Source organism: Nostoc sp., from assembly GCF_036917555.1.
In the GTDB taxonomy this organism is placed as follows: domain Bacteria; phylum Cyanobacteriota; class Cyanobacteriia; order Cyanobacteriales; family Nostocaceae; genus Nostoc.
Genome location: NZ_JBALDD010000057.1, coordinates 1 through 43,555 on the forward strand (window position 1 = coordinate 1; position 43,555 = coordinate 43,555).

Annotated in this window: 43 protein-coding genes, 1 tRNA gene and 1 rRNA gene; 22 read left to right on the plus strand and 23 right to left on the minus strand. The window is 39.4% G+C overall.

What is annotated here, in order from left to right; translation table 11 throughout:
- Positions 1 to 191 precede the first annotated feature (191 nt).
- The 3 genes from V7K60_RS21565 to V7K60_RS21575 are packed head-to-tail and all read left to right on the plus strand — an operon-like array spanning position 192 to position 2,321.
- On the plus strand, positions 192 to 668 hold the full coding sequence (locus V7K60_RS21565) for an ankyrin repeat domain-containing protein (protein ID WP_334928185.1): 477 nt from the start codon (positions 192 to 194) through the stop codon (positions 666 to 668).
- Entirely contained in the window at positions 643 to 1,929 is a 1,287-nt protein-coding gene (locus V7K60_RS21570) for a SagB/ThcOx family dehydrogenase (RefSeq protein WP_334928187.1), read from the plus strand. The genes V7K60_RS21565 and V7K60_RS21570 overlap by 26 nt, the downstream gene beginning before the upstream one ends.
- A gap of 17 nt (positions 1,930 to 1,946) precedes the next feature.
- Positions 1,947 to 2,321: a hypothetical protein gene (locus tag V7K60_RS21575; RefSeq protein WP_334928189.1), complete on the plus strand. Its 375-nt coding sequence runs from the start codon at positions 1,947 to 1,949 to the stop codon at positions 2,319 to 2,321.
- 32 nt (positions 2,322 to 2,353) lie between these two features.
- Here the strand turns inward: V7K60_RS21575 and V7K60_RS21580 are convergent, their stop codons facing one another.
- From V7K60_RS21580 to V7K60_RS21595, 4 genes are all read right to left on the minus strand, one after another.
- A complete protein-coding gene (locus tag V7K60_RS21580) occupies positions 2,354 to 2,824 on the minus strand; it encodes a hydrogenase maturation protease (RefSeq protein ID WP_334928257.1) in 471 nt (156 codons plus the stop codon).
- 160 nt (positions 2,825 to 2,984) lie between these two features.
- Positions 2,985 to 3,407, minus strand: coding sequence for a hypothetical protein (locus tag V7K60_RS21585; protein ID WP_334928191.1), 423 nt, complete (start codon positions 3,405 to 3,407; stop codon positions 2,985 to 2,987).
- A 453-nt stretch (positions 3,408 to 3,860) separates the two neighbouring features.
- A complete protein-coding gene (locus V7K60_RS21590) occupies positions 3,861 to 4,100 on the minus strand; it encodes a type II toxin-antitoxin system VapC family toxin (protein WP_334928194.1) in 240 nt (79 codons plus the stop codon).
- Positions 4,097 to 4,342, minus strand: coding sequence for a type II toxin-antitoxin system Phd/YefM family antitoxin (locus V7K60_RS21595; protein WP_334928196.1), 246 nt, complete (start codon positions 4,340 to 4,342; stop codon positions 4,097 to 4,099). The genes V7K60_RS21590 and V7K60_RS21595 overlap by 4 nt, the downstream gene beginning before the upstream one ends.
- A gap of 154 nt (positions 4,343 to 4,496) precedes the next feature.
- On the opposite strand from V7K60_RS21595, the gene V7K60_RS21600 reads away from it, so the two are divergent.
- Positions 4,497 to 5,201, plus strand: coding sequence for a GIY-YIG nuclease family protein (locus V7K60_RS21600; protein WP_334928199.1), 705 nt, complete (start codon positions 4,497 to 4,499; stop codon positions 5,199 to 5,201).
- Between the two features lie 204 nt (positions 5,202 to 5,405).
- On the opposite strand, the gene V7K60_RS21605 is transcribed toward V7K60_RS21600, so the two are convergent.
- From V7K60_RS21605 to V7K60_RS21615, 3 genes are all read right to left on the minus strand, one after another.
- Positions 5,406 to 7,001, minus strand: a complete 1,596-nt coding sequence (locus tag V7K60_RS21605; RefSeq protein WP_334928200.1) for a nickel-dependent hydrogenase large subunit — start codon at positions 6,999 to 7,001, stop codon at positions 5,406 to 5,408.
- 181 nt (positions 7,002 to 7,182) lie between these two features.
- On the minus strand, positions 7,183 to 8,145 hold the full coding sequence (locus V7K60_RS21610; RefSeq protein WP_334928202.1) for a hydrogenase small subunit: 963 nt from the start codon (positions 8,143 to 8,145) through the stop codon (positions 7,183 to 7,185).
- Between the two features lie 647 nt (positions 8,146 to 8,792).
- A complete protein-coding gene (locus tag V7K60_RS21615) occupies positions 8,793 to 9,584 on the minus strand; it encodes an Rpn family recombination-promoting nuclease/putative transposase (protein ID WP_334928203.1) in 792 nt (263 codons plus the stop codon).
- 457 nt (positions 9,585 to 10,041) lie between these two features.
- On the opposite strand from V7K60_RS21615, the gene V7K60_RS21620 reads away from it, so the two are divergent.
- From V7K60_RS21620 to hypB, 11 genes are all read left to right on the plus strand, one after another.
- On the plus strand, positions 10,042 to 11,016 hold the full coding sequence (locus tag V7K60_RS21620; RefSeq protein WP_334928259.1) for a hypothetical protein: 975 nt from the start codon (positions 10,042 to 10,044) through the stop codon (positions 11,014 to 11,016).
- A 151-nt stretch (positions 11,017 to 11,167) separates the two neighbouring features.
- Positions 11,168 to 11,434 carry a hypothetical protein gene (locus tag V7K60_RS21625; protein ID WP_334928205.1) on the plus strand — a complete coding sequence of 89 codons (267 nt, stop codon included), beginning with the start codon at positions 11,168 to 11,170 and terminating at the stop codon, positions 11,432 to 11,434.
- 8 nt (positions 11,435 to 11,442) lie between these two features.
- Positions 11,443 to 11,667: a hypothetical protein gene (locus V7K60_RS21630; RefSeq protein ID WP_334928206.1), complete on the plus strand. Its 225-nt coding sequence runs from the start codon at positions 11,443 to 11,445 to the stop codon at positions 11,665 to 11,667.
- Positions 11,668 to 11,778: 111 nt separating this feature from the next.
- Positions 11,779 to 12,624 carry a NifU family protein gene (locus V7K60_RS21635; protein ID WP_334928207.1) on the plus strand — a complete coding sequence of 282 codons (846 nt, stop codon included), beginning with the start codon at positions 11,779 to 11,781 and terminating at the stop codon, positions 12,622 to 12,624.
- A 629-nt stretch (positions 12,625 to 13,253) separates the two neighbouring features.
- Entirely contained in the window at positions 13,254 to 14,468 is a 1,215-nt protein-coding gene (locus V7K60_RS21640; protein WP_334928208.1) for a hypothetical protein, read from the plus strand.
- 65 nt (positions 14,469 to 14,533) lie between these two features.
- Positions 14,534 to 16,882 carry a carbamoyltransferase HypF gene (hypF, locus tag V7K60_RS21645; protein WP_334928210.1) on the plus strand — a complete coding sequence of 783 codons (2,349 nt, stop codon included), beginning with the start codon at positions 14,534 to 14,536 and terminating at the stop codon, positions 16,880 to 16,882.
- A gap of 65 nt (positions 16,883 to 16,947) precedes the next feature.
- Positions 16,948 to 17,208 (plus strand): HypC/HybG/HupF family hydrogenase formation chaperone, encoded by a 261-nt coding sequence (locus tag V7K60_RS21650; protein WP_334928212.1) that lies wholly within the window; start codon positions 16,948 to 16,950, stop codon positions 17,206 to 17,208.
- Between the two features lie 137 nt (positions 17,209 to 17,345).
- Entirely contained in the window at positions 17,346 to 18,524 is a 1,179-nt protein-coding gene (gene hypD / locus V7K60_RS21655) for a hydrogenase formation protein HypD (protein ID WP_334928214.1), read from the plus strand.
- Positions 18,525 to 18,686: 162 nt separating this feature from the next.
- Positions 18,687 to 19,790, plus strand: coding sequence for a hydrogenase expression/formation protein HypE (hypE, locus tag V7K60_RS21660; RefSeq protein ID WP_334928216.1), 1,104 nt, complete (start codon positions 18,687 to 18,689; stop codon positions 19,788 to 19,790).
- Between the two features lie 20 nt (positions 19,791 to 19,810).
- Positions 19,811 to 20,152 carry a hydrogenase maturation nickel metallochaperone HypA gene (gene hypA, locus V7K60_RS21665; RefSeq protein WP_334928218.1) on the plus strand — a complete coding sequence of 114 codons (342 nt, stop codon included), beginning with the start codon at positions 19,811 to 19,813 and terminating at the stop codon, positions 20,150 to 20,152.
- Positions 20,143 to 20,973: a hydrogenase nickel incorporation protein HypB gene (gene hypB / locus V7K60_RS21670; RefSeq protein WP_334928220.1), complete on the plus strand. Its 831-nt coding sequence runs from the start codon at positions 20,143 to 20,145 to the stop codon at positions 20,971 to 20,973. The genes hypA and hypB overlap by 10 nt, the downstream gene beginning before the upstream one ends.
- 300 nt (positions 20,974 to 21,273) lie before the next feature.
- Here the strand turns inward: hypB and V7K60_RS21675 are convergent, their stop codons facing one another.
- From V7K60_RS21675 to V7K60_RS21700, 6 genes are all read right to left on the minus strand, one after another.
- Positions 21,274 to 21,648 carry a hypothetical protein gene (locus V7K60_RS21675; protein ID WP_334928222.1) on the minus strand — a complete coding sequence of 125 codons (375 nt, stop codon included), beginning with the start codon at positions 21,646 to 21,648 and terminating at the stop codon, positions 21,274 to 21,276.
- Complete coding sequence (locus V7K60_RS21680; protein WP_334928223.1) at positions 21,638 to 22,645, minus strand: LLM class flavin-dependent oxidoreductase; 1,008 nt, start codon at positions 22,643 to 22,645, stop codon at positions 21,638 to 21,640. The genes V7K60_RS21675 and V7K60_RS21680 overlap by 11 nt, the downstream gene beginning before the upstream one ends.
- 132 nt (positions 22,646 to 22,777) lie before the next feature.
- Positions 22,778 to 23,155, minus strand: a complete 378-nt coding sequence (locus V7K60_RS21685; protein ID WP_334928225.1) for a hypothetical protein — start codon at positions 23,153 to 23,155, stop codon at positions 22,778 to 22,780.
- Positions 23,156 to 23,345: 190 nt separating this feature from the next.
- Entirely contained in the window at positions 23,346 to 23,657 is a 312-nt protein-coding gene (locus V7K60_RS21690; RefSeq protein ID WP_334928226.1) for a hypothetical protein, read from the minus strand.
- A 2-nt stretch (positions 23,658 to 23,659) separates the two neighbouring features.
- A complete protein-coding gene (locus V7K60_RS21695; RefSeq protein WP_292759915.1) occupies positions 23,660 to 23,941 on the minus strand; it encodes a hypothetical protein in 282 nt (93 codons plus the stop codon).
- Positions 23,942 to 23,980: 39 nt separating this feature from the next.
- A complete protein-coding gene (locus V7K60_RS21700; RefSeq protein ID WP_334928227.1) occupies positions 23,981 to 24,403 on the minus strand; it encodes a hypothetical protein in 423 nt (140 codons plus the stop codon).
- A gap of 1,021 nt (positions 24,404 to 25,424) precedes the next feature.
- Here V7K60_RS21700 and cysK point away from each other — a divergent pair.
- Positions 25,425 to 26,384, plus strand: coding sequence for a cysteine synthase A (cysK, locus tag V7K60_RS21705; protein ID WP_334928229.1), 960 nt, complete (start codon positions 25,425 to 25,427; stop codon positions 26,382 to 26,384).
- A 60-nt stretch (positions 26,385 to 26,444) separates the two neighbouring features.
- Here the strand turns inward: cysK and V7K60_RS21710 are convergent, their stop codons facing one another.
- Complete coding sequence (locus V7K60_RS21710) at positions 26,445 to 27,158, minus strand: HAD family hydrolase (protein WP_334928231.1); 714 nt, start codon at positions 27,156 to 27,158, stop codon at positions 26,445 to 26,447.
- Positions 27,159 to 27,699: 541 nt separating this feature from the next.
- Between V7K60_RS21710 and V7K60_RS21715 the strand changes: the two genes are divergently transcribed.
- The 3 genes from V7K60_RS21715 to V7K60_RS21725 all read left to right on the plus strand — a co-directional run bounded on the left by V7K60_RS21715 (position 27,700) and on the right by V7K60_RS21725 (position 30,301).
- Positions 27,700 to 28,395 (plus strand): LabA-like NYN domain-containing protein, encoded by a 696-nt coding sequence (locus V7K60_RS21715; protein WP_334928233.1) that lies wholly within the window; start codon positions 27,700 to 27,702, stop codon positions 28,393 to 28,395.
- 101 nt (positions 28,396 to 28,496) lie between these two features.
- A complete protein-coding gene (locus V7K60_RS21720) occupies positions 28,497 to 29,207 on the plus strand; it encodes a response regulator transcription factor (RefSeq protein WP_334928234.1) in 711 nt (236 codons plus the stop codon).
- Between the two features lie 5 nt (positions 29,208 to 29,212).
- Positions 29,213 to 30,301, plus strand: a complete 1,089-nt coding sequence (locus tag V7K60_RS21725) for a sensor histidine kinase (RefSeq protein WP_334928236.1) — start codon at positions 29,213 to 29,215, stop codon at positions 30,299 to 30,301.
- 358 nt (positions 30,302 to 30,659) lie between these two features.
- Here V7K60_RS21725 and V7K60_RS21730 read toward each other — a convergent pair whose 3' ends face one another.
- The 3 genes from V7K60_RS21730 to V7K60_RS21740 form a co-directional block, all read right to left on the minus strand.
- Entirely contained in the window at positions 30,660 to 31,553 is an 894-nt protein-coding gene (locus V7K60_RS21730; protein ID WP_334928238.1) for a hypothetical protein, read from the minus strand.
- Positions 31,554 to 31,685: 132 nt separating this feature from the next.
- Positions 31,686 to 32,567 carry a succinate--CoA ligase subunit alpha gene (locus V7K60_RS21735; RefSeq protein WP_334928239.1) on the minus strand — a complete coding sequence of 294 codons (882 nt, stop codon included), beginning with the start codon at positions 32,565 to 32,567 and terminating at the stop codon, positions 31,686 to 31,688.
- Positions 32,568 to 32,864: 297 nt separating this feature from the next.
- Entirely contained in the window at positions 32,865 to 34,091 is a 1,227-nt protein-coding gene (locus V7K60_RS21740) for a succinate--CoA ligase subunit beta (protein WP_334928241.1), read from the minus strand.
- Between the two features lie 649 nt (positions 34,092 to 34,740).
- Here V7K60_RS21740 and V7K60_RS21745 point away from each other — a divergent pair.
- Positions 34,741 to 36,486 carry a hypothetical protein gene (locus V7K60_RS21745; RefSeq protein WP_334928243.1) on the plus strand — a complete coding sequence of 582 codons (1,746 nt, stop codon included), beginning with the start codon at positions 34,741 to 34,743 and terminating at the stop codon, positions 36,484 to 36,486.
- A gap of 973 nt (positions 36,487 to 37,459) precedes the next feature.
- The gene (locus tag V7K60_RS21750; protein ID WP_334928245.1) at positions 37,460 to 38,968 is read left to right on the plus strand and encodes a reverse transcriptase domain-containing protein; all 1,509 of its coding nucleotides are present in this window, start codon (positions 37,460 to 37,462) and stop codon (positions 38,966 to 38,968) included.
- On the opposite strand, the gene V7K60_RS21755 is transcribed toward V7K60_RS21750, so the two are convergent.
- The 6 genes from V7K60_RS21755 to rsmA form a co-directional block, all read right to left on the minus strand.
- Complete coding sequence (locus tag V7K60_RS21755; protein ID WP_334928247.1) at positions 38,946 to 39,176, minus strand: hypothetical protein; 231 nt, start codon at positions 39,174 to 39,176, stop codon at positions 38,946 to 38,948. The two genes, V7K60_RS21750 and V7K60_RS21755, sit on opposite strands and share 23 nt — an antisense overlap.
- Positions 39,152 to 39,223 (minus strand) — tRNA-Gly (locus tag V7K60_RS21760). Before V7K60_RS21760 ends, V7K60_RS21755 begins: the two co-directional genes overlap by 25 nt.
- A gap of 170 nt (positions 39,224 to 39,393) precedes the next feature.
- Entirely contained in the window at positions 39,394 to 39,954 is a 561-nt protein-coding gene (locus V7K60_RS21765; protein ID WP_334928249.1) for a sporulation/spore germination protein, read from the minus strand.
- A gap of 443 nt (positions 39,955 to 40,397) precedes the next feature.
- On the minus strand, positions 40,398 to 40,727 hold the full coding sequence (locus V7K60_RS21770; protein ID WP_334928251.1) for a DUF3082 domain-containing protein: 330 nt from the start codon (positions 40,725 to 40,727) through the stop codon (positions 40,398 to 40,400).
- 171 nt (positions 40,728 to 40,898) lie between these two features.
- Positions 40,899 to 41,873: a 4-(cytidine 5'-diphospho)-2-C-methyl-D-erythritol kinase gene (gene ispE, locus V7K60_RS21775; protein ID WP_334928253.1), complete on the minus strand. Its 975-nt coding sequence runs from the start codon at positions 41,871 to 41,873 to the stop codon at positions 40,899 to 40,901.
- Positions 41,874 to 41,941: 68 nt separating this feature from the next.
- Positions 41,942 to 42,784 carry a 16S rRNA (adenine(1518)-N(6)/adenine(1519)-N(6))-dimethyltransferase RsmA gene (rsmA, locus tag V7K60_RS21780; RefSeq protein ID WP_334928255.1) on the minus strand — a complete coding sequence of 281 codons (843 nt, stop codon included), beginning with the start codon at positions 42,782 to 42,784 and terminating at the stop codon, positions 41,942 to 41,944.
- 678 nt (positions 42,785 to 43,462) lie between these two features.
- On the opposite strand from rsmA, the gene V7K60_RS21785 reads away from it, so the two are divergent.
- A 16S ribosomal RNA gene (locus tag V7K60_RS21785) occupies positions 43,463 to 43,555 on the plus strand; the annotation flags it as partial.

Sequence of the window (43,555 nt, forward strand, 5' to 3'; positions counted from 1 at the left end):
AGCCAGTATCAGGTCTTCCAAGTCACTCTTGAATTCAGTAAATCAGACCTATAGTACACAAGTTCGTATCTCATTCAAATGCATACCGCTATAACATTTTTTAAATAATGGTGGGCATTGCTCACCATTCTATTTGTCAAGCAAATTTATATTAGTAAATTGGCAGAAATAAAGTTAACTAAGGAATATCGATGAATCGAACCACCAGTCCAAATTTAAGTGAAGCAACAACCCAATGGCTAATAACAAAAAGCTATAATCCTAGCGATTTAAATCAGCCGGGTGAAAATGGCGATACAGCTTTAATGAAAGCGACAAGAGAAGGAGTTTATACAGTTGTCAAAGAACTAATTGATGCAGGTGCGGATATGAATGCTCAAAATAGCGATCGCAACAATGCTTTGTGGTTTGCTTGTTTTGGTAATCACTACGATTTAATTAATTTACTGCTGGCTAGCAACATTAATATTGACAACCAAAATGATAACGGTGCAACTGTTTTAATGTATGCAGCATCAGCCGGAAAGACAGAAGTCGTCAAGTTACTTTTACAACATCATCCTAATTTATATTTAAAAAACTTAGATGATTATAAAGCCATAGATTTTGCTAGCAACGTAGAAGTCTTAAGGATAATTAAAAATGCCATCAAGTCAGATATCAGGTAAAGTCTATCATGACGCTACCAAGCATTCTTACTTATCGGTACAACTTGACCCAAATTATATTGATACTTCAACACAGCCATCTTCATTTAAAGTTTATCCCAAGTTTTATCGGAGAGTGAAATTAAATCTCAATAATCCTGTTCATGCTTTTATCTCATTAACCAGTGCAATAACACTAAAAAAAGTATATAAAGATGGCCCTTATAAATTACGGGTGAATCCATCAGCAGGCGCTCTGTATCCTACAGAAGTTTACGTACAGGTTCGCGGTATTGAGGGAATAGTAAATGGTATATACCATCTAGAAGTTGAGAATAATTGTCTAACTCTCATCTATGAATTAATTGATGATGGGTTAGAGAGTTATATTATACCGGGTAAAAGTATCAACGGCTTCATCTTTTTAGTTAGTTGTGTTTATTATAGGTCTAGCTGGAAATATCAAAACAGGAGCATGAGATATTGCTTCTTAGATAGCGGACACCATTTAGGTGCGATTGCGGCTTCAGCTTTTCTCCACAACCGAGATATACAACTAGTTTTTGACTTTGATAAACTCACTCTCAATTCGGATTTGGGATTTGAGAATAAAGAGTTTATCACTGCTTGTGCAGTGTCAGGAGAAGTACAAGACAAGAAAATCAGACACTTAAGGCTGAAAGTTCCTTTTGTCTGTGGTACTGATTATTTTGAAGCTAATCAATTTATTGAAGATGCCTATCAAACAACTACTCTAGAAAAGAGTCGTCAGCAAAAATTAGAGTATCCTCAATTTGATTTTGAACGGGATAAATTTTATCAAACTGTTTGGGATAGACGTTCTATTAGACGTTTCCGGAAAGAGGCTATTTCTCAAGAAGATTATTTATATGTAGTGCAACAACTTCAGCAGTCAATACCGACAGAAAATTATGAGGAAATAGAAATTTACTCAGTGGTGCATCGGGTAGAGGGAATGACACCTGGGTTATATAGAGGTACACATCTGGTTAAAACGGGTAATTTTAGTGAAAAGACAGGTTACTTATGTATTAATCAGGCTATTGCAAGAGATAGCGCTGTAACTTTATTTTTTGTGTCAGATTATTTAAATTATCAAACTGCTATGCAAATAGCTGGGTTTCTCGGACAAAGACTTTATTTAACTAGTAATTATTTGGGAATTCAATGTAGTGGTATTGGTGCTTATTATGATGACGAAACCCAAGAATTATTAGAAACAAATAAAGATGTACTTTATGGAATGGTAATTGGAATATAAGCAGGAAGCTCAACGAGATGGCTAGAAAGATGTATTACTTCAATGGTGATGACTCACATCCAATACAACCGACATCGGCGGATATTATACTGCGGCAACAACTAGAGGATTCTATTAGCAGATACTTTTATGACGCGTGCGATCGCACGATTCAAAATTTACTATCTAATTGTCGGTGGTATGTTACAACCCATGCCAATGCTCTGACATTGGTAATTGAATGTCCCGATCAAGTTACTAATTGGCGTGTTCTGCAAAAAATTGTGCCAATGGGGACATTGCTACATGGAATTGTTGACAGTGCGAAAATCCGTGTTTGTCCGCCAGAAAGTCAAGGCGTACCTTTTGAAATGAGGGTAGATGAACTTTCTGTTTATCGGGATTGGGCTTAATAAAAGAGTTAGGAGTTAGAAGTTAGGAATTTTTACTTATTATTCTGGCTGATAAGTGCAGCTACCTCTTCAAAAACCAAATCAGCAGAATGTTTGATAGCAGGACTTAACTCCAGTCCAAAACCAAGATTTGCCGCCTCAATTAAATAAACTGTTATATCTTCAGGAAAGTCATTTTGAAAGATTTTCCGTCCAGCGGCTAAAGCATTATCCCAACGAAAATCGTGCAAGTTATAACTAGGTTCTGGCAAAGCTTCCAGTTCTTTTCCTGGAACTTTAAACACAGCACCCGGTTCAGAACCAGTTGAACTTGCATCAATAATTACTAATTGTTTACTACCTCTAGCTTGAAACATTACTTCCATCCCTGCGGTGCCACAATCATATACTTGCACATGAGGATGAGGGTTTTCAGCTAGATATTTTTGTAAGCGTTGGGCAATGATTACGCCTACTGCATCATCATTGCGATTTAGATTGCCGCAACCGATAATAGTTAGCAGAGATAACATCACTCGCATCTTGACGCTTGACCGTCGTGACTTTGGTTTTGTTCGTCCGAGACAGTGTGATTATTTCGAGTTATTGCCATAATCTGCAAAATAGGAGGCTCTGACTTATGAGATAGACAAAGCCTCTGAAAAATAATTTATCAGCAGGAAACTAGAACTCTACACCATGTTTTTTGGCAACTTCAGTCAGTTTCTCATACTGATGTTGTGATGCTTGAGTTAATATCTCTTCAGCCTGTTCTTTAGTACTTCCCTCTTTAGGAATTAAATACTTGACATAAAGAGATACAAAATCAGCAGCGATCGCTAAACCAGATAAATCATGTTTGTCAGCTTCCTTACCAGCGATCGCAGCTACTAAACCAGCTTTAATTGGGTCTGGTTTAACTTTCATGAACTGCTCTACAAGTTTAGGAACGTAATCTTCTGGCGGCAAATTATCTAACTTACTTTTATCAGGAGTAAAGTTATATTCTGCGGCTTGAGCCTGTTCTAAAACACACCATTCTATGTATTCTTGCAATGCAGCATCGGGAACGCGAGGGAGATAATTATGTAGCGCTAAATCAGACACAAGCTTACCATGTAAATTTCTGTTTTATGCAATTGCATTAATGCAAGCCTAACCCACTATTTCTATAAGTTTTAGTGTGTTACGCTACGAGTTTTGAATATAAGGCATTAGGAATAGGGCATTAGGAATAGGTTATTTCTTCCTCATTTTCCCCACTGCTCACTCCCCAGTTAAAATAGTTGGTGGCACGATGTCTCCGATGGTCACTGAGCTTGCCGAAGTGCGGGCTACACCTACGCATTTTTGCCTAGTAAGTTTTAAGATGGTGAAGTCTTACGATTTGGCTGCCCAAAGTAAGGAAATGTCGTACTGATTAAACATTGAATCAGCACTCACAAGCGTCATATCTTCTATCTGAGCCTGTGCAATCAACATTCTGTCAAAAGGATCTCAGTGATGCAAAGGCAATGCAGCCGCTCGTAAATCATGAGCAGCTGTAATCTCTAGCGATACCTACGGCTGGCTACGCCTACGCATTGCCAACACCGTCATCTGACTAGAAATATAACTGTCTAGGGGATCTACTAGTGGTAACTTTTTGATCGCAACTTTGATCCCCATTTCCCAAATGCTGGCAACTGAGAGCCACAATTCATTCGTTTCATCGGCAATATGCACGATTGCTGCTTGATTCAAAAGCTCTAGTTGGGTAAACCACCATAACCAGCACTGTGTATCTAGCAAGAGTTTCACTCTTCACCGCCCTCAAATGCTGCCAAAACTTCTTCTGGTAAAGGGGCATTGAAATCATCTGGCACTACAAAACGCCCTTTATCTTGCCTTAAACTATTGAGTCGATTTGATGAGGTGCGAAACGGAACCAACTTGGCGATCGGAATGCCTTGGTTGGAAATAATAATTTCTTCTCCAAGTTCTACGCGTGACAATAGCTTTGAGAGATTAGTTTTAGCTTGATGAATATTTATGGTTTCCATAAGATTAAACTAAGTCTGTAAACTAAGTTTAGTCTGGTTGTCATAGCGATGTAAGGGCGATCACCCTTGTGTGCTATGAGTATAAAGGTTTTAACTGAGCGTTACCTTTGCACAATGGGAATACTAGAGTAAGCAGTGTGAGAACCAGAAATTTATGAAGTTTAATGTTGCAGACCTTCTTCCTGACATTCCAGCTATCAAACTTGCTGAGGATTTTAATCCACCGCCAGGCGTTTTTCGATTTAGTCTTTCCGATTTTCTTTTGGTATGGAAGGGATTTCCATCAAAAAATATAATTGAGAAACGTCAACGTCTTGAAAAAATATTTAATACTGACTACTTTGATGCTTATACTGTTGTAGCAGATGCTATAAGCCTTAATAAATTAATATATACAGATTTTTACGATCCATCTCCTAAAAACGGAAGTGGTTTTATTTATCTTTATACTTTTGAAGATAACGTACTTGCTGGTAAGTATTCACAAGGCTTACTTTGGTGGACATATTCTCGGTATGAAACTAAATTAAAGATTGGGCGTACTGAGCAGAATGTTTTAAACAGAATTGATCAACAACTTGTTACAAGAACAAGTATTTCTGAGCCACCAATTCTTCTATCTGCTTTTTGGACAAATTTGGTTGTTCAATGTGAACGAAATATTCATTATGAACTTCGTAATAAGAGATTAAGTGATAACATGTGTAGGGCTGCAAGAGGTGGAATTGAGTGGTTTAAAGATACTCCCACACTAGCTATACCTATTATTCTTAAATGGGTTACTCGTTATAGAATCGATCCTTATTCTAGTTCTTTAATACCTGTTGCTTCTGAGTCTGAGCTTGAAAAACTAGCTTAACACTATACTTAACTAACTGCTGGTTTCAAGGCAGGTAATATAACAATAACTGTTAGCGACATTTTGCGACAAGTTATTGGGATTTAATTTTTGAATTTGTTTGTGAAGTAATATCAACTTGTCAGTAGATATTTATTTACATTCATCTCTCAAAACAAAATATCAGTTATCAGTTTTATTATTACCTGATAACTGATAAGTAATTTAAGCGGTACGAAAACGCGCTAACTCTTCACCAGTCTTAGCATCATGGGCGTGGACTGTACACACTAAACAAGAATCAAACGATCGCGCCACATGACCAACTTCCACCGGATCGCTAGAATCGTAAATAGGTGTGCCAATTAAAGCTTCTTCAATAGGGCCGCGGATTCCTTCACCGTCACGAGGGCCAATATTCCAAGTACCAGGGGCAATCACTTGGTAATTCTTAATCTTACCGCCCTCTACTTCTACCCAGTGACTCAAGGAACCGCGTGCTGCTTCTGTTGCACCCCAACCGCGTCCATCTTTTTCTGTAGGTTTGATATACCAAGGGTCGTTTAATTTGAATTCGCGTAAACAGTGTTCAGCTTGACGATATAACTTGACAAGTTCGTGAACTCGTGCTAGTTGACGGACATGAATACTAGCACCACCCATCCGTTTGAAGACATCGAGGATTAAGCCGTCGTAGTGCTGCCAAGATTCGCCATGTTTACCACCTGCAACTAATTGACGTGCTAAGGGGCCAGTTTCCAAACGTCCGAAGTCTTTGTGCAGGACTGCACTCGACCAAGAGTAGGCGTTATCGAAGTCTTTGGTATTAATTGCAGTGGGTTTAGTGGTGCGATCGCTTGGGTGAATATCTGCTGTCCCTTCATCGTACCAGGAGTGAGTTGTATTCTCGCGGGTAAATGACTGATCCATTAAGGTGTGAGTGTGTGTGAAGCTGTCGTACACTCCACTTTTCATGATCATCGCCGCATTTCGTCCTTCAATAGTCGGCTTTTGGTATTTATCTTCATGGGCTAAATATCCCCAAGTGACATATTTACCAACACCAGCACCATATCTATCTAGACCGATATCTAAACCCATGCGCCAATAAAAACCTAAGTCGGAATCTCGATGATTTCGGTTTTCATCTAACCAGTCTCTGAAGTCCTCATAAGTCTCGATTTGTTCATAGCGTTCTAATGAACAACCCAACCACACTGGTTCTAACCAATTGGTGCGGAAATATTCTAGAAGCGCCCAAGCACGGGTAATATCTGTAAGAGTAGGGGCGCACATTACGCCACCAGGAACCATGTAGCTAGAATGAGGCCATTGTCCGCCTAATAGTGCATAAATTTCTACAGGTTTAGCGGAAATTGTTATGCCTAGTTCATAAGATTTGCCTGTGAAAGCAGCAAAACGTCTAACAGCTTCCTCATAGAAACGGCTATGGCGGTATTTTTTATTGGTTAAGTCAATGGCAAACAAACCATAAAAATAGCGGGGGATGCTTTGGATTGTTTCGACAATTTGACCAAGATTTCTCGCCAAAATCGCATTGCGGGGAACTTCTGTTTCCCAAGCTGTATCTAATGCCCAAGATGCACAAGTCAGGTGAGAACCGCCGCAAATGCCGCAAATGCGAGGTGTGACAATTAATCCGGCTTGGGGGTCTTTACCGCGGAGGATAACTTCAAATCCTCGGAAAAGTTCGGCATGTGTCCAGGCGTTGACTACTTGTCCATTCTCAATGTCAACTCGGACATCTAAATCGCCTTCAACTCTACCGACGGGCGAAATGTCTAGTGATTGAATTCCCATTCTCTTCTCCTGTTTTTTATAAACACTAAAGTGCTTACTACGAACTAAACTGTGAAAAAATCTTCTTCTGCCCAAGATGGTGCAATTTTGTAAGATGCGTTACGGACTTTTGTCCTAATGCACCTAAAATTTGAGGTGGTGCGTTACGCCACGCGATAACACACCCGACAAAATTTAATGACTAAACTGTAAAAAAGTCTTCTTCTGCCCAAAATGGTGCTGCATCTTTGGCAATCATTGTGAGTAAGGCGTAGTCTTTTTTGTTCACTCCTGGCGGTAATTCTTTGGGAACGCCCATGACTGTTTGGGTTTTAAATACGGTTCCTGGTTTCAAGTCAAAGAAGGGAAATTCTGGTTCGGTGCAACCTAAACAAGGCATTCCGGCGCGAGTTTTGGAAGAGACGCGGTTCCACAAGATGCGGTTGCAGGAGGAATGAGTCATGGGGCCGCGACAACCCAAGTCATAAAATAGGCAGCCTTTACGCTGACCAAATTCGGCGGTTGAGGCTTTGTAGGCAAAGTGGACGTTGCGGGTACAACCTGTTTGGGTATAGGTGTTGAAGAAGGTTTGGGGACGATTTAGTTCGTCGAAAGCAATGTCTGCTATGCGTCCAGTAGCGATCGCAACTAATATCTGCGTAATCCAGTCGGGATGGGCGGGACATCCAGGTATATTAATTACGGGTAATCCCGCTTGTGATAGAAAGTCTTTACCTAAAAAGCCGCCTTCTTGACGCTTGAGAAATTGCAAACCTTCCGACTCGCTGGGGTTGGGTGACATGGCAGGAATTCCTCCCCATGTGGCACAATCTCCCACAGCGACGATAAATTGAGCAACTTTGGCGAGGTCTGCTAACCAATCTTTCATGGCGCGATCGGCAAATCGATTCCATTCGCCAGTGCCGTTGGGAGCATTGACAACACTGCCTTCAAATACCAAGATATCTAAGGGAATTGTCCCAGAAATGCAATCCCGCAGCATTGTTTGCAAGTTGTTCCCTAGTTCCAATCCCAAAGAGGGATGCCAAAGCAAATTGATGCCAAAGTCGGCAATTAAATCGCAGACTGTCGGTTCTTCAGCGTTGAGAAATGACATGGTGTTACCTGAACAAGCACCACCTTGTAGCCATAGTACGTTAGTCATCGGCTATGTGTTTTTCTATTGTTTCCCATGCATGATGTAGGTGATAATGCTTGTAAAGTCTCACCTGTTTATCAATATTTATTTTTCCATACTAAGATATTTTTTGATTGAATTCTATTTCATGAAAAAAGAATTAATCATTAACAAGAGCTAAAGTTTTTACGAAATTGTTTTCAATTATTATATTTGTTATATTCGTAACAGATTTAATAAATAAAAAACAGTAAAAACAAAATTATTATTTTTTAGTTACTGACGTTAAATAATCTCATCTACTGAATTCATTACTGTTAAAACTCTGTAATAATTACTGCTAGTTGTTAATTTTTACGAAAGTATGGGCATTATAAGCAGTCATATTTTAATATGATCACCAAGTCAAATTCAGTAAAATATTGGGTGTACAAGACTTTGCACGCCGTCAGCTATATATCAGTTGTTTTAAGATTTTGGTTGTGCAGCTTGCCTAACAAGTTCTTCATCCAAACCTAACGCTTGAGCTATTTGCTCAATACTGAAATCCAGTACTAATAACTGGGGTATCGTTTCTAACTTACCTTCTTATTTGCCTTCTGCAAAAACATCTTGGTAAAATCTAGTTTGCTTTAACTCATTTGCTTCAAACATTTTTCCGATCTTCTCCTGTTTTAGGATTTCGGTTGTGCAGCTTGCCTAACAAGTTGTTCGTCCAAACCTAACGCTTGAGCTATCTGCTGAATACTTAAACCCAACCCTAATAACTGGGGTATCGTTTCTAACTTACCTTCTTGTCTACCTTCTTGTTTGCCTTCTGCAAAAACATCTTGGTAAAATCTAGTTTGCTTTAATTCATTCGATCCAAACATTTTTCCGATCTCCTCTTGGCTCAATCGCGGCAACTTGTAGATTAATATCGTCTCTATCAATTGTATAATTTCCCTAATAGTAGCGACATCTAGAATTTGCTGTCGGGCACTGTTGACTATTTCTATAGCTCTTGTTATCGCAGTTGATTCGGGTTCCATGATGAGTTTAACTGTCTCTATGCCGATTGATGATGCTTCAATTGAGCTTAATTCGTCAAGATAGACGCGAGTTACTCGTTGTGAGTTAAGTAATTCTGTATATCTTTCAGTATCTCCAGTATCAACGCTGCGGTTGGGGAAAATGACAACACCACACCAATTGTTGGTTAATTCGGTTTTGTCGAGATAATTAAAGATTTCGGTAAATAAACGTGAGTAGAACTTTTTGTCTGGTTGAAATTGCACTTCGGCAAAATAAATGGGTAGTTCTGCTGCATTTGGCAGGAAAACACCATCAATTCTAAACGCCAGTTGCTTGACTTCTACTGAAGAAAATTGGTAAACACTAGCTAGTTGGGGCGGTTGGTTAATCAGTTCAAAGAAAGTGCTGGGGATACTCTGAAAAATCCGATAGAAGATACTGTCTGTTTTCAAGGTAGCTTGTTTTACAGTTGATGAACATATTTTACACTTCGACGATCCCGTGGCGAATCTTTGGAGTATACAAAAATTAGCTGGTAAGATAGTGCATATATGGTATGTCAACAATTCAATAAATAATATTTGAATTGTGTCAAGTGATGATACAAAAAGTATTTTAAAAATATTAGGTGTTTAAAGCTGACATTAATATTAGCAATTTCCCCCTAGAATTTTAGAAATAGGGTGTTTTATATTTTAGGGATTGGGGACTAGGGATTGGGTACTGGGAAAACTCTTCCTTAATCCCTAGTTACTAATCCCTAGTCTCAGACAAAAAAGGGGAATTCCGCCTAAAGGACTCGAAGCCTGCGTAAATCAGTATGGCCCATGATGAAATGCGATCGCGTGTTTCGATAATTCATGGGTGTTAACAGACTCAATTCCCAATTGGCTAGAGTACGGCAGAGTTATGACCCCCAGCATTACAGATTCAGCGGTGAAGGCTGCGTTAGCAGCTGTTGCATCGGAGTCAGCCTCAGCAGAGGAAAAAATCCAAATGCTGATTGAGATCGCACAGGGTTTTCAAAAAAAGCCCAAAACTGCCCAAGACTTGCGAAATGCAGTTGGGTTATATTACCGGGCCTATGAAATGTGTGGTGAGGAATATCCCCTACTAAAAGCCAGGGCGCAAGTGGGGATGGCAGGGACGTTACAGGCAATACCGGATGCTGATTACCAACTGTTGCTGCAAGCAAAAGTCGGTTATGAAGAAGCGTTACCGATTTTACAGCAATTGGCAACGCCTGAGGAAGTAGCAGAGACGCAGATGAATTTTGGCCTGGTGTTGCAGTCACTAGTACCATTCAATTTGGCACGGATAACTGACAGCATTCAGGCTTATCATGAGGCTTTGCGGGTGTTTACTTGGGAAGATTACCCCCAGGAATACGCGATTTTATATAACAATATTGCGATCGCTTACCTTTCTATGCCCCTAGCATCAGAACGGGAATACTTGCGTCAAGGGTTAGCTGTGCAATCATTTGAGGTAGCACTAAAGCATATTAATCTGATCGATCATCCAAGAGAATATGCGATGTTGCAAAACAACTTAGGTAACGCTTTGCAATATTTAGTGAGTTCCCATCCTGTGGAAAATAATTTAAGAGCGATCGCAGCTTATGATGAGGCGCTAAAAGTGCGTAATCTCCAAGATACACCTCTAGAGTACGCTAACACAATTTCAAACAAAGCCAACGCCTTATTCAACTTACCCGACGACTCAGAAAAACCAGAACTTGGAAATCCTAAAAACCTCTCACAAGCACGTATTTACTATCAACAAGCTTTTGAAATCTTTACCCAAAATCAACAAATAGAACAAGCAGAGATAGTAGCCCAAGCCCTACAAGATATTGAAGCAGAAATAGTTAATAAGGAATAGAGCATTGGGCACTTGTACTGAGCGTAGTCGTTGGCGTAGCCTCTCGTAGAGAAGTATTGGGAATTGGCTATTCTCCTTGTCCCCTTGTCTCCTTCATTTCCCTCATCTCCTTTATCCCCCCACTTCCCCAATTATCACGAAAAAAAACAGCATGAGAGATATTTTAACAAACCCTTCTCTGAGAGATTTTCTCACAAGTTTAGCAGATGGTGACTTAAACATACTAACAGGATTAGTGTGGATAGTCATAGCAACAGCCTTATCTATGGTCGGTGGTGCTATTGGTGGAATGCTGTTAGCTGGAAAAGATATCGGCTATCAGTTTTCAGCAATGCTTGGTGCATTATTTGCTCCTGCTGGTGTAATTCCTGGTATTCTCTTAGGGCTTGTAATCCTAAATTTATTGACAAACTATTAGGAGTAAATATGTTAGAAATTGGCTGGTTTTCTGCCAAGTTATTTTTCAAAGGAAAATTACTGCGTGATCCAATGTATTTTGTTCAGCGAACTGCTATTGCTACTGCTGTAGGTTCGTTACTATTAGTGTTGTTTGCACAAATTAACATTCCATTCTATTTACCAATAACATTATCTAGCCTAGTGACAGGTTTGATTATGCCATTTCTCCTCAAAGACTTCAAAATGAAGTAATTTGTCATTGGTCATTTATGAATAACCAATGCCCCATGCCCAATGACTAATACTTCGACTTACCTCGGCTCCGCTCGGCACGAGTCGCTCAGTACAAGTGACTAATGACTAATGACAAACCTGGAAGAATTAGTTCGGGAAATTAACCGCTTTGAGGCAATTATATCCGAGTGGGATGAAAGCCAACGGTGTGTAGCAGTTGGTTTAAAAAGCGCAATTGAAGCTTTGCACAAAGCAGCATTGACTAGTTTAATCAAAAGCCTCAAGCAAGAATCAATGTCAGGTTTGCGTCATGCTGTGACAGATGAAGTAGTGTACGCAGTGCTGCTTTATCACGAACTAGTAAAACCACCAAAACCACCATTAGCACAGCGAATTCAAACAGCCCTTGAAGAAGTTCGCCCAGGTTTAAAAAGCCATAATGGGGATGTAGAACTAGTGGCAATTAAGCCCCCAGATACAGTAGAAGTCAGATTAATAGGAACTTGCAGCAGTTGTCCGGCTTCTACTTTGACTTTATCTCAAGGAGTAGAACAAGCAATCAAAAACCATTGTCCTGAAATTACCAGAGTGGTTGCGGTCAATAATAACCCTGTTGTTAACAATGCAAGCTTTGGTTTAATTAGTCCATTTTCTTCAAAAATAACTTCTACTTGGATCAAAGTAGCGACTATTGAGCAAGTTCCTGAATTTAGTGTATTGGCAGTACAACTTGCTGGTAATTCCCTGATTTTACACCATCAAGGTATTATAGTAAAATGTTACCGTAATGCTTGCACTCATCTAGGATCTGCCCTAGATCAGGGTAAAGTTGAAAATGGTATTATTACCTGCCCTTCCCACGGATTTCAGTACAAGTTAGAGACAGGTGAATGCTTAACAGCACCTGATGTTTCACTTCAGTCGTATCCAGTAAAAATTAAAGATGATAAGGTTTTTGTGAAACTACAAAAATGATCGTGTAAAAGTAATATCTCAGCAAATATACTTGACGATTAGAAAATCACGGCTACTTTGCTTTTTCATTTCAGTAGTTCGCGCATTCCTTTTAGTGTTTTGTGGAAGCAAAAGACCTGAACGCTTTCTCAATATCCCTGAATTCATTCTCATTTGTGTAATTCAGATATTCATTTTAGTGTTTTGAGAAAGCAAAATGACATATTACTTTCTCAAAATGGCATTTTACTTATTCAAATCCCAGTTTGCTTACTCATTTTGGTATTTTCCGCAAGCAAAAGGTCATTTGATTTATTCAAACCCCAGTTTGCTTACTCATTTTGGTGTTTTCCGCAAGCAAAAGGTCATTTGACTTACTCATTTTGGTGTTTTCCGCAAGCAAAATGAGCTTTTACTTTCTTAAATCCCAGTTTGCTTTCTCATTTCAGTATATCGCGCACTCATGCCGAAGATTCGCTATGTAGCAAAAATTACTAAAGTTAGCTAGATTTTTTTAAGATTGATTAATACGGAAGTTGATTAAAGGCTTTAACTTAATTTGAAAAAAGCATAATGCCAAACTGTTACTGTTGTTACACGCTAATCAACATTAATGTTTTTAAATAATTATCAGCGTCTATTTGCGGTTCATGGATATCCCAATCAAAATTAATCCAATATCACAATTACCGCTAGAAGCAACAGAAATTTCTCAAGATTTGCCTCTATCACCTCAAGGTGCAGAGGTAATTTTAGGTAACATTATTGAACCACAACAATTAGTGATACCTGTAGCACCTAGTCCTATAACAATGTTTGGACCTCGTGGTGCTTGTTTGTTATCAAAAACTGGTCCTTTATGGGTATCAGACACAGGACATCATCGATTATTAGGATGGAAAAAATTACCTATAACAGATAGTCAACCTGCTGATTGGATAATTGGACAACCTGACTTTTATCATGAAGGACAAAATGCTAAAAGTACACCGGGAAGCGCAACCTTAAGTGTACCAACAGGAATTTGTGCTTGCGGTGAAGGGTTAGCTGTCGCAGATGCTTGGAATCATCGAGTTTTAATTTGGAAAAATTTACCAGAAGATAACAATGTTCCAGCAGATTTAGTGTTAGGACAAGCTAATTTTATTGATAATGAAACAAATCGAGGAAGTCAACAAGCATCTGCTAATACAATGTATTGGCCTTATGGTATTTTTTATCATCAAGGACGGCTATTTGTTGCTGATACTGGTAATCGAAGGGTATTAATTTGGCATAAATTTCCAACAGAAAATGGTCAACCGGCTGATGTAGTTTTGGGACAACCAGATATGATATCTCGCAATGAAAACGGCGGTGCTTCTCCAACTGCAGCTAGTATGCGTTGGTGTCACGATATCACCTTTTGGGGAGAAAATCTGGTTGTCAGCGATGCAGGTAATCACCGGGTGATGATTTGGCAGGGAATACCAACAGAAAATAATGCCCCTTGTGCAGTGGTTTTAGGACAAAAAAGCTTTGATTTTGTGGAAATGAATCAAGGAGTTTATTATCCTAGTGCTAGTAGTTTGAGTATGCCTTATGGTGTCGGAGTAGCTGGAGACTGGTTATTAGTTGCAGATACTGCTAATTCCCGGTTGTTAGGATGGAGAAAGCCAGAATCAATTTTATCACTGCAAGGTGTAGTGGCAGATGGGTTAGCAGGACAAATAAATTTTCAAAGTAAAGGTGAAAATCGTAATTTTGGATTACCTAAACGAGATAGCTTAAATTGGTGTTACGGGATAAAAATTTGCGGTAATACAACAGTAATAGCTGATTCTGGAAATAATCGAATTTTGCTGTGGCAGATTAATAATTCGTAATTTGTAATACTTCGGCTACGCTCAATACAAGTTTGTAATTTGTAATTTTTGAAAATTGTATTTGTATGGCGACTGAAGAAATTAGAGTTCGTGGTACTGTTCAGGGAGTAGGATTTCGCCCTACTGTCTATCGTCTGGCTAAAGCCTGCGGTTTGCATGGAGATGTTTGTAATGATGGACAAGGTGTATTAATTCGGGCATCTGGTAGTGAGGAAGCATTAACAGAATTTGTTGCCAGATTGCAAACAGAATGTCCACCGTTGGCAAGAATTAATCAACTAACTAGAACTCCTTATAAAGGTGAATTGAAATTTGATAATTTCGTGATTTCTAGTAGTGTCAATAATGCCATTAAAACAGAAATTACCCCTGATGCAGCCACTTGTTTGCAATGTCAACAAGAAATATTTGACCCCTTTAGCCGCTTTTATCGCTACCCCTTTACTAACTGTACTCATTGCGGCCCCCGCCTGAGTATTATTCGTGCCATTCCTTATGACAGATGCAATACCAGTATGTCTGCGTTTGCGATGTGTTCAGAATGTGGAAAGGAATACCACGATGTCGAAAACCGCCGTTTTCACGCCCAACCTGTAGCTTGTCATGTTTGTGGCCCCGCAGCTTGGTTAGAACGCGCCGATGGGAAATCGGTTACTGCTTCCATGTTTTCGATGTTGGATGATGTCGATGCTGTTTGTACCTTGTTGCAAAAAGGTGAGATTGTGGCAATTAAGGGGTTAGGTGGTATTCATCTAGCTTGCGATGCAACACAGGAAACCGTTGTACAAAAACTGCGCCAGCGAAAAAAGCGCTATCATAAACCTTTTGCTTTAATGGCGCGAGATATTGAAGTAATTGAACAATATTGTATTGTCAACGCCAAAGAAAAAGAATTATTAACAAGTTCTGCTGCACCAATTGTTTTATTACAAACTTCAGATAAAAAACAATTAGCATCGTCAGTAGCATCAGGGCAAAATACTCTTGGTTTCATGCTACCTTATACGCCATTACATCATTTAATTCTGCAGCGGATGAATCGCCCAATTGTTTTAACAAGTGGCAATTTTGCTGATGAACCACAATGTATTGATAATGACGAAGTAAGGGAAAAATTAGGGACAATCGCTGATTATTTTCTCTTGCACAATCGAGAGATTATTAATCGGGTAGATGATTCGGTTGTGCGTGTTATGGGTGATAAAGCTCAAACAATTCGCCGTGCTAGAGGATATGCGCCAGCATCAATTAGTTTACCACTGGGATTTCACAAAGTACCGCAAATTTTAGCAATGGGCAGTGAGTTAAAAAATACCTTTTGCCTATTGCGTGAAGGAGAAGCAATTCTCTCTCAACATTTAGGAGATTTAGAAAATGCTGCCGCTTTCAACGCTTACCAAGAAAATTTAAATTTATACTTAAATTTATTTGAGCATCAACCAGAAGTAATCGCCATTGATAAACATCCTGAATATCTCTCAAGCAAACTTGGTAAAGAACTTGCAGACACAAATCAAATCAAAATTTATCCAATTCAACATCATCACGCTCATATCGCTGCTTGCATGGCAGAAAATGGTATTCCTTTAGATTCACCTCCAATATTAGGTATTGCTTTAGATGGGTTAGGTTACGGCGACGATGGCACACTTTGGGGTGGAGAATTTCTTTTAGCAGATTACCGAAAATTTAAACGGCTAGCAACATTTAAACCAGTAGCAATGATTGGTGGTGAACAAGCAAGTTATCAGCCTTGGCGTAATACTTATGCTCAATTAGTAGCTGCTAACCTTTGGGATGATTGCGAACAAAAGTATACTGATTTAGAAATATTTAAGTTTTTGAAAAACAAGCCGATTAAGTTGCTCAATCAACTTCTAGAGAAAGGGATTAACTCTCCTCCAGCTTCTTCAGTGGGGCGATTGTTCGATGCAGTGGCGGCGGCTATCGGTATTTATAGAGATGAATGTAGCTATGAAGGACAAGCTGCGATCGCAATGGAAGCTATAGTAGATGTTAGCAGCTTAAATAATAATAAAGAAACGCTAATATATCCTTTTAGTTTTAGCTTTTCAGATAGTATTTATTGTATAGACTCGCGCCTAATGTGGCTAGCCTTGCTCGATGACTTACAGCAGCAGATTCCACAACCAGTTATGGCTGCCAAATTTCACCAAGGTTTAGCGAATGCAATTGTGGAAATGGTTACGCATCTTTCTCAAGAAAATCTGATTTATCAGGTAGCCCTAACAGGAGGAGTATTTCAAAATTGTATATTGTTAGAGCAAGTTACCAAACGATTACAAACATTGGGAATCAAAGTACTTACTCACAGCTTAGTTCCAGCTAATGATGGCGGGTTATCTTTAGGACAAGCAGTGATTTCAGCCGCACAATTAATACATGAGTCTTGATAATTGACAAACTTTGTTTCACAAATAACTTCCTCTACAGTTAGTTCATCTTTACAAATCAAAAAATGTGCTTAGGAATCCCCGGACAAATTATAGAAATTACCAACGTTAACCATAAATTAGCCATAGTTAACATTGGTGGTGTTAAGCGCGAAGTAAATATTGCTTGTATCGTAGATGAACAACATTCTCCCGAAGCTTGTATTGGGGATTGGGTGCTAGTGCATGTTGGCTTTGCGATGAATCGAATTAACGAACAAGAAGCGGCAGAAACATTACAACTATTCCAAGAATTAACAGCAGCAGAAGCAGGGATTATTACGTGAAGAAAGTAGGAGGCAGGAGGTTTAAATCTAGATGAGGCAACTCTTGAAGACGCTGTGCCAACGCGATTTGTTAAAAAAACTCTCTACCACAAAAGTGAAATTAACAGATACATAAAACTTACTACTCTTCACTTTCTATGAAATATGTTGACGAATTCCGTGAACCGGAAAAAGCAGAAGCACTATACCGCGAAATCGCCAAATTATGCCATCGACTAGAAAAACCTATCAAAATAATGGAAGTATGTGGCGGACATACCCATTCTATTTTTAAATATGGTATCGAAGAAATTTTACCCCAAGCTATTGAACTAATTCATGGGCCTGGTTGTCCAGTATGCGTGATGCCAAAAGGGAGATTAGATGATGCGATCGCAATCTCTCAAAATCATAACGTCATTTTTGCCACCTTTGGCGACGCAATGCGAGTTCCTGGTTCCAAAACCAGTTTACTGCAAGCTAGGGCAGAAGGTGCAGACATCCGTATGGTGTACTCTCCCTTAGATAGCCTGCAAATTGCCAAAGATAACCCCGACAAACAAGTAGTTTTCTTCGCTTTAGGCTTTGAAACCACAGCCCCCAGCACTGCCTTCACCATCCTGCAAGCAGCAGCCGAAGAAATTCCTAACTTTAGTATGTTTTCCAATCACGTCCTTGTGATTCCCGCCCTTAAAGCACTATTAGATAATCCTGACTTACAACTGGATGGATTTGTTGGGCCTGGCCATGTCAGCATGGTAATTGGCACTGACCCATATCAATTTATTTCCCAACAATATAATAAGCCAATAGTCGTCTCAGGATTTGAACCTTTAGATATTTTCCAATCGATTTGGATGCTATTGCAACAGCTAGTAGAAAATCGTTGTGAAGTCGAAAACCAATATAACCGAATTGTCCAAAAAAGCGGGAACACAGTAGCCCTACAAGCCATAAACAAAGTTTTTGCCATCCGAGATAGTTTTGATTGGCGTGGCTTAGGTGACATTCCCTATTCAGGATTAAAAATTAAACCTGAATATGCCCAATTTGATGCCGAACTGAAATTTACCATTCCTAACCTCAAAGTAGCCGACCATAAAGCTTGTAAATGTGGAGAAATTCTCAAAGGAGTCTTAAAGCCTTGGGAGTGCAAAGTATTCGGTACAGCTTGCACACCAGAAACACCAATCGGTACTTGTATGGTATCTTCCGAAGGTGCTTGTGCAGCCTATTACAAATACGGGCGACTCTCCACAATTGCCAAAAGAACAATCGCCCAAAAACCAAAAATAACTCAAGAACCCCTCCCCGCCTGCGGCTTCTCCTCAGACTAATAATACTCCGCGTACCTCTGCGCTTCCCTCTGCGACGGCAGTTGCTCATGGGGGAGACCCCCAGACGCTCGATAACTCGCTAACGCTGCACTATCGCCCTTGGCGTCTCCCCTTGGGAGAAGACCGCGCTGCCTCTCCTTTGCGTTTAAAAAAAAGTTTAATATGAATATTTCCCCCATAAACCCAATACAAAATCCCCTATTCCAAAAAATAGAAAAAATTCGCCGTCGCCAAACTAAAGTGCAAGACACTCATATCACTCTCGCACATGGCAGCGGCGGTAAAGCCATGCGTGATTTAATAGATGATATCTTTGTTAGCAATTTTGATAACCCAATTCTCTCACAACTAGAAGACCAGGCCAGCTTCAACTTAGCCCCTCTCCTTCAACAAGGAGACAGACTTGCATTTACTACAGATTCTTATGTAGTAGACCCATTATTTTTTCCCGGTAGTGATATAGGAGAATTAGCTATAAACGGTACAGTTAATGATTTAGCTGTCAGTGGTGCTAAACCTTTATATTTAACTTGTAGCGTAATTTTAGAAGAAGGATTACCTGTAGAAACTTTACGCCGTGTCGCAGCCAGTATGAACGCAGCCGCAAAAAATGCTGGTGTTCAAATTGTCACTGGTGACACAAAAGTTGTACATCGTGGTGCTGCCGATAAACTCTTTATTAATACTGCTGGTATTGGTATCATCCCACGAGGAGTTAACATTTCTGCTCATAACATTAAACCTGGAGATGCAATAATAATTAATGGTGAAATAGGCAATCATGGGACAGCAATTTTAATTGCTCGTGGGGAATTAGCTTTAGAAACTAATATTGAAAGTGACTGTCAACCATTACATAGTTTAGTAGAAACTATTCTCCATGTATGTCCTCAAATTCATGCTATGCGAGATGCTACACGCGGTGGTTTAGCCACAGTACTAAATGAATTTGCCCTCAGTTCTGATGTGGGAATTCGTCTCTTTGAAGAATCTATCCCAGTGCGTGAAGAAGTCAACGGAGTTTGTGAAATTCTCGGTTTAGATCCATTATATTTAGCTAATGAAGGTAAGTTAGTTGTAGTAGTGGCAGCTAAATATGCAGAAACTGTTGTATCTGCCATGAAATCCCACCCCACAGGCAAAGATGCTTGTGTTATTGGCGAAGTTATTTCTTCACCCCCAGGTATTGTACTTTTAAAAACAGTTTTTGGTGCTGAAAGGATTGTTGATATGTTAGTAGGCGACCAATTGCCACGAATTTGTTAATCTTTAATAGATTTTATAGTATGCACGAACTTGGAATTACCCAAAATATTGTGGCAATTGTGACTGAACACGCTAAAGGTGTAAAAGTGCAGCGAGTTTTATTAGAAATCGGCAAACTTTCAGCCATTATGCCCGACGCTATCCGATTTTGTTTTGATATTTGCACTCAAGGCACAGTTTTAGAAGGGGCGACATTAGAAATTTTGGAAATTCCTGGCTTAGGGCGATGTCGCCAATGCGGTGCAGAAATTTATTTAGATAAACCATTTGGTATCTGTAACTGCGGTAGTGTGCAATTAGATTTAATTACTGGTGAAGAACTGAAAATTAAAGAAATAGAAATAGAGGAATTATGTGTGTAACCTGCGGTTGTTCTGATGATGGTGAAACTAAAATTACCAACTTAGAAACAGGTGAAACTGAACATAACCATCATCATCATACTCACACTTTAGCAGATGGTACTGTCATCACTCATTCTCACAGTCATGACACTCATATAGAAGCGCCTCAAATTCATGCCAAAATACACAACACAACGATATCTTTAGAACAGGATATATTAGCAAAAAATAACCTGCTAGCTGCCCAAAATCGGGGATGGTTTAAAGGTCGAGATATTCTGGCCTTAAATTTAATGAGTTCTCCAGGTGCTGGGAAAACAACTCTTTTGACGCGAACCATCAATGATTTAAAGCATCAATTATCTATTAGTGTCATTGAAGGCGACCAAGAAACTGCTAACGATGCTAAAAAAATTAAAGAAACAGGTTCTAAAGTTATCCAAATCAATACCGGAACAGGCTGTCATCTAGATGCATCAATGATAGACAGGGGTTTACAACAACTGAATCCGCCACTTAATTCCGTTGTGATGATTGAAAATGTCGGAAATTTGGTTTGTCCAGCCTTATTTGATTTGGGAGAAAATGCAAAAGTCGTGATTCTCTCGGTTACGGAGGGAGAAGATAAGCCACTAAAATACCCGCATATATTCCGTGCTAGTGACATTATGATTCTCACTAAAATTGATTTGCTGCCTTATGTACAATTTGATTTGCAAAAGTGCATAGCTTATGCTAGGGAAGTAAATCCTCAAATTCAGATTTTTCAGCTTTCTGCAACTACTGGTGTAGGGTTAGATAATTGGTATAAATGGGTAACTAAAAAGCTGATAAAATGATTTATCAAGAACCTAATTAAACAGAATATCAACTAGTATACTCTTACGTAACTTTACCTCCATTTAACAAAAACACAGTCCAACTTCTAGCAAAAACTCTGCGCCCCTTTACGCTTTCCTTTGCGTTTCAAATAAAAGCTATCATCAATTCCTCTATGGTTTCATGAAAACTAGAAGTACTTTTTAGTGAATTTGATTCAGTAAACTAAGAAATAATTTTGCTCAAAATTGTAATACCCTGTACTTTAAAAGTACAGGGTGGAAGACAGCAATAAGGATGATTCCCAGTTTCTATTTACCTCAAAGCCAATCTCGGTAAGCTGATATTTCATTTACGCTGATTTCAAATGGCATTCCTTTGCCAAATGGTGGATAAACGCGGATTTTACCATTGATAGCAAACCGCTCTAACCTGTTACCCAACTGGGGAATATTACTGACGATATGCCAGTAAGATACTAAGTCAGGGCAGTCAATAATTAATGTGAGGATGTTAGCATTTGTTGTGAGATACCACTGACAATTAGATAACAGTACTCGCGTAATGCGATCGCAGGCTAGATAAAAGCATCTGCCAGCAGACTGCTCTAGCTCCATTTGCAGCATTCCATCCTGTTTTGTTACCTCAGCGGGAGGTAAATCATCGGGAGGAAGCAGGTATAGTTTAGAAGACATAATTTCGCACCTCTTGGTTGTAGCGCGTCAAACTCTCTAGGTTTTTTTGCATATCTGCAGACGAGGGTTTGAGTGCTAGCGTACCTACATTTAATTCGTCCTGAAATTTTTTAATTCTGTCTCGACAAGTCTCCACATCACCGATAATTGAGTTCTCAATCAAATAGTCTTCATCGAAACAAATATTTGTGCGATCAAATGGTTTTTGGTTGGGATTTGCACTGTTTTGCAATAATTCAGCCGAATTAGCTTTCATTTTCTGGCTAAATTTACGAACAAAAGGTAACGCTTCACTCACCGCCTCGTCAGATGTTTTGCCAACAAAAAAGAAGCGTGCTAGCACGAATTTTTCCGCACCACTAGAATTTAAGGCTCGATATTTGGTAACAGTATCCTTCAATCTTTCTAGGGAAAATGGCGGCCCACCCATCAAGCTGAAGGAATGTTTAGCAGCTAACTCGATACCGTCATCACCACCAGTCGCAACATAGACTGGGATTTGACTTTGCAATGGTTTCGGGTAAATTGTTAGGCGATCGCATTGATAATATTGCCCATTAAATGATACATCAGTTTCATATAAGAGCTTTTGAATCAATGCGATTGCCTCTAGCATCTTGGGACGGGATTCACTTGGGAGGGTCGCAAAATGCTTGTTTTGTTGAGGAAAGGGGCCGCCTTTGGCAACTCCAAATAATAATCGTCCATTGCACAGGTTATCCAAAGTGGCAATATCTTCCGCCACCCTAATCGGGTTATGGAATGGCAGCAACACCGCCGCAGTGCCTAATTGGATAGTTGAAGTCAATCCCGCCAAATGTGCCATTAACACCAACATAGACGGGCTGAGATTAGATTCACTAAAATGGTGTTCACTCACCCACGCTTCCTCAAAACCTAAGCTTTCTGCCTGTTTTACCAGTGCAACTTGCTCAAAGATGGTACGACGAGCATCTTGGTGAAAATTATCGTAATTGCAGAAAATTCCAGTTTTCATTACTTGCGTTGATACTTTGTATTCACCGTAGGTGCTGATTATTCTAGTGGTCGACAGGTTTGTAGTAAGCACTAAAGTGCTTAAATATTTGAGGAATAAAATCCTCTCTACAAAAGCATTTACCCCTCTCAATTAATGCGATGAATCACTAAGCGCAACCCACTGCAACTCCAACCATAGGCGTGGGTTGTTCTCTTTGACCTTCGACATCGGATCGCGCAACAATCGCTTGGCATTCATACAAACAACCTGGATTAGACCCATATTGTTTGCTACTTCCCTGAGTATTTCTTTTTGAGCTTGCACACAGGAAATCATTTCGTCAGAGCAATAAATTCCTATATATTGCAAACGTCTGGCAGGTCGTCCCCAAAAACAGGTAATGACTTTCACATAACACCCATCCAGCAATTCTCCAACTTGCGGGTAGTAATGGTTGACGACTCTTGTGAATTCTTTGGCTAAGATATCTTCAGCAATCATTGGAACTGATATTTCTGTAGCGTCCATCACGCTATTTAATATAACATAATTTTATCAGTTAAACATGACAAAATAGTGTATTAAGCTGGAATAAAATCTTAAATATGACAGAAAAAAAGAGGTGTACCTCATTCGGTATCACCTCAGATTTGCATAAAGCATCTTTATATTAAAAATTCGTAATTCGTAATTCTAACTTTTGAATTTTTAATTAGTATTACCGAGCATTGCGTTCACAAACTAAAACCTCTGCAATCATATCTGGGACATTTACAAAGTCCGTAAATCCTTGAGAACCACGGATTGGTGAAATAAATGTATAGTTTGGATCGCATACTCCATTGTCATATACTTGAATAAACCACCTATCGGGAAATCCTTCTATACCTAGTTCCACAGTGTACCAACTCTCGCCAATCAGACGAGAGTTAAAGATTGTGAACCACTGTCTGTTCTCTTCTGAAATATTCCAGTCTGCCATCAGCAGTTCTAAAGCTATTTGTCCCGCATCTGTTGAAGTCAACAACATTTTTACTCCTTATTTGCAGCTTCAGGATTTGCAACTTCAGTATTGGGAACTTCTGGGTATAAACCTAATTCTTTAGCTAGCTCACGCGCCACAAAAAATAAAAATTGTGCACCATCTTGATTGCCTTCATGGGCAAACATAGTTGCTACTTGTAACATTGTTTGTACTAAACCGGAATCAATCAATTCAGGCTTAGATTCTAAAATTTCTGGTTCCTGACCATTAGGGCATTTAAGTAACTCGTCAATCAGATTAAAATACAGCTGTTCGCGTTGTTCTGTCATGGTAATTTTGTTGATTTGAGTGAGTAAATTGTGAATAAGTTACTGTTCAATACTTTGCTGCCACAGTCTTTCCAACATTTCAACTTGTTCTTTTAACACAGCAGCACGATGAACAAGATATCTGTCGTAAAAAAGAATCCCTAACCCAACACAAATGGGGGCTAACAGGAAGAACCATTGCAAGATAGTGGCAAATTTATATTGTTCAGCAACAATCAGCATTTGATGAATCACATTACGATCAGAGGATTGAACGCTAGTCTGAGGGGAATGTGTACCCTCTGTGTGGGGAGCCAAGATGGGAGCATCTGTAGTCGTGTTGTTAACTTCGCAAGCTAAATTCTGAGATTTTACCAACTCCAGATGTCGCTCCCAAACGATGCCAAATACTACTAGTTCTGGTGAAAGCACTGCTAAAGTAACGACGCAAACTGTGAGAAAAGTTAAAAGTTTGGCTTTCATCTTGGCTCTCCCTTGCTAGGTAGTATGCACCCAGTAAGAAAATATCTTTTGCTGTTTATCTAAAGTAGTTGTATATTTCTACCTATTAAACAGTTTTGATATTAAAATATGTATAATCGGTAATTTTCACAATCGTTAGTTTTCAGTTATTTTCTCATTACCACTGATCCCTAATTAATAAAAAGTTACCAACATTTTCACAAAACGTAGGATTATTCAGTCAGAAGTAACGCACTTAGATTCGGTAATTTGGTTTCATCCTACTCTCAAAAGAGAGATTAAGAAGTCCCCCCTAGTTCACTAAGCTTGCGCTCAGGAATGTTGGGGGGTAGAGGGGAATCTCTGCGTAAATCCTATACGATTTATATCAGCCGCTCTCCACAAAACAGTTTACCCCAGCCCTGTTAAGATTATTAAATTCATTAAAATAGTACTCAAAGCCTGTAAAGCCTACCTGATAAGGATTTTAAAAATTAATTGGGGTATGGGTGCTAGTGTTTTTCGGACGGGGTTCTAGTATTTCTGAGGTGGGGTTCTGGTGTTTTTGCACTCAATCTCAAAACAATGTAGGCAATGGTTAAAGACTATTTTTGATGTAATTTTGGACTGACAAAATTTGCACTCAAAATAAAATCTCAATGTCTCTTGATAAAGATAGACTAATAAATCAGGAAAAGCAATTAAACATTTTGAAAATCAATTATTTATTCCTAATAAATAGAAAATAATGGAAAAATTATTCATATATACAGAAATAATTATAAAAATTGAATCTCAAGCTAAGAGACAATAGTCAACAATTTCAAATGGTAAACTAGAAGAATGGTAAGCTAGCCTCTTCTAAAGTGAGAATCAATGGGAATATCTAATAAAAGTTCTTCCTAAACTTTCATATTTTGTGGTTTAGTTAGAATACATAGTATATGCACTCATTGACATTAAACGGCAAAATAAATACATCAAAGCTTATTGTTATAAGTAAATACTCTGTACTAAGATTTAGGATTTTAGGAGTTAAATAATGCGGATTGCTCAAGACGTAACAGAACTGATTGGACGAACTCCTTTAGTTCAACTGAACAAGATTCCTCAAGCTGAGGGAGTAGTAGCAAGGATAGTTGTTAAATTAGAAGGGATGAACCCAGCGGCTTCGGTGAAAGACCGCATCGGGTTAAGTATGGTACTCTCGGCAGAAGCTGCTGGCTCAATTTTCCCTGGAAAGACCATTTTAGTTGAGCCTACTTCAGGTAATACAGGAATTGCTCTAGCAATGGTAGCAGCAGCGCGTGGCTACCGTTTGATTTTGACCATGCCAGAGACTATGAGCCAAGAACGACGCGCTATGCTTAGAGCTTATGGTGCTTCTCTGGAGTTGACACCAGGCGCTGAGGGAATGCGGGGAGCAATTCGCAAAGCCGAAGAAATTGTGGCTAAGACTCCTGATGCCTTTATGCTGCAACAGTTCCGCAACCCTGCTAATCCTAAAGTTCACCAAGAAACCACCGCCGAAGAAATTTGGACAGATACAGACGGGGAAGTAGATATCGTCATTGCTGGGGTAGGTACTGGTGGAACGATTACTGGGATTGCTGAAGTACTCAAACAGCGCAAGCCAACTTTTAAGGCGATCGCAGTTGAACCCAGCAATAGCCCAGTCCTCTCTGGCGGTGAAGCTGGGCCACATAAAATTCAAGGTATTGGCGCCGGATTTATCCCAGATGTTCTTCGCCTAGAATTGGTTGATGAAGTAATTAGAGTCAGCGATGAACAAGCGATCGCTTATGGACGACGTTTGGCAAAAGAAGAAGGCTTATTATCTGGCATATCTTCTGGTGCAGCTTTATGCGCCGCAATTCAAGTCGGTAAACGTCCAGAAAATGCCGGACGTTTAATTGTCATGATTCAGCCTTCCTTTGGCGAACGTTATCTCAGCACACCCATGTTTCAAGATTTGTCTTTAGAAACTGCTGGCGTGCGTTAAAAAGACAGGGGGACAAGAGAGTAATGAACCTCTCTGTCCTTCTCATTTGGCTCTAGCACTTCATTCTGTGCTTGTCCTTGTTAGCTTTGCCAATAGCATCGGTATTTGTGAAAGACTATTAATCTTGTCCCCATCATATAAGTCAATCTCAGAAGTCTTCTGTTCACGGTCAAGCCATACTCCCAGCATTCCAGCTTTTGTCGCAGCGATGGCATCCAACTTCAAGTTATCCCCAATGTAGATGCAATCTGATGCAGATTCTCTAAGCTGCTCACACGCGTATACAAATATCTCTGCTGATGGTTTTGCCGCTCCTGCTCTTTGGGATGTGACAACGACATCGAATTTTGAAAAAATACCGCAGCGTTTGAGTTTATTAATCTGTTGAGTCTCTTGACCATTTGTAATGACTCCAACCTTGTACTCGTCTAATTTCCCAAGGCATTCCAGGACATCATCAAACAACTGGCACAACCCAACATAATGTTGCCAGTACTCCAACAGCAGAGCGTCAGTCGTCCTATCAGAAAATACACATCCATATTCACTAAACGACTCTCGCAACTTCCCGCGTCCTGATTCCTGAAAACTTACCTGACCGTCGTAGAATTTTGTATACCACGAAGCGTTAGCTGATATCCATTTCTCTACAAATTCGTTACAGTCTTGGCTTCGTCGAGGCAAAACCTGCGTGAATAGTTCCTTAGATGCACCTCTAATCGCATCGTTATGGCGGATAAGAGTATCGTCTAAGTCAAAGAGGACAGTTTTCATTGTCAAGCTAACTATGTATTCAGCCACAAATAGCAGGATAACATCGCTACCAAAAATGTTATTCTACATTTTTCTAGTCTAATTTCAAAAATTTTAGGCTTAATACTCCTGTTGCCCGGTTCAACACCATTTAAGTCATTGTCGTAACCTTAACCTATCAAGCTAAGTTTTTAAGACTTGTGTGTACACCGTAGCCTTATACGAGAGAGATGAAAGTGTATTGCATTTAAACGAGAACTGCTGTCGATGACGTTCCCGGATGCTTGCCCTTACCCTTACAAAAAGATTTATTTTCTCGAAACTCTTGCTGTCTCAGTGCGTAAAGATTAACATATCTGTGGGCAGAAGCAATATCTTCTTAAATTAACCCTAACAACAGTAAAAACCTTGGGCTGTCTATCTTAAATCTTGTTTAGCACCAGTTAAGCTTATCTGCATATAGTGACTTAAGACCATTACCTGCTAGGTTATAAATCAGTACAGACTATACTATAGAAAATTTAGTCAAAATTTTTTCGCAGCTTTAAAATCAGAGGTATCAATGATTATAACTAATTTTAGCAAACAAAGAAATGAATTTAAGGAATCTAAAGTACTCAAAGCGAAACCACATTGGCAAGGGCAAAATTTGAGCGATACTGCTGTCAAAGGTAAAGATACCAAGATGCGAGATCCTGTATCTGATAGTTCGATTTTGAATAACCTAAATCGTGGTCGAGTTGCTATTTTTATTGATGGCTTAAGCCTGTTCCATACAGCCTTACAACTCGGCATAGAGATTGATTACGTTAAATTGCTTTGTCATTTAACCAGTGGTTCCCGACTCTTGCGTGCTTTCTTCTATACTGGGGTTGATATCAGTAATGAAAAGCAACAGGGTTTTCTATTGTGGATGCGTCGTAATGGCTATCGCGTAGTGGCAAAGGAACTTGTTGTACCAACAGAGAATTTCAAAAAATCAAATCTGAACGTAGAAATTGCTGTAGATATGATAACTTTAGCTCCTTACTATGATACAGCGGTTTTAGTCAGTGGCGATGGAGATTTAGCTTATGCGGTGAACGCAGTCAGCAGAATGGGCGTTCGGGTGGAAGTAGTCAGTCTGCAAACAACGACTAGTGAAAGTTTGATTGATGTTGCTGACTGCTTCATTGACCTCGATAGTATTAAAACACACATTCAAAAAGATTCTAATCTTGGTTATAGTTATCGCACGCCGTCGAATTCAAACCTCTAATTAAGAAGAGGCGGAGAGTGGGAGATACGGGGACGCGGTTAAAGATATCCCCGTGTCTCCGTGTCTCCTCTCTGCCCATTTTGCTCGACCCTATATTTCAGATGGATATTTTAATAGTTGAAGATGAACCAGAAATTGCTCGTTTAATCGAACTCTCTTTAGAAAAAGAAGGATTTTTTTGTCGCACTAGCCGTGATGGCATGAATGCTTTGCGGATGTTTCAAGAGCAACCACCTGATTTAATCATTCTAGATTTAATGATTCCTGGTTTGGATGGGTTGGAAGTTTGTGCCCGAATTCGCCAGAAACCAGGTGTCAAAGATCCTTACATTTTAATGCTTACTGCTAAGGGTGAGGAAATCGATCGCGTCATCGGTCTATCTACTGGTGCTGATGATTATATGGTCAAACCCTTTAGCCCCAGAGAGTTGGTAGCTAGGGTACGGGCACTATTACGGCGTAGCCTCCGCCAAGGGGGACAACATCAAGTCAATCGTACCCAACACTTTATTGTTGATGTAGACCAGCGGACTGCCAATCGCCAGATAAATTCTCAAGAAGTTGAAATTTTGGACTTAACTACCCTAGAATTTAACTTGCTAACCACCTTTGTCAGCAATCCTGGTCGAGTTTGGAACCGCACTCAACTCATTGATAAACTTTGGGGAGATAATTTTTTTGGTGATGAACGAGTTGTAGATACTCATGTAGCTCGGTTGCGAAAAAAGATTGAACCCGATCCGGCAAATCCTACTTTTATTAAAACTGTTGTTGGGGTGGGCTATAAATTTGAAGATCCTCTGGTAGCGTAAATGTTATGAAGATGGGGCTGAGAGGGCGGCTATTTTTCTCCCACTTAGTAGTAATGATCGTGGGGGTAGCTAGTCTGGTGAGCATCAGCAAAATCTCTTCCCCCCGCTTGTTTGTCTTGCATTTGGAAGGATTAGAAAATCAGGGGTTCGACTTAATCGATGTTCGTACTGAATTGGTTACAGGATTTGAACTTGCTTGGCAGCGAAGCACTATTTGGTCAGTCTTAGTCGGCACTACCGCCGCTGGAGGGTTGAGTTACTGGGTGTCCAGACGGATTATGCAGCGATTGACCGAGATGGAACAAATCACCCAAAAATTTGCTGCCGGTCAGATGGATGCACGACTACCTGTGTCTGACATTCCAGAACTTAGTGGATTGAGTAGTAGTTTCAACCGAATGGCAGCCAGTTTAGAAGGCGTAGAAGCGCGGCGGCGAGAAGTGATTGGAGATATGACCCATGAACTCCGAACACCATTAACTGTGGTGCGCGGTTACTTGGAAGAACTGGCTGATGGGGAAATTGAAGCGTCTCCTGAAATCTATCGGCGTTTAGCTAAAGAAACTCGACGTTTAGAGCGATTGGTGAACGATTTACAAGAACTATCTAAGGCAGAAGCAGGTTATCTACCAATTAATATCCAACGGGTAAATTTGCGTCCATTGTTAGAGTCATTAGTGGAGAAATTTTCCGACCAACTATTAGAAGATGGGCCAGTTATGCTCTTGCAATGTCCATCTGTGCTACCTCCTGTATTGGCAGATATTGACCGCACAGAACAGGTATTGGTTAATCTGCTAGGTAATGCAGTGCGTTACACTAACGAAGGTTCAATTACCATTAGTGCTGGGACTGAAGCATCTCAACTCTGGATTGCGGTTAGTGATACAGGTATCGGTATCGCTTCAGAAAATTTGCCTCATGTATTTGAGCGCTTCTGGCGAGCTGACCAATCACGCGATCGCCATTCGGGAGGTACTGGTATTGGTTTAACTATTTCCCGTCGTTTGATTGAATTACAAGGCGGTCAAATTCAGGTAGAAAGCGAATTGGGAGTTGGCAGTACGTTTCGATTTTTTCTGCCTTTGGCTTGAGTTGAGCCATAAAACTTTGAGTTCTGAGGGATTGACACAAGGTAGTCATGGCTGTGTCATACCCAATTGCTAATTTGAAAGTATCCAAAATCTTGGTTTGTTGATGAATGCCAGGATTTTAGAAATGCATAGAGTGTAACATTATGTCTACTTTTATTTTGGCTGCTTTTTTGGTTAGTTTACTCAGTGCTTCGGGTTATGCTGCGATCGCCTACCTGTTCCCTCAAAATCGATCCCAAGACTGACCAATTAACAATTCAAAATTCTTCGCGCAGTGTCTCGTAAAGAAGAGAGTTTCAGACTCTTATTCAAACCCCAACCATAGTAAAATCCCCCAGGGTGACAGAACTATACGTGTTTACCCTGTTGGGTAACAATATGCTGTAACACCAATCCAGTCACCTGACTGAGTTTCGCCTAGCCAGCAAAGCTCTGTTCCTAAAAATTTATATGCTCTCAGATTTCTTAAATGTAGCCGTTGAATATTATCAACATCTAGAAACCCAGTACCACGAAATCTTCGAGTACTAATAATACCTATGGAATATAGCAGTTTTCTTAAGAGCAATTCTTTGGTCACTGCAACTTCCCAAATAATATCATTGAATATGTAAAAGGGATTGGGATCAAAGGATTTATCACCTTGTATAGAGTTGAGATAATGAGAACGACACGATTGAGATAGCGCTTTCATAAATATTGCTATTTCTTGCAAAAAGTTGTGTGTCCTTTGTCCAAATAAATTTGATTTTTCCGGTAAGAACTCTTCATCGCTAGTTGCTAGAAAATCAACAGGATATCTGTAAGTTATGCCAATCCAATCGCCATCTCTTGTTCTTCCTATGTAGCATTTTCCAGCTTCGCGGTATCCCTCTTTGGTGTCTCTGTGATAATGAAGAAGAGTTTGATCAATAGTTATTTTATAAATTTCAAAATTTGGCAAATAAGACAATAAAAACTCAAAAAACTTTAGATAAATATGATAGAGTTCTAAGACACATTTTTCTTCATCTACTATAACAGTCTGATAATTTGATGCTGCTTTCACTAACTGCTTACATCTTGTATAAATTTCTTCAATCCAATCTACTTCTGACGGGAACAATTTAAACATATTTTCCAAACTGAACTCACCTTTATCGGCTACCTTCCAAACACAAGTTCCCACTGTAGAGTCTCCGGCACATGAGTAGATTAAACCCTCTGTAGCTCTGTTCAATTGAGCAATAATGTTTGCATTATTTGCGTTCATATTTAATTCAATATTTAGATATAAAAGTCATGTTTTATTAAAAGAAATCAGTACACTGGTTCCTAAATTTTGCTTTTTTAAATAATTGATAATTCGTAATTAGATATTGAACTACGAATTACGAATTAGTAATTAGTTAATCTCCTTTCTCAATAATTCTGGAATTTGAGAAGGGCGTTCGGCTACTGTAACTTCTGCTTCTTTTAAAGCAGCTAATTTACTTTGGGCTGTGCCAAAATTGGGATCGCGTCCGATAACTGTTGCTAAAGTCCCAGTTTGACGCCAAGTTTTTCCTGGTGGTGCAAGTCTACCTGCAATGTAGGCAATTACTGGTTTATCAATTGCCTCAGCAATGTACCGCGCTGCTGCTTCTTCACTACCACCACCAGGTTGACCGACTAAAACGATCGCTTGTGTGGTTTCATCCTCATCGAGAATTTGCAGCCATTGCAAAAATGAGGAACCGACGATCGCATCACTACCAATACTGACACTAATCGACTGCCCTAAACCTGCTTTTGTTAATTCGTAGGCGATTTCGTAGGTGAGGGTGCTGCTACGACTAACGATCCCCACTGTTCCAGGGGTATAAAATTCGCTGGGTTGAGTCCCTAAGAGAATTTTTCCTGGTACAATGATCCCCGGACTATTTGGCCCGATTACCAAAGTTTCACAAGCTTCGGCTTTGCGGAGTAATTGCACCATATCCAAAGGCGGCACACCAGCAGTAATAATAATGATCTGGCGAATCTTAGATGCGATCGCTTCTAATGCTGCGTCTAACACGTCGTAAGGATCTACGCAAATAATTGTTGTGTCAATTGCCCCAAATTGTTCTATTACCTCCTCTACTAAATCAAGTACTGGCAGTCCATGCAGTTCCTGTCCGCCGCATCCAGGATTGACACCAGCTACTAAATTTGTGCCATAAGCTTTCATTTGATCAACATGAGTGCTTGATATAAATTCGCAAAAGCCTTGAATTAAGACTTTACTTTCTGGCGTTAGGTTCATAAAAAATTACCGTAAGTTTGACAACCCAGCGCCTTAAACCACCGGGTATAGGAACGATACATTTACAGTGTCGTATTGATGCAATTTTTACTGAAATTCTAAAAATTAGTCTGGAAGCTGAGTGTTCCAAAAGTCAGAAAATGCACCTCTAGCTAAGAATATCCAGTTTGAATGTACTATATAATTTAGTCCCAAAAAGCAAAGCTATACTTGATTTGAGCATCAAACTAAAAAATTTATACCCAACGGTAAAAATTAATAATTTTTGATTTTTGAATTGGAACAAAATGACATTCACTATCTTTTATTAACCGTTGGTTTAGCAAGGAGAACTGCTGCTGCCACCGCCTCATCTAAATTTTCTACCACGACAAGCGCATCAGTGTGGGTTTTTAGTGTTGTCAAATATTTTCTCACAGTGTTAAATTCAGAACCAGCAAGGCGGACAACTAAGGATGGAAAATTAAGCTGTCGCCGAACTTTACTACCATTAGAACGTACAACCTGTGATTGAAGTTCGCTGTTGTCTGGCTGCACAACTCTAGCTATAACTTCAGCCACTTCCTCAGTTTGCGGAATGCTACCCAAAAAGTTAATTAGTATTACTTGAATGCTTTTATCAGCCTCCAGCATTTTCAAACCTGTTTCTAGGCGATCGCAGAAGGTAGTTGGTGTAGTATCTGTAAGGAAAGCATGACGTAGATTCAAACAAACACCTGGATTGCCACCAGCATTCGCAACTAAATCTAAAGTTGCCATCACTGAACCAGTACCATTACCTAAAATACCGATTTTTCCATGCATTTGCACACCATCCCAATCACCCAAAATACCGTTGATTTCAGTAGTGGTATGACGACTGATAATTTTTGCTGCCATCTCGGCAAGATCGGGATGACGCTTGATCGACCGTTCGTTGACCCTGACTTTACCATTAAGAGCCATAACTTGACTAGTAATACTGACTGCCAAGGGATTAATTTCGACTAAATCCAGGTCTTTTTGGACAAATAAGTGGTACATCTTCTCCACAACGCTGCTTACCGACTGCATCAGCGTCCCTTGCAAACCCATTTTCAAAGCCAATCGTCGAGCATAAAATGGCGAGAATTCTTGTTCTACGACAACATAGTGCATTCTTTCCCCAGCCGATTCCCAATCGATGTCTGCTTCTTTGCAACCTAAAAGTACCGGTCGGCAGGCAGCAGTATCTAAAACCACTGCTAGATAAAATTCTTGGTTGGCGTCGTATTTAGATTCTGCTAGTACAACTTCCGGCAATTCGCCCCATATTGGTAAACTAAAGATATTTTGAGCAGCTGCTATCGCATCGATAGTCGTTTGGGCAAACCTGACTCCACCCGCTTTTGCCCGTTCCGCTCCGTGGACTTGAGATTTCAATACAATTGGAAAGCGAATTTTTAACCGTTTCAAATCTGTAGGATGGTCAATTCGTTGGGAAGGCAATACCGGAATGCCTATCTTCGCAAACCATTCTTTAACTTGGTACTCTAATAAATCCATTGATACACCTTCTATTGACACTTTCCAAGATTTTGGTTATTCCTGTCTTGATATTTTGCAGCACCTTTATTGCAGAATTAACCTTTTTGCAGCTATAAAAACTTATTTTTCACGGATCAATTTTATCGAATTCAGCAAATGAAACATATTAATTTTGATAGTCAACTTGTTTGTGCCAGAGCCACAACACATAATTAATCTCCTCAGCAAGTTTCCCAGCATAGAAGATAACTAGCTTTTTTGTCAAAACCCTCTGACATAGCATCGTTTTCTTAACCTTTAGATAATTTGGTAAAAATTGCTCTGCAACTAGAATTTCGCAAAGCAGTAGCTTTTGTGAATTTAATTATCGCAAAGTAATGCAGTGAAAATACTCAAACCTTCTATTATTCCCATTTTTTATTTGTAATTTATATCTGAAGACAGATTATTTAATTTTGCATCTAGCACTGTAAAAATGTATCGCCACGAACAATATTTACTTTTTTAATTTTTGGTGAAAAGTCAGAATTTGTGTTAGAAAGTTGGTCGTTCAGATTCTCAGGCTGTGGTTGCTTAAACTGTGCATTTGCATTCAACAAACCTAAAAAGTTCATTTCATCCCCTTAAAGATAATCAAAACAATATAAAAGTTCAGCGGGAAAGCTCTATGAAAGTAGCAGTCCAGCAGGAAGATTTACAGCTTTTAGCCAAAACTTTGCAAGAACAATTACTTGTAGAAGTCTCAACGGCTGAAGTCTTCGAGGTTAAGTGCGTCGTCAATAAAGGCGAACTAATGATTTTAACGCAACACGCGTCAGATGTAATCGTTGATGCTCAACTAATTTTTGCAGTCATTGAGGAGGTACTTCAGTCTCTAGCACCCCACAAAGAGCAGCGGGTGCAATGTTTCCTCAGAGTTTTTGGCGAACAACTCCCTTATACTAAATGTTTCTTGGCATTAAAGCAGACGGGGGGATGGGTAGCAGAGAAAGATGAGGAAGCACAAGAAGATAAAGAAGTAATATCCCCCTCATCATCTCTGACATATTCTCTATCAATCAATGAAAGTGAAGAAGAACTGTTTGACCCGTTTGCAGATGTGCCGAATTTGTCGGCTTCAAAGCCAGGATTCCACGTCAAACCTATCCTACTAGCTGCGGCGTTGGTGGTAATTATAGTTTTAAGCGGTGGTGCTTACTTATTGACTCGCCCTTGCGTGATGTCTGAGTGTAAAGAAATACAAAACGCCAAGCAATTAAAAATAAAATCTCCGCAGTTGATGCGCCGCGCCAAGTCTGAAAAAGAATTAATAGCTGTACAACAGCAACTTACAGTAGCCAGTACAGACCTGAATGTAATTCCTAGTTGGTCGCCTCGTTACCAGCTGTCACAGGAACTAAAAGCAAGTTTGTCTGGGCGAGCAGAAAAAATCAATCAGGTGGTCAAAGCTTTGCAAACGGCATCTTTGGCGACACAAAAAGTTCAAACACCTGCATCTAGCTTAGAGGAATTACAAACTAGGCAACACTTATGGCTACAGGCTATAGCGCCACTAGAAAGTATAAGTTCCAGTAGTGAACTCTATGGGTTGGTGCAGGGTAAATTACTGAATTATCGTGTCCGTTTACACGCTGTAAATCAACAGATATTTATTGAGGAAAAATGGCTGAAAAAACTAACTGCAGCAAAAGTTGTAGCCGTTACAGCCGAGAAGCAGGAAGCTATTGCTAAATCCTTGAATGACTGGCAAAAGGCGCAGTCTACTTGGCTGATAGTAATTAATGCTTTGAATACCATTCCCCGGAATAGCGTTGGATATCAAGAAGCCCAAAAGCTGTTGATAGATTATAAACCTAAGTTAGTATTAGTACGCGATCGCGCTACTAAAGAACAATTAGCTGTTAAAACCTACCAACAGGCCCTTAGCACCGCCAAGCAAGCCAGAGTTTATCAACAACGAAACCAATGGCAAGCAGCGGCGATATATTGGGATCAGGCTGTGCAAACTGCTAAAAAAGTTCCCCAAGATAGCTTGTACTACACTCAAGCTCAGTCTCTCATCGAACCCTATTCAACTGCGCTCAAACAAGCACAAGAAAAACTACAAGTTGTTAGTAATTTGCAACAAACCCGCACTGACTTGGATAAGACCTGTACTAATGGAATTCAGATTTGCACCTTTAGTATGGACAATGCAGGAATTATTGTCCGGCTAACCCCTGAGTATGACCAAATAAGGCAAAATAATTTGGCTAATCCTTATTCTAAGAATTCAGATACTGCTGTTGACGTTACGAATCACTTGCAAATCTTGCGGGAAGCCCTAGCCGTAATTGGTGATAATGCCAATTTGTCCCTTTTTCTTTATGATTCCCAAGGTCAGGTAATTTATACACGGACTTTAGGCGGGTAAGTAGCATCCCCAGTGAAGTATAAAGGATGAATTGTACATTAACTAATTATTTGTCAATTTAACAAAATATTGCCACAGCATTTCAAATACCTAAAACCCTAATATAGTAAGGATTATGTCAGGGTTTTTACTATTTAAGGAAAATAGCGATCGCACTAGTGGGTAAAGATAACAGATTTTAGACAATGACTTCACAATAAACCCAAGCAGTTGCCCAACAATTGGGTGATATTCCCGTTAATGATGAAAAATTACAGATTTTTTCGATTGCAAAATTATCTGACCACTTAACAAATTGATGACCTTAAAAATATTTACCTCAAAACCTTTGCCAAGTAAGGGTTTTATTATTTTATGCTCAAAATAATCTAGTTGAGATTGGTTGCCAGAATAGCTGTCCTCTTTTGAAATTATGACAAAATATATGTCCTTGTTTGAAAAGGGACTTGAACGGATATTTTACCAAAATTGACAGTACTGCCAACCCATGCTGATGAGTTGTTGAATAGTAGGCAGTTCTACATTAATATACTTAGGAGTTTGTTGAGGCATAAATTATTTTGACAATTTTTATAGAATGATTTTAGTGAATTTACTATATATTTTTAAGTTATAATACTTAATTTGCGTTTTTTAGGTATACAAAACTTCAGTTATAAGCAATTGATGAATAGTTGATGATATGCTGTCTAATAATCCTAGGTTAGGTCTTTGAACCTGCCGTGAGATGTGTAAAAGCATCTTATCCCAAGTGGGTAGCTGTTCCTATCTGATACAATACAGAAGAGGAAGAAATAATAAAGACCCACCAACAGGAGGTTCTTTTTACCTATTAGAAATAATAGGTAGTGGTTATACTCTATACCATCGTAGAGGAGACAGGTTGAGGGAGTGTCTAGCGTTCTCTGTCCGCCTTAGCAGTAAGCACTTCCAAATAATTAAATTACTACAAAATAAAACTATATCCAAGAATTTGGACGATTTACTCACTGAATACTTTCAGTCTGAGAAGCTAAAAGCTGCGTTTGAAGCTTACGAACGACAAAAAACGGATTTCTTGCAGCAGGGTGAGCCAAAAGTTCAAATGGGGGTAGATGGTATTTCTTACCAAACCTTTAAAAAGGAACTTGATTTACGTTGTCAGTTCTTATCAAATAGATTACTTCAAGGTACATATCAGTTTTATACTTTTCGAGAAATAGAAAAAGACAAGCCATCTGGTGGAAAGCGAATTTTATCGATTGCTACTATACGTGATGTTATAGTTCAAAAAGTTTTGTATGATGCTATTTATAAAGAGATAGAAAAAGATTTTCAAGCGACACCTATACTAGATAAAGTTTCTTGTGCATATAGAAAGGGAAAGTCTGCACCCTATGCAGCGAACTTGATTCATCATTATATCAAACAAGGTTTTATATTTGCCTTAGATGCTGATATAGTAAAATTTTTTGATAGGTTATCTCACGAATATCTTTTTGAAATTATAGTAAGAAAGTTTGGTCAAGATACTCTAGCTACTAAATTATTGAAACGATTTATAAAAACTGGTGGACTTCCACATAAAAATCAACGTGGCAAAATATACAGTTATCGATTTTTTCATCATCGTAAGCCTATTCTAAATAATCAAAGAATTATCAGAACTCAGGGTATTCCTCAAGGTGGTGTACTTTCAGGAATGCTAGCAAATTTATATTTACATGAATTTGATTGTTGGGTTATTAATGATTTAGCAAAAAAATATACTCTGCGATACGTTCGTTATGCAGATGATTTTGTCATACTTTTGAAACAACAAGAATTAATTTATCTAGTACATCAAGAAGTTGCTCAAAAATTACAAGATATAAAACTAGAATTGCATACTGATGAAAAGAAAACTAAACATGTTGATATAGCTCAAGAATTTCTAGAATTTGTTGGTTTTCAATTTACTCTTGAGTATATCAAAATTAAACCAGCAAATATTCTAAAATTTCAGGAAAGAATTGTAAAAAAAATCAATAAAGAACCTTCTTATAATACTGGTGAAGATTTTAAGCGTAGATTTAGGTTTTTTATTAAATGTGTGATTAATAGAAAAGTAACTGGGCGTGGTGAACAAATATGTGATACATGCGGTGGTGTGCTTGGAGAAAGAGTAAAAAGTTGGATGGGATTTTTTATGGTCATTACCGACATTCAACAAATACGCGAACTGGATAAATGGATTCGTAAAGAAATCAGCCAACACTTTTATAAAAAATACAAACTTCGTCTAAAGAAATCTGATTTTAAAAATGCAGGACTAATTACTCTTGAGCAGGAGTATTACAGACTTCGTAAACGAAAAAGCTGTTCATGTGAAAAATGTAATTCTTCTTCAGGTGCAATAAATGACAGTAACCCTGTACAAGATACACGGGTAAGGCAACCTCTGTGTTGGAATTTTATTTTGAGCATTATTGAGAGAATATTCAAGAAGTTATTTGCTCTTTAATGTTTAGCCAGTTTTGCTCATACAAACGCTGCCAAGCTTTGCGAATATGTTCAGGCTTAAATAGTTTGCGCTTACGATCGCTCCATTCATTTACCAAGGCGATCGCATAAACATATAAAGCTGGTAGTATTGTCCTTCCTAAGTTGGGCGCGGACAAATAATTTGGCAAACGACAGATTTTAAAGCGGGCGATGGGACTCGAACCCACGACGTTCACCATGGGAAGATGACATTCTACCACTGAATTACACCCGCAAATTGCTACCATAAACCTCTGGCTAAAATTAAGCATACCACTATTTACAGCTGTTTTCAATTGGCTAGAACATACACCATTTTGACAACTGCTGATGTATGAGTCCTGTGGCTGTTCAGATTAGGAAATTTTTTAGCTAGTTGATGACGCCACTTACTACAATATTTAACTAAAGAACAATGTCCTCGCCTCGCTCGGTGAAGCGAACCTCTTTAATATTCCATTGAGCATTACTCGTTAAGGTTTTGCGGAGACTGCCAAACAGAGCAAATTGTTCACAACTAGAAAGAGAAGTTATTTGCCGCTTTGACTCAGGAGATATGCGTAAATCAACTGTAGCAATGCCATTTTTGATGTTGACACGATACCCAGACAAGCTAAAGTCGCTTGTATCTCGTTTTTCTAAGATTTTACTCACGACATTTGTTACTGGTTCCTCTGCTGGTACTGAAACCTTTTCTGGAATTAGTTTTTGACATTGGGTATCACTTGTGTATAGTGTTACGCTAGTAGTTTTGTTAATAGTGACTTTAGAAGTTGATGGAGAAGGCTTATTTTCCTTAGTAGATTCTTGATTAGGAGATTTTTCTCTTAACTGAGCTACGCTAGGAATTTGGCTGAGAGTTCGAGAAGATACGCTATTCGTTGGTGCTGTGGTAGGGTATGACGTTGCGCTGTCAATATTACTCGCGGTGGGGTTAGAACTACAACTACCAAGGCTCACAACCATTGTTGCAAAAATAAGGGGTAAACAATATCTCTTGATTGTGTTCATAAATTTTGCTTAGAAATGATGTTGCTGTTATCAATTTCAGTACTGCTGGTATTAATTCCGCATAAATTCGTGAATATTGAGCCAGTCTATAAAGTGTCAAACCAAAGTCTATTAAAGTCAAATTTTATACTATATACCATAATTACAACGTCTACTATTTAAGGAGCGATGTCTGACGACAAGCCGATGCAGCGTCTACGTCAATCGCAAAAAGCTTGACTAAAACAAGTAGCAATGCAGTAAACCAGAGAATTACTGCATCTAGTAGCACTGCATCTGCACTTGCTGCTCATGTTAAATAAATTTGGCAAGAGTAAAATCAACTCCTTGCACAGTAGGGCTAAATCGTGCTGTTTAAAAAAACTTGTGCTTTTAGGTTACTGATTAAAAGCAAATTACTAGTTTTCACTACTTTTTTGCTTCGTCAATTGTTGCACTAATAATTGCACTCCCAAAGCCAACAAACCAATTGCCACTATAGCAAAAATCCCGCTACCTAAAGCAACTACACCAACAACTAGAGTGCGGACAGCAGAAGAAATTTTCACCACCAATGGATTGATTGAATGGATCGGTTTACTAGCAAAATTTGTTGCGATCGCAATCATCAGCGAATACGCTGCAAATCCCATCCCTCCAGAAATCACCGCCCCAGTAAAACAGCGTAACGGACTAGCTGTTACCTGTTCTTTAGCATTTGTTTGCGACGTTAGATTTTGGTCATTCATAATATTTAGATTTTAGATGTTAAATTTTGGATTGGAGCATTAGGAATAATTATTGTCCTCAGCTAATCGTTATTCAAATTCCATCTCTGCCTCTTTACTAGCGATTTGAACTATGCAACTCAAAAATTTATCAGCTTATTTCTTATACTCGATTTAATGATAAAGATTTACTTAAATTGAAGATGCCACCTGAATACCATGTGTAATTGTCCGAGTCACAAACAATTCTAAGTCTTCATCAAGAATTGCTTCTTTAACTTGTAATTTCACTTGTTCTGCCTGCTGTTGAGACTCAAAAAGAGCAAATACTGTTGGGCCAGAACCAGACATCATTGTTCCTAAAACACCTTCTTGATTTGCAAACACTTCTCGCAGTTGCAAGACTTGGGGATAGTCTGGCAATACAACTCGTTCTAAATCATTGTGCAGTTTTCGGGCAATTTCTCTGGCATCTTTATCTAGGACAGCTTTTACTATTGCTCCTGAATGAACTGCATTAGCACGCGCTGTCAAGTTGTCGCTATCTCTAATATAAGAATGACCAAACTGCTGTCGATAGGTTTTGTATGCCCAAGCGGTGGAAACTTCCAAACTGCGGTATTTTGCTAACACTATATAGATACTATCCAAACTTGGCAACGGAGAAAGTTGCTCACCTCTACCTGTTGCGATCGCAGTTCCACCCGCTACACAAAACGGTACATCTGAACCAAGTCTACCTCCCAATTCCTCTAATTCTGACTGAGTTAGCCCCAACTTCCACAATAAATCTATCCCCACCAACACAGCTGCTGCATTCGTCGAACCCCCAGCCAACCCAGCAGCCACAGGAATCTGCTTGTTGATGTTAATCTCCACGCCCCCATATTTAGCAAAGGCTTCAGGAAATTGCCTCACCATTAATTCTGCCGCGCGGTATGCCAGATTACTTTTATCTGTTGGTACTTGTGGGTGGTTGCAGTGAATACGGATATTGTCAGTGCTGATGGAATGGACATCAATTTGGTCTGCAAGTCCGATACTTTGAAGTATCATGGCTAACTCATGATAGCCATCGGGGTGCTGGCGTAGCCCGCTGGAGGCATCGCCAATGATTTCCAGATACAAGTTGATTTTGGCAGGGGCAATTAAGTTGTAGGAACGCATTTTCTGGGAATTGGGAATGAGGAATGGGGAATGAGGAATGGGGAATGAGGAAAAATCTACCTTGTCCCCTACTCCTTAATCTCCACTCCCAATTCATTTGCTAAAATTACCCATTGCTGAACGCTGAGGTCTTCGGCTCTGGCTTGGGGATTTATTTTTAATTGTTCCAGTAAGTGGCTCAAGTGATCGCGTTCTATAACTGATTGCAAATTATTTCGTAACATTTTGCGCTTGGCACCAAACCCCAACTTTAAGAAATTTTCTAACTGTCGGGGATTAAGTGCTGGTATATCTATTTTTCGGGGGCGCAATCGCACCACTGCTGAATCGACTTTTGGCGGTGGATGGAATGCAGCCGCTGGGACTGTGCAGATTAACTCACACTCAGCCAAATACTGTACCCGTACACTCAACGCCCCAAAAGCTTTTGATTCTGGTTTAGCATATAACCTTTCTGCTACTTCTTTTTGTACCAGCAACACTATAGAGTCAAATGGTTCGGGGTTGGGGTTAGCGATCGTACCCAGTAGTTTTTCAATGATTGGCCCTGTAATGTTGTAGGGAATATTGGCTACTATCTTATTTGGCTGTTGGAAATTGGGAAAGGCTGCCAGATAAGATGGTAAATCTAGAGTGAGAAAATCGCCTTGCAGCAGTAAAAAATTTTCAGTCTTACCAAGCTGCTTTGACAACAGTTGGCATAAGTCGCGGTCTATTTCAACTGCAACTAGAGATTGCACTAAGGGTAATAAACGACGAGTCAGAATGCCAGTTCCAGGCCCAATTTCCAGGACGCGATCACCTTTGAGCGAGCGATCACTTTCTCTACACTCAGCTGCTTGAATAATTGCGTTGAGCGCTTTTTCACTTTTGAGCCAATGTTGAGCAAAGACCTTACGCGGTCGGATCATCTGTATTTATTGCCTAGTCTAGTTTTTAGCTTTTTCTCAAAAACTCATTATAAATTTTGAAGTCCCTCTACAGCGCTAGACTCACTGTAACGCCTATCTTGTCTTCCAAACGCTCCACAAACGTAGTGATGGCGATCATGTAAATACCCATACAAGTGTCACCTGTAGGATGGGAGTCTCAAACTGCAAGCTCCACAACAATTATGCCCTTATATACTTAGTTCAGGCATAAGGATTTAGGAGAAATCACTCCAGCAAGACTACTCCTGCCTTTTTCGATAATCATTACTATAATCGCTCAACCTGCATCAGATCCCATTTAGGGACAAGCAACCTGCATTATTCACACAGTCAGGTTTAGCCACTTCGTTCTCGCCTCCCTCCTATTGCTTAACCCATTAACCTGGAAGTAATGCCAGTCAAGCGATTTGCCCTTTTAGAAAATAAATAAATTTACCCCCTTGACAAACTAGGGGATGACTAGTTACTCTAGTTAAGTGGAAAGGCGACAGACGCTAACCACCGCCGAACCTAAAAAACATAATACTTTGAAAGCTTAAGAAAAAACCAATCCTCGTCAAAAAATTTTGTTTTTGGGATTCCCTGAAAACATAGTCAAAATTATAACTAGGATTCCGGGAAATATTTTTTTTCGGAGCCACAAACTCGAAACACAACAAAACGGAGAGTTTGATCCTGGCTCAGGATGAACGCTGGCGGTATGCTTAACACATGCAAGTCGAACGGTGTCTTCGGACACAGTGGCGGACG

Coding starts and splice junctions, on each gene's coding strand:
- hypD (WP_334928214.1), top strand. CDS start 17,346: ATGAAATATGTTGACGAATTCCGTGAACCGGAAAAAGCAGAAGCACTA.
- V7K60_RS21725 (WP_334928236.1), top strand. CDS start 29,213: ATGAAGATGGGGCTGAGAGGGCGGCTATTTTTCTCCCACTTAGTAGTA.
- V7K60_RS21640 (WP_334928208.1), top strand. CDS start 13,254: ATGGATATCCCAATCAAAATTAATCCAATATCACAATTACCGCTAGAA.
- V7K60_RS21685 (WP_334928225.1), bottom strand. CDS start 23,155: ATGGACGCTACAGAAATATCAGTTCCAATGATTGCTGAAGATATCTTA.
- hypA (WP_334928218.1), top strand. CDS start 19,811: ATGCACGAACTTGGAATTACCCAAAATATTGTGGCAATTGTGACTGAA.
- V7K60_RS21720 (WP_334928234.1), top strand. CDS start 28,497: ATGGATATTTTAATAGTTGAAGATGAACCAGAAATTGCTCGTTTAATC.
- V7K60_RS21650 (WP_334928212.1), top strand. CDS start 16,948: ATGTGCTTAGGAATCCCCGGACAAATTATAGAAATTACCAACGTTAAC.
- V7K60_RS21765 (WP_334928249.1), bottom strand. CDS start 39,954: ATGGTTGTGAGCCTTGGTAGTTGTAGTTCTAACCCCACCGCGAGTAAT.
- V7K60_RS21690 (WP_334928226.1), bottom strand. CDS start 23,657: ATGTTGTTGACTTCAACAGATGCGGGACAAATAGCTTTAGAACTGCTG.
- V7K60_RS21710 (WP_334928231.1), bottom strand. CDS start 27,158: ATGAAAACTGTCCTCTTTGACTTAGACGATACTCTTATCCGCCATAAC.
- V7K60_RS21680 (WP_334928223.1), bottom strand. CDS start 22,645: ATGAAAACTGGAATTTTCTGCAATTACGATAATTTTCACCAAGATGCT.
- V7K60_RS21610 (WP_334928202.1), bottom strand. CDS start 8,145: ATGACTAACGTACTATGGCTACAAGGTGGTGCTTGTTCAGGTAACACC.
- V7K60_RS21730 (WP_334928238.1), bottom strand. CDS start 31,553: ATGAACGCAAATAATGCAAACATTATTGCTCAATTGAACAGAGCTACA.
- V7K60_RS21620 (WP_334928259.1), top strand. CDS start 10,042: ATGACCCCCAGCATTACAGATTCAGCGGTGAAGGCTGCGTTAGCAGCT.
- V7K60_RS21575 (WP_334928189.1), top strand. CDS start 1,947: ATGGCTAGAAAGATGTATTACTTCAATGGTGATGACTCACATCCAATA.
- V7K60_RS21740 (WP_334928241.1), bottom strand. CDS start 34,091: ATGGATTTATTAGAGTACCAAGTTAAAGAATGGTTTGCGAAGATAGGC.
- V7K60_RS21735 (WP_334928239.1), bottom strand. CDS start 32,567: ATGAACCTAACGCCAGAAAGTAAAGTCTTAATTCAAGGCTTTTGCGAA.
- cysK (WP_334928229.1), top strand. CDS start 25,425: ATGCGGATTGCTCAAGACGTAACAGAACTGATTGGACGAACTCCTTTA.
- V7K60_RS21570 (WP_334928187.1), top strand. CDS start 643: ATGCCATCAAGTCAGATATCAGGTAAAGTCTATCATGACGCTACCAAG.
- hypB (WP_334928220.1), top strand. CDS start 20,143: ATGTGTGTAACCTGCGGTTGTTCTGATGATGGTGAAACTAAAATTACC.
- hypF (WP_334928210.1), top strand. CDS start 14,534: ATGGCGACTGAAGAAATTAGAGTTCGTGGTACTGTTCAGGGAGTAGGA.
- V7K60_RS21630 (WP_334928206.1), top strand. CDS start 11,443: ATGTTAGAAATTGGCTGGTTTTCTGCCAAGTTATTTTTCAAAGGAAAA.
- rsmA (WP_334928255.1), bottom strand. CDS start 42,784: ATGATCCGACCGCGTAAGGTCTTTGCTCAACATTGGCTCAAAAGTGAA.
- V7K60_RS21635 (WP_334928207.1), top strand. CDS start 11,779: ATGACAAACCTGGAAGAATTAGTTCGGGAAATTAACCGCTTTGAGGCA.
- V7K60_RS21770 (WP_334928251.1), bottom strand. CDS start 40,727: ATGAATGACCAAAATCTAACGTCGCAAACAAATGCTAAAGAACAGGTA.
- ispE (WP_334928253.1), bottom strand. CDS start 41,873: ATGCGTTCCTACAACTTAATTGCCCCTGCCAAAATCAACTTGTATCTG.
- V7K60_RS21695 (WP_292759915.1), bottom strand. CDS start 23,941: ATGACAGAACAACGCGAACAGCTGTATTTTAATCTGATTGACGAGTTA.
- V7K60_RS21595 (WP_334928196.1), bottom strand. CDS start 4,342: ATGGAAACCATAAATATTCATCAAGCTAAAACTAATCTCTCAAAGCTA.
- V7K60_RS21715 (WP_334928233.1), top strand. CDS start 27,700: ATGATTATAACTAATTTTAGCAAACAAAGAAATGAATTTAAGGAATCT.
- V7K60_RS21675 (WP_334928222.1), bottom strand. CDS start 21,648: ATGTCTTCTAAACTATACCTGCTTCCTCCCGATGATTTACCTCCCGCT.
- V7K60_RS21745 (WP_334928243.1), top strand. CDS start 34,741: ATGAAAGTAGCAGTCCAGCAGGAAGATTTACAGCTTTTAGCCAAAACT.
- V7K60_RS21565 (WP_334928185.1), top strand. CDS start 192: ATGAATCGAACCACCAGTCCAAATTTAAGTGAAGCAACAACCCAATGG.
- V7K60_RS21625 (WP_334928205.1), top strand. CDS start 11,168: ATGAGAGATATTTTAACAAACCCTTCTCTGAGAGATTTTCTCACAAGT.
- V7K60_RS21605 (WP_334928200.1), bottom strand. CDS start 7,001: ATGGGAATTCAATCACTAGACATTTCGCCCGTCGGTAGAGTTGAAGGC.
- hypE (WP_334928216.1), top strand. CDS start 18,687: ATGAATATTTCCCCCATAAACCCAATACAAAATCCCCTATTCCAAAAA.
- V7K60_RS21700 (WP_334928227.1), bottom strand. CDS start 24,403: ATGAAAGCCAAACTTTTAACTTTTCTCACAGTTTGCGTCGTTACTTTA.
- V7K60_RS21600 (WP_334928199.1), top strand. CDS start 4,497: ATGAAGTTTAATGTTGCAGACCTTCTTCCTGACATTCCAGCTATCAAA.